The sequence below is a fragment of the Desulfuromonas versatilis genome, assembly GCF_019704135.1.
Taxonomy (GTDB): domain Bacteria; phylum Desulfobacterota; class Desulfuromonadia; order Desulfuromonadales; family NIT-T3; genus Desulfuromonas_A; species Desulfuromonas_A versatilis.
In genome coordinates, this window is record NZ_AP024355.1 from 911,181 (window position 1) to 968,851 (window position 57,671).

The window sequence follows — 57,671 nt, forward strand, 5'->3', positions numbered from 1 at the left end:
GTAGTAGATGCCGCCGAGCTTGATGAACATGTTGGGGTTGACATCGAAGATGTAGTACGCCTCGCCGACATGGCCGCGGGTGGCGAGCTTGCTGCCGATCAGGTCATCCTGGGCCTGGGTGAAGGGGATCCAGTACTTGGAGCCGTAGTTGTACTCGAGGCCCAGCTTGCCCAGGGGAGCGGGGATCTGGATGCCGGCGTAGACCGAGTAGCCGTCGCGTTTCTTGTCGCTGGAGGGGGTGGTGGTGAATGCGGGGACGATCATCTGCTCGCCGGGGTTGGACGGATCATCCACCAGTGCCGCCCTGTAGGTCGGGTCGGACAGCAGGCCGCCGAACAGGCCAGCCTTGCCGTTGGGGTCGGTCTGGGTCCAGGCCAGCGAGGTGAACCAGTTGACGCCGTTCATCTCCTCGCGGGTGAAGCCGATGCCGCCCAGCATGATGTCACCAATGTTGGTGGAGGGCTGTACGCGGGTCACGAAGTTGAAGTTGGGGAAATTCTGCAGATCGTTCCACATGGTCGGGGCCATCTGCTGGGCGAACTGGCTGGGGAAAGCGATCAGGCCCTTGAAGCCGTCGGTCACGTTCTCGGCCCGGAACAGGGTGAACTGCAGGAAGTTGGTGCCGTCGTTAAGGGCGTCGATGTTGAAGCCGCCCAGATGCACGTCTTCGGTGTTGATCTCGTTGAACAGTTCGCCGTTGCCCCACTCGGACTCGAAGCCCTGGCCGTAGCAGAAGCGCACGGTCTGTCCCTCGATGCCGGTGAGCTTGCTCAGGTGGTAGCCGACGGTGATGCCGTCAAAGTTGAAGTGCACCAGGTGCCCCGAGGGGGTGCCGCCGCGCAGCTCGTTCTCGCGGTACTGGCTGGGCGGACCGTAAGTGGAGGGGCGCCGGCCGATGGAGAGGTAGAAGTCGCTGCCGCCGATGTCCTTCCAGTCGAAGTAGGCGCGCTCGACCCGCAGCCAATCGCCGCTGGTGTTGCCGCCATTGGTGCCATCCATGGTGAAGGAGTTCCAGGAGTCGAAGACCTTCACGCCGGTGGAATCGCCCCAGTTCTTGTACATGGAGAGCCGGCCGGAGAAGTTGACGTTGTCCGAAACCTTGGCCTTCATCCCCAGGCGCAGGCGGGTGGTGTACAGGACGTCGTTGTTGATGGTCGATTTTTCCGCCGGCGCGACGACGAAATACCCCTGGGGCGGGAGAGCGCCGGCCATGAAGGCCGCGGCCTGCTCGGGGAAGGCGGCCATGAATTTGCTCAAGGGGGTGGTGGAGCCATCACCCGGATCGGTGGCGGCCGGGACGCTGAATTCCCCGGCCATGGCCCGCTGGCCGAAATCGGCGAAGTCGAAGTACACCCCCTGGCTGGCGGTCACATCCTTGTAATGCAGGGTGTCGGCCTTGACGCGCAGGTCGCCGTACCAGCTGATGCGGTCGGTGGCGGTGTGGCGTTCGGTCTTGTCGACGCGGTCCGAAAGCTCGGCGAGCTCCTCATTGAGTTCGTCGATCTTTTTCTGCATTTCCTCGACGGTCGGTGCAGCCAGGGCCACGGCGGGCACGGCGAGCAGGGCGGCGAGCAGCAGGGCGAAAAGTCTACGCATGAAAATGCCTCCTGAAAATGAGTTGTCGGAAGTCCGCCGCAGCGGCGAACCTTGAATCTTGGTTCGGTCGGCTCCGGGGGCGCTGGCAGGTCACGGCCCCGGAGACGACCCGGTTGAAATTAACCGCAGGTTTCGGGCTGGCTGGAGTCGAGCGCGTGGTCATACAGGAACTGGTTGATGTCCTTGATGTCCTGCTCCTTCAGGTCCTTCCAGGCCTCTGCCTTGGGGTGCTGGGCCTTTTCGAAGAAACGGTCCCACTGGGACATGGTCTTGGTCATCGGGGTCAGGTTGCCCCCCTCGGCGCCTTCCACGTGGCAGGATTTGCAGGTCTTTTTGTAGAGGTATTTCCCTTTTTTCGGGTTGCCCCCTTCGGCGGCCCAGGCCGCGCTGGCGCAAAGAGCTGCGATGGCGAGAATGGCTACGGCTTTGGCGATCTGTTTCATGACTTTCCTCCCTTGGGTTGTCCGCTGGGGCGTTGGCGACGCCCCCGGTTGCTGAGTTCTGCCCGGCTGCCCGGGCCATCGGGGTTGCCGATTCGCATTATCCATTTATAGGAATTTTTTATATGTGTGTTTAGCACAAGAAAGTAAAATATGCAAATAATGTTATTTTCAAATATTCCTATTTCACAATTCATGCCATTGGTAACAGGTTGCGAAATCTTGGGTGATTGCCGCATTAAGTGTGAGGAAATACCAGTTTCGTGCCAGACTGGGATTTAAAAAGGAATTTGCGATGTTGTGCGCATATGGGGTAAAAAATACACATTCTGAGCCGGAAAATTGACTCCTGTGGCGTTAAAATGTTGACGCACAGGTTGCCGTGAAATAACCAGGCGCCATGCCGCCACTTGGCGGGATATGGCGTCGAAAGACGCCTTTGCGTTGCTTGCCGGGCGCCCTGTGGTATCCTGAAGCCTTCTCGAATGTCCTTTGGAGGATGTGGTCGATGAGGGTGATGTGCTTGATCCTGCTGGTGTTGTTGCCTGTTTCCGCCGTCGGCCTGGTTTCCGAGGGCCGGCCCGGCGTGCCGTATTTCAATCACGTGCTTTTCCTGGATACCAAGGTCGTGGAGAACGGGGAAGTGAGCTGGATCAGCCTGGGCTATGGGGATCCGGCCGGCGACGCGCTGGTGTGCAATAACACCATCGACGTTTTCCGGGGGCGGGAGCTGTTCAGCGAAATCCCGGAAAAGAGCTGGGTGCTGGTCGACTACGAACTGCAGAGCATCCTGGTCCAGGAAGGGTTTTTCGGCGATGCGGACGTGGTGCGGGTGGTGGCCTGCGGCGATGTGGAGGCCTGCTGCGACCTGCGCGACCGGCTCAATGCCGACGACCGGGAGCGGGCACGCCGGGCCCGGGCCCCGCGCCCCGGCGAAACCCGGCCCGCTGGCCTCGGTGACATCGCCGAACGCCTCGAGGTGGGGCGCAACCTGGTGCGCGTGGCCCGCTGCCGCGGTTGTCACAGTATCGAGGGGTTTGGCGCCGGCCATGCGCCGAGCCTGAGTTGGAAACGCTTCAAGTATGAACAGGGGTGGCTGGAGCGGTTTCTGAAACAGCCCTACCGGATGCGCCCGGCGATGACCGAGCTGATGATGCTCGACTACACCTCCGCCAATGCCCAGCCGGCCTTGACCGAGCCCGAGGTCGAGGCGGTGGCCGAATTTCTGAACCGGGTCGCCTGGACCAAGTCCCCGGCCGACCGCTTCCGCAACGAGCCCTTTGCCAGCTACGACTGTTACGACTGCCATACCCGCCTGTACCGCGAGGAGCCGCTGGAATTCGTACCGACCCCCGTGCCCCAGCCGATCCGCGAGCGGCTCGATGCCAGCGGCGCCTGGCAGCTGTGCTTTGCCTGCCACTCCTTTGGCGATCACCGACAGCTCTCGGCAGCGCCCGGCGGCAGCCCCAACGCCCTGGCCATCGACCTGCTGCTGGCCATCGAGAAGCTGGAAGCCAACTATTTCGTCAATTTCGTTCGCGACCCCGGGTACCTGCAGCCCGGCGCCAAGATGCCCAGGCTCGGCTTCAGCGACAGTCAGCTTGAGGAGATCCGCGCCCTGGTGCTGGAGGTCAAGCAGGCCATCGCCAAGGGCGGCCTGCGGCCCGTGCACAACCACTACCGGATGGAGAAGCGCAGCGGCCCCGGCGGGCCGGGTCTCAACTTTCCGTCCCCAGCCGCCCCCCCGCCGTAGGCTGGGCGGAGGGCAGCGATGCCCAGCAGCCCCGGCGTACGCCCCCCGGCAATTTGCATTTCAGTTGGCTGCCGGCGGCAAATAGATTAAGATCTCCCCTTTACCGGCGGGCCAAGCCGCACCAAATCCCCACGGAGGTTTGCAGGATATGAGCACCGATACCAAAAAAGTCATCTACTCGATGATGCGGGTCAGCAAGCATTACGACAAGAAACCGATCATCAAGGACATCTCCCTTTCCTACTTCTACGGCGCCAAGATCGGCGTACTCGGTCTCAACGGCTCGGGCAAGAGCTCGCTGCTGCGCATCATGGCCGGCGTCGACAAGGAGTTCCAGGGCGAGGCCGTTCTCTCGCCCGGCTACAGCGTCGGCTACCTGGAGCAGGAGCCGCTGGTCAACGTCGACAAGACCGTGCGCGAGGTGGTCGAGGAAGGGGTGCAGGAGACCGTCGACCTGCTCAAGGAATTCGAAGAGATCAACATGAAGTTCGCCGAGCCCATGTCCGACGACGAGATGGCCAAGCTCTGCGACCGCCAGGCCGAGGTGCAGGAGAAGCTCGACGCCCTGGACGCCTGGGATCTCGATTCGCGCCTGGAGATGGCCATGGACGCGCTGCGCTGTCCGCCCGGCGACACCCCGGTCAAGGTTCTCTCCGGCGGCGAGCGGCGCCGCGTGGCCCTGTGTCGGCTGCTGCTGAAAAAGCCCGACATCCTGCTGCTCGACGAGCCGACCAACCACCTCGACGCCGAATCCGTCGCCTGGCTCGAGCATCACCTGCAGCAGTACCCCGGCACCATCATCGCCGTCACCCACGACCGCTATTTCCTCGACAACGTCGCCGGCTGGATCCTCGAACTCGACCGCGGCCACGGCATCCCCTGGAAGGGGAACTACTCGAGCTGGCTGGAGCAGAAGCAGGAGCGCCTGCGCCAGGAGGAGAAGTCCGAGAGCGCCCGGCAGAAGACCCTCGAGCGCGAGCTCGAGTGGATCCGCATGTCCCCCAAAGGGCGCCACGCCAAGAGCCAGGCCCGCATCAGCGCTTACGAGAAGCTGCTCGGCCAGGAGGCCGAAAAGCAGGCCCGCGACCTCGAACTCTTCATCCCGCCCGGGCCGCGCCTGGGCAACGTGGTCATCGAGGCCGATGGGGTGCGCAAGGCCTACGGCGACCGGCTGCTGGTCGAGGAGATGAGCTTCCGCCTGCCCCCCGGGGGGATCGTCGGCATCATCGGCCCCAACGGCGCCGGCAAGACCACCCTGTTCCGCATGGTCGCCGGTCAGGAACAGCCTGACGGCGGCAGCATCCGTGTCGGCGAGACGGTCAAGCTCGCCTACGTCGACCAGAGCCGTGAGCTCGATCCGAACAAGAGCATTTTCGAGGAGATCACCGGCGGCCAGGAGCAGATCGAGCTCGGCAAGCAGGTGGTCAACGCCCGCGGCTACGTGTCGCGCTTCAACTTCTCGGGCTCGGATCAGCAGAAGAAGGTCGGCGTACTCTCCGGCGGCGAGCGCAACCGCGTGCACCTGGCCAAGATGCTCAAGGAAGGCGCCAACGTCATTCTGCTCGACGAACCGACCAACGACCTGGACGTCAACACCATGCGCGCCCTCGAGGAGGGCCTGGAAAACTTCGCCGGCTGCGCCGTGGTCATCAGCCACGACCGCTGGTTCCTCGACCGCATCGCCACCCACATCCTCGCCTTCGAAGGGGACAGCAAGGTGGTCTGGTTCGAGGGGAACTACTCGGAATACGAAGCCGACCGCAAGAAGCGCCTCGGTGCGGCGGCCGACCAGCCCCACCGCATCAAGTACCGCCAGCTGACCCGCTGAGCGATTTCGCAGGATGAAAAAAACGGCCGCCCCTACGAGAAGGGCGGCCGTTTTATTATGTATTCAGCTGCTTTCTTGGTGTTTCCCCTCTCCCTCAGGGAGAGGGCCGGGGTGAGGGTGGGCCGAAAGCCCCCCGCCCGGCCGGCTCCTTCAGGACTGCGGTGGGAGCGCTTGGGATTCTTCTTCCGCCTCAGGCTCGTCGGGCGGCACCATTGGCACCGGTGCTTCTGCAGGTGCCTGCAGCTCTTCCACTGTCTCTTCCGCATCCGCCTGCGGCTCTTCTGCCGGCGGCGCTGCGGGCGCCTGTCTCGGCCGGCGCTGCAGCCCCGGGATGTCCGGTTTGTCGGCCAGGGCCAGCCGGTATTCCGCTTCGCTGAGCACCCCACGGATTTTCAGCAGCTTCAGGATGTGTTCGGCGCGTTTTTCCACCCGGCCCAGATTGCGGTAAGGATTGTAGGCGACCCGCGGACCCGGGAGCATGGCAACCAGAAAGGCGCACTCGCCGGGAGTCAGCTGGGAAACCTGTTTGCCGAAATAGTAGCTGGCCCCATGGCCCACGCCGAAGACCATCGGTCCCAACTCGACTACGTTGAGGTAGAGTTCGAGGATGCGCCCTTTGCTCAGCTCCTGCTCCATGCGCCGGGCGATAAGGAATTCCTTCATTTTGCGGAGCAGGGTCTTTTCCCGGGAGAGGAACAGGTTCTTGGCCAGTTGCTGAGTGATGGTCGAGGCCCCCCGGGCCAGCCGTTTTTGCTCCAGGTCGTACTTCAGGGCCTCCTTGAGCGCCTGGACGTCGATCCCCTGGTGACTGTAAAAGTTGGCGTCCTCGGCGGCGATCACCGACCATTTCAGCGCCTCAGGTACCGCCTTGAGCGGCGTCCAGCGGTGGTTTTTCGGGCCCAGGGTGAAAGGATGTTCCTGCCCCTGCCAGTCGCGAATCTGGATGACCAGGTTGGTCTTGCGGTCGGCCAGATGTCCGGTCTCAGGCAGGTCCCACCCTATCCAGGCGGCGGCTGCCGTCCCCAGCATTATCAGCAGCGCCAGCGCCCGCAGTTTGAAGCGCAGCAGTCCCTTGTGAAAATCACGCCAGTTCATTTTCTCATCCTCATGCCTGCAGACCGGGTCCGTCCCGGAATCAGTCGACCGAATCATAGCACGAAGCATTAACCCCGGACAGAGGAGAGCCAAGGGGGGCGCACCGGAAACTGGCACCTCGCTTGCAGCTAGGTAACTGGCGGTGTGCCCCGGGAGCCGGATGTTTGGTAATTCGGGCCCTTCTGGACGAAAAGGCGGAGTATTCCCGTCAAAACACCCAACCTTCCAATAGTCAAAAAACGGGATTTTAATTTATGAGTGCAGGAAAAGTGGTTCAGGCGGCCTGGCTGGGGGCCCTCGGTCGCAACCTCGGGAGCATGCAGCTGCAGTCGCTGGCCCGCGGAAATTTTGCCGATCCGGCCGGGCGCAACGAGCTGGTCGCCAAGATCCGCTGGTTCCTGGCGGTCATGATCGGCTGCTACGGGGTGTTCGCCGCGGGGTTCTACGCCTTCAGCGAGTACGGGCTTTTCCTGACCCGGGAGCAGGTGATTTTTCTGCTGGTCTCGGTCGGGGCCTTCCTGGGCTGCAACACGCTCTACCATTTCCATTACGAGCGGATTCGCAACATCCGTTATGCCGCCCATCTGCAGGTGCTGATCGACTTTCTGCTGATCACCCTGCTGATCCATTTCAGCGGCGGCGGGGCCAGCTGGTTCTGGCCGGTCTACCTGGTCGCCACCCTGGAGGCGGCGATCCTGCTCGATCGCAAGCGTGAGGTCTGGCTGCTCGGGGGCATCGGCGGGCTGATGTTCGGGGCCATGCTGGCCGGCCAGTACCTGGGGTGGTTTTGCGAAGTGCCGATGCCCTTCGTCGATCCTCAGCTGCATCATGACGGGCTGTTTCTGCTGCTGATCTGGCTGTGGGTGAGCCTGCTCAACGCTGCGATAGCTGTCATCGGCTCCTTCCTGATGTCGGTGATCCGCAATGAGAACGAGGCGCTCCGGCGCAGTGAGCGGCGCCTGGTCAATTTTCTCGATTCGGCCAACGATCTGATCTTCAGCGCCACCCCCGAGGGCCGCCTGCTCTATGCCAACCACAGCTGGAAGTCGGCCTTGGGCTTCGATCCCGACACCGCCGACAATCTCAACCTGCTCGACATCATCCACCCCACCTACAAGAGCAAATGCCAGGCGGCTTTCGGCAAGGCCGCGGCCGGCCAGCGGGTCAACGTCCTGGAGGGGAGTTTCATTGCCTGCGACCGCCGTCCCATCGACGTCGAGGGGAACATCACCTGCAACCCGGAAGACGGGGACGCGACGGTCATCTGGGGAATCTGTCGCGATGTCACCGAGCGCAAGAAAGCCCAGGAGCAGCTCTATCACCTGGCCCATCATGACATGCTGACCGGGCTGCCCAACCGGTTGTTTTTCATCGACCGGCTCAAGCATGCCCGGGCCATGGCCCGGCGCGGGGAAAAACAGGTGGCGGTGCTGTTTCTGGACCTCGACCGCTTCAAAATCATCAACGACACCCTGGGCCATTCGGTGGGCGATCAGCTGCTGCAGGAGGCGGCCAGCAGGCTGCTGGAATGCGTGCGCGAGGTGGACACCGTGGCCCGCCTGGGTGGCGACGAGTTCACCGTGGCCCTGTGCAACGTCAACGGTGTCGAGGACGTGGAGCAGGTCGCCCAGAAAATCCTCAAGGCGCTCTCCCGGCCCATGGCCCTGGGCGGACACGAGCTGTTCATCACCACCAGCATCGGCATCTGTCTGTACCCCGATCACGGCGAAGAACCAGTGGAGCTGATCAAGAACGCCGATATCGCCATGTACAACGCCAAGACCAACGGCCGCAACAATTACCAGTTCTACGACCAGGCCATGGACCAGGAGGCGGACAAGCGCCTGATGCTGGAAACCGGCATGCGCAAGGCCCTCGAGCGGGAGGAGTTCCGGATTTACTACCAGCCCAAGGTCGATATGGTCAGCGGCAGGGTTACCGCCATGGAGGCGCTGCTGCGCTGGGAGCATCCGGAGCTGGGAATGCTGCCGCCGAGCAGCTTCATCTCGCTGGCCGAGGAGACCGGCCTGATCTTCCCCATCGGCGAATGGGTGCTGCGCCACGCCTGCCTGCAGAACCGGGCCTGGCAGGACCAGGGGCTCGCGCCTGTGCGGGTGGCGGTCAATCTCTCCGGCTATCAGCTGCAGCACAAGGGGCTGATTGCGACCGTGCGCAAGATTCTCGAGGAAACCGGGTTGGACCCGATGTATCTCGAACTGGAGGTGACCGAGACGGTGGTCATGCAGAATCCGGACTTCGCCGTGGCCATCCTCAACGAGCTGCGCGGCCTGGGCATCCACATCTCCATCGACGACTTCGGCACCGGCTACTCCTCCCTGGCGCACCTCAAGCGCTTCTCGGTGAACACCCTGAAGATCGACAAGTCCTTTGTCCGCGAGGTGGACATCAACTCCACCGACGCCGCCATCGCCACCGCGATCATCGCCATGGGCAACAGCCTGAATCTCAAGGTCATTGCCGAAGGGGTGGAAAACGAGGGGCAGTTCTCCTTTTTGCGCGAGAACAAATGCGACGAAATGCAGGGCTATCTCTTCAGCAAACCGGTGCCGCCCCAGGAAGCAGCCAAGTTGCTGCGGGGGGAAGGGCTGAAAATCCCCGAAACTGCCCTGGCGGAGCTTTCGATCTAACAGGTTACGCCCAGAGGACGATTCATTTGCTTATTGACAGTTTCCAGGCCGAGGTTATATTTGATTAAATCATTCTTTTAATTCCCCTCGGGAGACGATATTTGCGAGCCGCGGTAACAGATCCGCAGCACTTTCCTGGCCGCTTCCCGCTGTTGACCGACAGCGGGAAGCGGCTTTTGTTTGCTCGCATTCCCTCTCGGCGTTCAGGCCCTGGGGGCTTTGTCCGCTGCGGCACCAGGACACCTCTGCTCCTGTTTCTCGGGTTGTGGCTGCTGCTTCTCGGGCTGTTGGCTCCGGCCTTCGGCGGGGCCGCATGGGCCGGGGGCGACAGCACACCCAGGGATATCCTGGTCCTGCACTCCTACCATCCAGGCATGACTTGGACCGACGGCATCATGGCCGGGATCCAGGAGGTGCTGGCAAAGGCGGAGCACGCCCTGCGCGTCCTTCAGGGGGAGCGGGCATCGAGGCTCTCCGTGGTCACGGCCGCGGCCAATCGCTTCAAGTTCGATTGCCGGGAACTCGAGCGTTTCCACATCCCGCTCTCCGCACTTCCCGCCAAACAGCTTGCCCTTCACGCCCCGGAGCCCTTTTACAAGATCGGCAAGGGGCCTTTCTGGTTGGCTCTGGCCGGCGCCCTGCTGCTGGCGGGAGCCTGCTTCGTCCTGGTGGTGAACGTGCTGCAGCGGCGCAAGATGGAACGGGCCCTGCGGCAGAGCCGGGAGAATCTCGAAGACGCCCAGCGGTTGGCCCAGGTGGGGAGCCTGGACTGGGACATCGTGCACGACCGCCTGGAGTGCAGCCGGGAAACCTTCCGGATCTTCGGCGTCGAACCCTGCGGTCCCGAAACCTCCTACCAGGCGTTGATGGCCCAGATCCACCCTGCCGACGTCGAGCGGGTTCAGGCGGCCATCGACCGGGCTCTGCGTACCGGCGAGCGCCTGGACATCCCCTATCGCATCCTCCGGGCCGATGGAGCCGAGCGGTTTCTCCACGGCCGGGCCGAAGTGACTTTCGGGCCGGCCGGCAAACCGACGCGGCTGGCGGGAACGGTCCAGGACATTACCGAGCGGACCGAGGTGGGCGAAGCCCTGCGCAGTTCGGAGCAACGCTATCGCGAGTTGTTCGACAACAATCCGCTCCCCCTTTGGGTCTATGATCTGCAATCCTTGCGGTTTCTTGCCGTCAACGAGGCCGCGATCCAGCATTACGGTTTTTCCCGGGGGGAGTTTCTGGGGATGACCCTCCAGGAGATCCGACCAGCGGAGGATGTTCCGCGTTTGCTGGAGAACGTGTCCCGGGTCGATCAGGGCCTGGACCGGGCAGGGGTCTGGAGACACCTGAAAAAGGATGGCACTCCCATCGATGTGGAAATCATCTCCCATCCTTTGATGTTCGAGGGGCGCAAGGCCGAAGTGGTGCTGGCCAACGACGTCACCCAGCGGCTGCGGGCCGAAGAGGCGCTACTGCGTCGTGGCCGCCAGCTGGAGATGCTTTCCCGGGCCAGCCGCAAAATCAACCAGGTGCTGGAAATCCGGGCCATCCTGCGGGCCCTGGTGGAAGCCTCCCTGGAGCTGTGCGGTGCCAGCCGGGGGGCCGCGGGGGTCATGGAAGGGGGCCGGATGGTCATCAGGGAATACTGCCAGGATGGACGGTGGATTCCCCTGGATCTCCAGTTCGCTCCCGGGCAGGGGGTCCCCGGGTGGGTCATCGAACATCGCCGGCCCTACATCTCCAGCGATGCCAGGCACGATCCCCAGGTCATCCCGGAAATCCGCCAGCGCCTGGGTTTCAGCAACCTGGCCAGCACCCCGATCCTCGATCGCCAGGAAGAGGTGGTGGGGTGCTTCGAGATTTATGACAAGGCGGCCGATAAGCCCTTCGACCAACAGGATCTGCTCATGCTCGAGGGGCTGGCCGCCAGCGCCGCCGTGGCCCTGGAGAACGCCCGTTCGCTGGAAGCCCGGTTAAAAATGGAGCGGGAGCTGCGGGAGAGCGAGGGGAAATACCGCTCACTGTTCGAGGACTCCCCCATCTCCCTGTGGGAGGAGGACTTCTCGGGGGTCAAGGAGTTCCTGGACGGGTTGCGGGGCGAAGGGATAACCGATTTCCGGGAATATTTCCGGCAGCACCCGGAGGCCGTGGCCCATTGCGCCGAGCGGATCGCGATCATCGACATCAACATGGCGACCATCGACCTGTTTCGGGCTTCCACCAAGGAGGACCTGCTCGGCAACCTGCATCAGGTTCTGACCGAGGATTCCCTGGAGCAGTTCCGCGAGGAACTGGTGGCGCTGGCCGGGGGGGCGACCTGGTTCGAGACCGAGGGCGTCAACCGTACCCTGGATGGCGAGGAACGGGTGGTCAACCTGCGGCTTTCCGTTGCTCCGGGCCATGAGAAAACCCTCGGCAAGGTGGTGGTTTCCCTGATCGACGTCACCGAGCGCCGGCGCACCGAGGCCGCGCTTCGCGACAGCGAGGAGCGCTTCCGTACGCTGATGGAGCAGGCGGCGGATGCCTTTTTCGTTCACGATTTCGAAGGGCGGCTGGTCGATGTCAACCATGCCGCCTGCGAGAGTCTCGGCTTTCGTCGGGATGAGCTGCTCGGGATGCGGATGCAGGATTTCGAGGGGGATGTCACACAGCGCCCGCCCCATGCCCAGTGGCGTAAGCTGGCTCCCGGGGTTCCGGTGACCATTGAAAGCCACCATGTACGCAAGGACGGAACTTCCTTTCCTGTCGAATTGCGGATCTGTCGGGTGCAATCCCGGGGCGAGTCGCTGGTATTCGCCCTGGCCAGGGACGTTTCCGAGCGGCGGCGGGCGGAACAGGCGCAGCGCAGCGCATTGGCAGAGGCCGAAGGGGCCCGCGACCGGGTCGATGCCATCCTGCGCTCGGTTTTCGACGCCTTGATCGTCACCGACATGGACAACCGTCTGGTGCTGATGAACCGGGCCGCCGAGGAGCTGCTCGGTCTGCGTCTCAGGGAGCACCAGTTGGAGCCGGTCGAACTGGCGATCCGCGATCCCGAGCTCTGCGCCCACCTCACCAGTTTTCTGATCGCTGCCGAGGGGGAGGCGGTCAGCAGCCTGGAGCTGCTCGATCGGGGGCGGGGCGAGGTGCGTTATTTTCAGGCCCGCTCCTCGGTGGTTCAGGGGCGCGAGGGCCTGGTGTCGGGGGTCATCACTCTGCTGCGCGATGTGACCCGCGAGCGGGAGCTGGACCGGATGAAAAGCGAATTCATCTCCATCGCGGCCCATGAGCTGCGCACCCCGCTGACCTCGGTTCTGGGCTACGCGGAACTGTTGCTCAAGGAGCGGGAATTGGGCGGTTTCAGCGCCGAGGATCGTAAGAAATACCTGGACTATATCTACCAGAAGGGCGAAGTCCTCGAACACATCGTCGACGATCTGCTCAACCTAAGCCGGATCGAGTCGGGGCGTCCCATCGTGCTCAACACGGCCCCCTGCGAGTTGGGATCGCTCATCGAGGAACTGGTGCCCCATCATCAGAAGGAGACCCGTCGCCATCACTTTGCGGTGAATTGCCCGGGGCGGGTGGAGCTGGTGATCGACCGGGGCAAGATCCTCCAGGTGCTGGACAACCTGGTGAGCAACGCGGTGAAATACTCGCCGCGCGGCGGCGAAATCAGGATCCTATGTTCCGCGGGGGAGGCCACAGTGCAGATCTGCGTTGAAGACGAGGGGATCGGTATGTCGCCGGAGCAGGTTGAAAGGGTTTTCGACAAGTTCTACCGTGCCGATACCCAGAATACGGCCGTCAGTGGGCTGGGCCTGGGAATGAGCATCGCCAAAAGCATCATTGAGGCCCATCAGGGGAAAATCTGGGTGGAAAGCGAATTGGGCAAGGGGACCCGGGTCTGCTTTACCCTGCCCGGCGACGGCGTGGCGGGCGACTGAGGCACCCCGGTCTTGCCGGCCACAAGAAAGCCCAGGGCAAGCGGCCCTGGGCTTTTTGCCGTTCCGGGTTCCGGGGCGGGGAAAGCTATTCCCTGACGTAGGTGTCGATGTCGGTTTCGTGCACCATCCCCATCAGCCGGGCATACTCCGATTCGATCAGAATATAGTGGTTGTGGGTCGAGTCGGCGTTGGCGATGAAGACTTTCCGCACCGCCGGGTCGTCCATCTTCTCCGCCATCTCGCGCAGGTGCTTTTCCAGCTTCAGCTCCTTGTCCATGGCCATCTCCAAGGCCTTGCGCTCGTTGAAGTTCTCCACCAGGATTTTCTCGAGGTCGGAGAGCCAGTCGGATTCGTGGGCCTGGGGAGCGCTCATGAAATCTTCGAAATCGGGGATCCTGGGCCCCTGGTAGATGTCGAAAAACCAGTGGGCATGCTCATGTTCCTCCTTCGCCAGCAGTTCGAAGGCCCTTTTGGCTTCGGGGTCGCGCATATGGGTGGCGGCCAGACGGTAGAAATCCATGGCGTTTTTTTCCGTCTGGATGGAGCGCCGGATGGCTTCCTGGACATCGATTTTTTCGGTCATGCGGGTTCTCCTTCAGTGGGACAGCTGGGAAAAGATGATTAATATGCCAGAAACCTTACCGCAACGCCCCGGGTTGTCAACGATCCGGGGGGGGGGGGCCGCAGGAACCGGAGCCGGGTCCCGGTTGCTGTGAATGCCCGAATGCGGGGAGGCTGTCAGTAACGAAAAAAGGGGCGGCCTGCGGCCGCCCCTTTTTCGAATTGGTGCGTGAGGCTTTTCAGGCCCCGGCTGTCGGCGGAACGAAGACCCGCGCGCCGAGTTCTTCGTCGAGGCGCAGCAGGCCGTTGCCGTCGTTGCCGATGCGCTCGAGCTTGCGCAGGATCAGGCCGAAGCTGGCCTCTTCCTCGACCTGCTCGGTCACGAACCACTGCAGGAAGATCTGCGCGGCGTGGTTGCTCTCGGCCTTGGCCAAGTCCATCAGTTTGTTGATGCTGTCGGTGACGAAGTTCTCGTGCTTGAGGCTGTACTTGAAGGCTTCGACAGGCGAGGCGAATTCGTTGCGGGGAGCCTCGAAACCGCGGAAGTCGGTGCGACCGGCCGCGTCGGTGATGAAGTTGAAGAACTTCTCGCCGTGGGTCATCTCCTCGAGGGCTTGAACCCTCATCCAGCTGGCGATGCCGGGCAGATCCTCCGACTCGAAGTAGCCGGCGATGGCCATGTAGAGGTAGGCCGAGAAGAATTCGTTTTTCATCTGTTCGTTGAGCGCATCCTGCAATTTGGGGCTGAGCATCATGTCCCTCCGAGAAAAAGTTGATTGCTGGACGCCTGTCGAGCGCGTCCGATGGAACGTATATTTATAACACGAATCGAAAATCTGTCCAGCGCAGGATTCCCCGCGCCGGTTGCTCCAAACAGCAAAGGCGCGACCCGGGGGTCCCGCCTCTGCGAAAAGCACGTGATGCGCAACCGCTACTTGTTGCTGTCCTCGAAAAAGATCAGTTTGCGCAGGCCGTCGAGGGCAGTGTTGCCCTGATTGGTCTCGTCGGTGAAGGGGTTGCGGTAGGTGTAGGTGATGTAGGTGCAGTCGCAGTCCGAAGGGAGGAAGGCGTCCTGCAGGAAGAAGGACTTGCCGTCGGACTTCCGGGTCACTTCCATCTCCCCGGCGCTGATGTCGTTGCCGAAGATGCTGTAATTGATGTTGGGAGTATCGAAAAAGACGATCTGCGAAACCGTGTCGATGGGAATGTCGATGGCGGTGCCGTTGAGCCAGCCTTTGATGGTGTCCCGTCCGTCAATGCGGAAAAAGGAAATTTCCTGACCTTCGATGGTGACAAACTTGCCGGGCCGGGTATCGCCTGCGGTGGCGGGGCCGACCTGCAGCAGCAGGAAAACAGTCAGGATGGCGAAAACGCTTATCCGCTTGCATACGTTCATTTCAAAGGTCTCCTTTGGGGTAATGATTTATATGAATGCAATAGTTCTTGCGGAGGTTCCGCTCCGGTGCTTTCCGGCAACTTACACGCAATATCCGCGCCAGTACCTCGGTCTGGTTGCCGCCCGTCGGCGGCAGCCGGGGAGTTGAACGGTGGCGCTTGGCAGGACCGAAACCCAAACGGCGGCGAAGAGCCAGGTTCAACCATTAAAAACCTTGTCCCTTCGGCGGGTTGTCCGCAAAATGGGAATTAAAAAGGCGTCCCGCCCCGTCGACCTGCCCTTTTGCCAGCCTTCTTCCTAGCAGTTTTTAAAAAAAAAATCAATGGTTTTTGCGGTTGGGCCGGGATGGATTCCGCCCTCGGGACCGAGGTAGAATCCACCCTTTAGGGGGGAGATATCCACATCTTTTGACAGGGAAGGCTTTTCTTTTTTCGGCGGGATGGCTATGCTACCATCCCTTGTTGTCGAGCCCTTTTCCTGAACCCGTTGCTGGAGCGCACCTCATGATCGTCCGGTCCGCAGAATTTGTCAAAAGTGCCACACGGCCCGATAACTACCCCCCCGCCGAGATGCCCGAAGTGGCCTTCGCCGGGCGCAGCAACGTGGGCAAGAGCTCCCTGATCAACGTGCTGGTCAACCGGCGGGGCCTGGTTCGCACCTCCTCCACGCCTGGACGGACCCAGCTGCTTAATTTCTTCGACATCAACGGCACTTTCTCGCTGGTCGACCTGCCGGGGTACGGCTTTGCCAAGGTCCCCCTGGCGGTCAAGAAGCAGTGGGGGCCGATGATCCGCACCTACCTGGGCGGGCGGCCCAGCCTCAAGGCCGTGGTGCACCTGGTCGACCTGCGCCGGGTGCCCAACGAAGAGGATCTGCAGCTGCTCGACTGGCTCGAGGAGTACGAGATCCCCACCATCCCGGTCATCACCAAGGCCGACAAGGTGCCCCGCAGCCGGCGGGAGCGGCAGATCAAGGGGATTCTCGAGGCGACCGGGCTCCCCCGCGACGCCTTCACCCTCTTTTCGGCCATTACCCGGGAGGGGCGCGACGAAATCTGGCAGCGGATCGAAGCGGCCCTTGGCCTGCAGGCGGACAACGAGGGCCAAAGAGATTGACAGCCCCGTCGGGGCTCTGCTAAAAAGAACGAACAATCAGACATCTGGGTGCCCGCCGCAGCTGCAGCGAAGGCGGGAGAATAGGGAAGAGGGTGAGAACCCCTCGCTGCCCCGCAACTGTGTGTGGTGACGACCGCCGGAAGCATGCCACTGTCCCCGAGGGGATGGGAAGGCCCGGCCACTAGGATGAGCCACGAGCCAGGAGACCTGCCCGGATGGTGGAGCCTCGCCGATGCAAGGGTGCCGATGCGCATCCCCCGGCGCGGCTCCGAGGCGGACTCTTCGCGGGAGGGGTTCGGGCTTACCTTGACACCAGGGCCCCGAACTCGATAGACATCCGAGTTCGGGGCTTTTTTTTTCTGCCGGGAGGCGAGGTTGCAGCAGGGGCTTATTCAGGTCTACACGGGCGAGGGCAAGGGCAAGACCACTGCGGCGCTGGGGCTGGTAGTGCGGGCTCTCGGCCAGGGGTTGCGGGTGCTGCTGGTGCGCCTGCTGAAGCCCGTCGATCCGCCCAGCGGAGAAGTGTTGTTTCTGCAGCAGTGCCCCGGCATCGACGTCCTGACCTCGGGGATCGGCATTATCGGCCGCCGGCCCGACCCGGCCGAAGTCGCCGCCAGCGTCCTCGCCACCCTCGAGCAGGCCGAACAGCGGCTCAAAGCCGGCGGCTACGACCTGGTGGTGTTCGATGAGATCAACAACGCCCTGCATCGCGGTTACCTCCCCCTGGAGTGGGTGGAGCGGTTTCTGGCCTCCCGCCCAGCCGGCCTCGAGGTGGTGCTGACCGGGCGCAACGCGCCGCGGGAGATCCTCGCCCGGGCCGACCTGGTGACCCGCATGGAGGCGGTGCGCCACCCGCTCAAGGCGGGCATCCCGGCCCGGCGCGGCATCGAGTACTGAGCATGGCCCTGACCTTCATCACCGGCGGCACCCGCTCGGGGAAGAGCGAATACGCCCAGCGCCTGGCCGAACAGTGCCCGGGGCCGCTGCTCTACGTCGCCACCGCCGGTATTCACGACGGCGAGATGGCCGAGCGGGTCCGGCTGCACCGGCTCGCCCGGGGCGAGCGCTGGCAGACCCTCGAAGAACCCCTCGACCTGGCTGGAAAATTGCCGTCGGCCGCAGCGGGGGCAGGGGCGGTGTTAATCGACTGCGTGACCCTGTGGCTGACCAACCTGCTGCTCCACCACGGCGAGGACGAAGCCCAGGTGCTGGGCGAGGTCGAGCGCTTCATCGGCGCACTCCCCCTGGTCGAGGCGCCGCTGTTTTTGGTTTCCAATGAGATCGGCTTCGGCATCGTCCCCGAAAACCGCCTGGCCCGGCGCTTCCGCGACCTGGCCGGGACCGCCAACCAGCGCTTGGCCGCCGCCGCCGCCGAGGCCTGGCTGGTGGTTTCGGGGATTCCGTTAAAATTGAAATGAATTGCTCCGGAGGTGACTCGCCATGGATCTTGAAACCGCTCTGAAAAATATCTCTGCCGTCGACCCGGCCCGGCTCGGCGATATCCAGGATCATCTCGATCGCCAGGCTAAGCCGCGCGGTTCGCTGGGGCGCCTCGAGGAGTTCGCACGGCGCTTCGCCGCCATCACCGGCCGCAGGGAGATCCGCAAAAAGGCCGTTTTCACCTTCGCCGGGGATCACGGCGTGACCGAGGAGGGGGTGAGCGCCTTTCCCCGCGAAGTCACCCCGCAGATGGTGCTCAATTTCCTCAGCGGCGGCGCGGCGATCAACGCCCTGGCCCGTCACGCCGGGGCCGAGGTCATCGTCGTCGACATGGGGGTCGACTACGACTTCGAGCCCCGCGAGGGACTGCTGTTGAAAAAGGTCGGCCGCGGCACCCGCAATTTCGCCAAGGGACCGGCCATGAGCCGGGAGGAGGCGGTGCGCTGCCTGGAGACCGGCATCGAACTGGCCGTCTGGGCCAGGGAGCAGGGTTTCGACCTGGTCGGCACCGGCGACATGGGGATCGGCAACACCACCCCTTCGGCGGCCATCGCCGCGGTCTTCACCGGGCTGCCGGTCTCCAGCGTCACTCACCGCGGCACCGGAATCGGCGACGCCGCCCTGGCCAACAAGGTGCGGGTGATCGAGGCCGGCATCGCCCTCAACGCCCCCGATGCCAAGGACCCGGTGGACGTGCTCGCCAAGGTCGGCGGTTACGAGATCGGCGGCATCGCCGGGCTGGTGCTGGGCTGTGCGGCGGTGGGCCTGCCGGTGGTGGTGGACGGCTTCATCTCCACCGCCGGGGCGCTGATCGCCGCGGAGCTGCACCCCCAGGTGCGCGATTACATCTTTGCCGCCCACCAGTCGGTGGAGATCGGCCACAGCCACATGCTCGAGCGCATCGGCCAGCGGCCGATCCTCAACCTCGACATGCGCCTCGGCGAGGGGACCGGCGGCGCCCTGGCCATGGAGCTGATCGACGCCTCCCTGCAGGCGCTGCGCGAGGTGCGCACCTTCGACGCCGCCGGGGTCTCGGAAGGGGACGAGCGATGAAACGTGAGTGGGAAGATTTCCGCATCGCCGGGGCCTTCCTGACCGTCTTCCCCGTCGCCCGGGGGCTCTCCATGGAGCCCAGGCGCCTGGCCGGCAGCATGGCTTTTTTCCCCGCCATCGGCCTGGCCATGGGGCTGGCGCTGGTGGTGATCAACTGGGCGCTCGGACATTTTCTGCCTCGGCCGGTGCTCGACTGCCTGCTGGTGCTGGTGCTCATCGCCGCCACCGGGGCCCTGCATCTGGACGGCATCGCCGATCTGATCGACGGGCTGGCCGGCGGCAAGGACCGCGAGGGGACGCTGCGTATCATGAAGGACAGCCGGGTCGGCGCCATGGGCGTGGTCGGCCTGGTGATGGTGCTGCTGCTCAAGTACCTCTGCCTGTTCAACACCCCCCTGGAGCTGAAGTCGGCGGCGCTGATCTTCATGCCGACCGCGGGACGCTGGATCCAGGTGGTGCTCGCCTCCTACTGCCGCTACGTCCGCGCCGAGGGGGGGACCGGCGGCGCCTTTGTCGACCATGTGGCCGAGCGCGAAGTCCTCCTCGCCACCGGCACCCTGCTGGCCGCGGCCCTGGTGCTGTTCCGTCTGGAGGGGGTGTTTCTGGTGTTCCTGCTCGGGCTGGCCGCCATGGTGCTGATGCGCTATTTCAACGCCCGTCTCGGCGGAGTGACCGGCGACGTGCTCGGCGCGGCGACGGAAGTGGTGGAGGTCTTGAGCCTGCTGCTGGTGCTGGGGATGTTCGCTTCGGCATAAGCTCGGGGGATTCGCGATGGAAATGAGCCATACCCGCATCTACCTGGTGCGTCACGGCCAGGTCGAGGGGTTCGAAGAGAAGCGCTACAACGGCCAGGCCGATGTGGCGCTGACCGCCCTGGGGCACGACCAGTACCGGCAGCTGGCCGGGCGCCTGGCGGCCAAGCCGCTGGCCGCGGTCTACAGCAGCGACCTCTCCCGCTGCCTGGAGGGGGCGCGGCTGCTGGCCGAACCGCACGGGCTGGTCCCGGAGGCCTTTGCCGAACTGCGCGAGCTCAACATCGGCCACTGGGAGGGGCAGACCTGGAAAGAGCTGCAGGCCCGCTACCCCGCGGAGTGGCAGGCGCGCCTCGCCGACCTGGAGAACTACCGGGTCCCCGGCGGGGAGAGCGCCCGCGACATGGCCGAACGCGCCCTGCCGGTGATCCGCCAGTTGGCCGAGCGCCACCGCGGCCAGGAGATCCTGGTGGTCGGCCACGGCGGGCTCAACCGCGTCATCCTGCTCGATGTCATCGGCGCCCCTTTCAAGCGCCTGTTCCATATCGAGCAGAACTTCGGCTGCCTGAACATCATCGACTACTACGCCGACGGCATCGCCGTGGTGAAGCTGCTGAACGGGTGAAAGGGCCGTAAGGCGTAAGGCGTAATCCGTGAGGCGTAACCGCTTTTACCCATTACGCCTTACGCATTACGAAATTACGGAAAAGACTATGAAACCTCTGATCATCTCCGCACCCAGCAGCGGCTGCGGCAAAACCACCGTCACCCTCGGCCTGCTGGCCGCGCTGCGCCGGCGGGGGGTGCGCGTGGCCCCGTTCAAAGTCGGCCCGGACTTCATCGACCCGGGCCACCATGCCGCAGCCTGCGGCCGGGTTTCGCGCAACCTCGACGGCTGGATGTGCGGCGAGGCCTGGGTGCGGGGCGCCTTCGCCCGCGGCTGCGCCGGGGCCGAGGTCGCAGTGGTCGAGGGGGTGATGGGGCTGTTCGACGGGGCGAGCGGCGCCTCGGATGTCGGCAGCTCCGCCGAGATCGCCCGCTGGCTGGGCGGCCAGGCGGTGCTGGTGGTCGACGCCCGGGCCCAGGCGCGCAGCGCCGCCGCCCTGGTCCAGGGTTTCGCCGGCTTCGAGCCGCGCCTGGAGTTCGCCGGGGTGATCTTCAACCGGGTCGGCAGCCCCGGCCATGCCGAAATGCTGCGCGAGGCAGTGGCCTCGGTGCCGGGCCTGCCGCCGGTCCTCGGCTGCCTGCCGCGGGCGGAGGACCTGGCCATGCCCGAGCGGCACCTGGGGCTGGTCACCGCCGGGGAAGGGGCGGTGGACGCGGAGTTTTTCGCCCGGGTGGCGGACTGGGTCGAAGCTGGAGTGGACCTGGACGCCCTGCTGGCCCTGCCGGGGGTTCGCGCATCGGAAAACGGAGCCCAAAAAGTCACATTTCAAGACCTGACCCCGGGTTCGGGGCGCAGGGTGCGGATCGGGGTGGGGCGGGATGCGGCCTTTTGCTTCTACTATCCCGACAACCTGGAGCTGCTCGAGCAGGCCGGGGCCGAGCTGGTCTTCTTTTCCCCGCTGGGTGACGGGCGGCTCCCTGTGGATCTGGACGGTCTCTATCTCGGCGGCGGCTACCCCGAGCTGCATACCGCAAGCCTGGCGGCCAACCGGGCCCTTTTGGAGGAGATCCGCCGGGCCGCAGAAAACGGGCTGCCGGTCTACGCCGAGTGCGGCGGCTTCATGGCCCTGGCCCGCGGCATCGACGGCGTGGCCATGGCCGGCATCTTTCCCGCCGAGGCACGGATGCTGCCGCGCCGCCGGGCGCTCGGCTACCGCGAGGTGTCCCTGACCGCCGACTCGCCGCTCGGCCCGACGGGGACCGTCGCCCGGGGGCACGAGTTCCACTACTCGGAGATGGCCCTGCCGCCAGAGGTGGAGCGGGTCTACCGCATGACCCGCCGCGCCGGGGTGGATGCCGGCGAAGAGGGCTACCGCATCGGCAACACGCTAGGCTCCTACGTGCACCTGCATTTCGGCAGCAACCCGCAGCTGGCGAGAAATTTCGTCGAATTCTGCCGCCATGCCAAAGGCTGAATAACCGCAGCGGCGCAAAGGCCGCAGAGCAGGGCTTTGAGATATTGAAAAATCAGATTTGATCAGATTTGATCCGCGTCCCATTCATGGTTTTTGAAGTTAAGATTTCCAGGAGGATCTACAAGTGTTAACCCAGATCGAATACGCCCGCCAGGGGGTCGTCACCCCGCAGATGGCGGTGGTTGCCGAAAACGAGAACCTCAGCGCGGAATACGTCCGCCAAATGGTCGCCGAGGGGAAGGTCGTCATCCCCTGGAACCACAACCGCCAGCCCAAGGCCGTCGGCATCGGCAAGGGGCTGCGCACCAAGGTCAACGCCTCCATCGGCACCTCCTCGGACATCGTCGACTACGACGCCGAGGTGCGCAAAGCCAGGGCCGCCGAGGCGGCCGGCGCCGACACCCTGATGGAGCTTTCCGTGGGCGGGGATCTCGACCGGGTGCGCCGCGAGGTGATCGCCGCCGTCGAGCTGCCGGTGGGCAACGTGCCCCTCTATCAGGCGTTCTGCGAGGCGGCGCGCAAGTACGGCGACCCCAACAAGCTCGACGAAGAGCTGCTCTTCGACCTGATCGAACAGCAGTGCGCCGACGGCATGGCCTTCATGGCGGTGCACTGCGGCATCAACCTCTACACCATCGAGCGGCTCAAGCGCCAGGGCTACCGCTACGGCGGGCTGGTCAGCAAGGGGGGAGTGAGCATGGTCTCGTGGATGCTCGCCAACGGCCGCGAAAACCCGCTCTACGAAAAGTTCGACCGGGTGGTGGAAATCCTGAAAAGGTACGACACGGTCCTCTCCCTGGGCAACGGCCTGCGCGCCGGGGCGATCCACGACAGCTCGGACCGGGCGCAGATCCAGGAGCTGCTCATCAACTGCGAGCTGGCCGAGCTGGGGCGCGAGATGGGCTGCCAGATGCTGGTCGAGGGCCCGGGTCACGTGCCCCTCGACGAGGTCGAGGGCAACATCCAGCTGCAGAAGCGCATGAGCGGCGGCGCCCCCTACTACATGCTCGGGCCGATCTCCACCGACGTCGCCCCCGGCTACGACCACATCACCGCCGCCATCGGCGCCGCCCAGTCGAGCCGTTACGGGGCCGACCTGATCTGTTACATCACCCCCGCCGAGCACCTGGCCCTGCCCAACGAGCAGGACGTGGTCGAGGGGGTCAAGGCCGCCAAGGTCGCCGCCTACATCGGCGACATGAACAAGTACCCCGAGCGCGGCCGCGAGCGGGACAAGCAGATGAGCAAGGCGCGCCGCGACCTCGATTGGAACCGGCAGTTCGAGCTGGCCCTGTTCCCCGAGGACGCCCGGGCCATCCGCGCCAGCCGCACCCCCGAAGACGAGCAGACCTGCACCATGTGCGGCGATTTCTGCGCCTCGCGCGGCGCCGGCAAGCTCTTCGCCGGGGATCTCAAAGGCGATAAGATCTAGTGGACCGTGGACCGTGGACCGTGGACCGTGGACCGTGGACCGTGGACCGTGGACCGTGGACCGTGGACCGAGATGGGTTTTATCTGCCCACGGACCACGGACAACTGTCCACGGACTTTAACAAAGGAGTAATCAATGAACACCGCCATCCTTCTCATGGGGCACGGCTCGCGCATCCCCGAAGCCAACGACGCCCTGCACGCCATCGCCGAGATGGTCAAGGCCCAGACCGGCTGCCCGATCGTCGAAGTCTCCTTCCGCGAGCAGCATAGCCCCAACATCCAGCGGGGCATCGACGCCTGCGTGGAGCAGGGCGCCAAGCGCATCCTGCTCTATCCCTATTTCCTGTTCGCCGGGGCCCACGTGCTTGAAGACCTGCCCGCCGAGATGGAGGAGGCGACTCGTCGCTACCCGGGCCTGGAGATGGTGCTGGGCAAGCCCCTGGGCGTGCACCGGAAGCTGGCCGAGATCGTCTGCGAGCGGATCTCCGATTCGCTGGGCGAGGTCGGCTGGGAGTGCGAGGCGAAACGGGCCGCGTCCTGAGCGGGGGATTGCAATGACCGGTACCGGTGCTATCCTTAATCCCCAGGAAATCGAGGCGAAAAGCTTCGAAATCATCGATGCGGAAGTCGGGCCCCACGGCTACGACCGGCGGCAGTGGCCGGTGGTGCGGCGCATCATCCACACCACCGCCGATTTCGACTTTGCCCGCATCACCCGCTTTTCGGCGGGGGCCATCGAGGCGGGCGTGGCCGCCCTGCGCCGAGGCGAGAAAATCCTCTGTGACACCAACATGGTGAAGGCCGGGGTCAACAAGACCGGGCTCGCCGGCTTCGGTTGCCAACTGGACTGCCACGTCGCCGACCCCGAGGTCGCCCGGGCCGCCCGCGCCGAGGGGATCACCCGCTCTATCGTCGCCACCCGCAAGGGGGTGGCCGAGGGGTGCGGTATCTACCTGATCGGCAACGCCCCCACCGCGCTGTTCGAGTTGTTGCGACTGGCCGAAGAGGGCTCGGTGAGCCCCTCGCTGGTGGTGGGCGTGCCGGTGGGGTTTGTCGGCGCCGCCGAGTCGAAGGAGGCCCTGCTGGCCTCGGGGCTTCCCCACATCAGCTGCCAGGGGCGCAAGGGGGGCTCGGCGATTGCCGCGACCATCCTCAACGCCTTGATGATTCTGGCCCGGGAGGCCTGATGAAGAGCCGTACCTTTGCCGCGATGGGAACTGGCGCGCTTGTCGGAGGCTCTCTGCTGGCTCCGACCAGCGCCCGGGCCATGCACATTTCCGAGGGGATCCTGCCGGCGGGATGGGCGATTTTCTGGTTCGTGGTGGCGCTGCCCTTCGTGGCCTGGGGCGTCCGCCAGGTCAATCTGTCCAAAAAAGCCGATCCCTCCTATATCCCCCTGTTGGGCATTTTCGGCGCGGCGGTCTTCGTCTTCAGCTGTTTTCCCATCCCCGTGCCGGTGGCCGGCAGCACCGCCCATCCGGCCGGCACCGGGATCAGCGCCATCTTTCTCGGGCCTTTCGCCAGCGTGGTGGTGGCTTTCATTTCCCTGTTGCTGCAGGCCCTGTTTCTGGCCCACGGCGGCCTGACCACCCTGGGGGGGAACACTTTCTCCATGGGGGTGCTGGGCTCCTTTTCCGGTTTCGCGGCCTTTCTGGCCGGGCGCAAACTTGGGCTCGGCTTGTTCTGGTCCGGTTTTCTCGCCGGGATGGCGGCGGATCTTTTCACCTACCTGGGGACTTCCTTCGAGATGGCCCTGGCCCTGCACGGCACCCAGTCCTTCTGGTCGGTGCTGGGGCAGATCTATCTGGCCTTCATGCCGACCCAGATCCCCCTGTCGATCCTCGAGGGGGCGGTGACCGGCGGCATCCTGGTCTACGTGCAGAAGCATCGGCCGGACATTCTGGCCCGGCTCAAGGTGATTGGGGGGGCCAAGCCATGAAGCGCCTGTTTTTGATTCTGCTGGTTGTTGGCTCGCTCGGTTGGGGCCCGGCTCTGGCCGAGGAAGAGAAGCCCAGGTGGCCCGGGGTGGACGAAACGGTTGTGGAGAAGTACGCCAAGGACCTTGGGCGGGAAGCCCGCGACCCCTATATCAACACCGACCAGGGGGATCTGCTGCTGTTTCTGTTCGCGCTGGCCGGCGGCATCGGCGGTTTCATCATGGGCTACTACTGGCACAAGGTCTTTGTCGCCGGCAAACAAGACCCCGGCAAGCCCGAGTGATGGGGGGCGCGCACCATTTCATCGACGCCCAGGGCGATAGCCGACGGCTGCTGGTGGTCCTGGACGGGCGCATCAAGCTGGTCCTGCTGGCGGCGGCCCTGCTCGTCAACCTGACCGCGGGCGGCCTGCTGGTCCCCTTGCTCCTGGCCGCACTGGCGCTGGTTCTGGTGATGGCCGCGGGGGTGCGGGCAGGCGCCTTTTTCCGGCGCATGGCGATTCCCGCCCTGTTGGCGGCGGTGGCCCTGGCGACCCAGCTGTTCTGGTTTCGCGAGGGGGCTCCGCTATTTTCCATTCCCCTGCTGTTCACCGAGTTGACCATCCATGCCGGGGGGGTGCTGCGCGGCCTGGAACTGGCCGCGCGGATCCTCGGCGGCATGGGGGTGCTGTTGTTTTTCTCGCTGACCACGCCGCTGCCGGAGCTGATGCGTGCGGCGCAGTTTTTTCGCTGCCCGCCGGTGTTGGTGGAGCTGGCGCTGATCATGTATCGCTACATCTTCCTGCTGCTCGAGGAGGGCGGGCGCATCCGCAACGCCCAAAAGGCGCGCCTGGGGTTCGTCGGTTTTCGCGCCGGCCTGCGTTCGAGCGGCATCCTTGGCGGGATGCTGATCCTGCGCACCTGCGACCGGGCCGAGCGCAGCTTTGCCGCCATGCGCTGCCGCGGCTACCGGGGGGCCCCCACCGGCATCGCCCCTGGCCGGCTACAGGGGCGCGATTGGGGGGCGTTTCTGGCGGGCCTGGTGTTGTTGGGGACGTTGTTTGCAATGCGGTAGGGGCGCACCTGCGTGTGCGCCCGCCTGCGTGTGCGCCCACCCCGGGCGGACACACAGGTCCGCCCCTACGATGTTTTTCAAGGATCTTTCGTGCTCAAGATCGAAAACCTCCATTTCACCTACGAAGACGGCACTCCGGCGCTCAACGGCGTCAACCTGGAGATCGCCGCCGGCGAGTTCCTGGCCATCCTCGGCGCCAACGGCTGTGGCAAGTCGACCCTGATCAAGCACCTCAACGGGCTGTTCCGCCCCACCCTCGGGCGGGTGCTGCTCGACGGCCAGCCGGTCGAGGGGCTGGAGGAGGGCGATGTTTTCCGCAAGGTCGGCATCGTTTTCCAGGACCCCAACGACCAGCTGTTCGCCTCCACCGTCGAGGAGGACGTCGCCTTTGGCCCGGCCAACATGGGGCTTGCCCCGACGGAGGTCAAGGAGCGGGTTCACCAGGCCCTGCACATGGTGGAGATGCAGGACTACGCCCGCAAGGGGATTCACGCCCTGTCCCACGGGCAGAAGAAACGGGTCTGCGTCGCCGGGGTGCTGGCCATGGAGCCCCAGGTCATCGTCCTCGACGAGCCGACCGCCGGCCTCGACCCCTGGGGGGTGCACTCGCTGATGCACCTGCTCGAGGATCTCAACAAGAAGCGGGGGATCACCATGATCATGGCCACCCACGTGGTCGACCTGGTCCCCCTGTTCATGAGCAAGATTGCCATCCTCAGCAAGGGCCAGGTGCTGCGCCACGGCTCTCCGGAGCAGGTCTTCGGCGATCCCGAGGCGATGGAGAAGGCCCAGCTCAACCTGCCGCTGGTGGCCGAACTGATGCACCTGCTCAAGACCCGCGATCACGTCAAGCTGCATCACGTCCCCCTGACCGTCGGCGAAGCCCGCCGCGAGATCCTGCGTCTGCTTTCGGTGCAGGATGTCATTTCCAGGGTCTGAGATGCCCCGCCCTTCTCTGCGTCATGGCTACACCACCGGCGCCTGCGCGGCTGCCGCGGCCCTCGGCGCGGCATTGATGCTGCGCGACCAGCGCCCGGTTGACGAGGTCGAGCTGGAGCTGCCCGCAGGCTTTGCCGCCACCTTCCGCCTTGCGGGGCAGGGCTTCGACGGACAACGGGCCCATTGCTTCGTGGTCAAGGACGCCGGCGACGACCCGGATGTGACCCACGGGGTCGAAGTGCATGCCGAGGTGAGGTTTGGTTCCTCCTCACCCCAACCCTCTCCCCCGGGGGGAGAGGGGGAGGAAACGCCGGAGATTGTAATCCAGGGCGGCACCGGCATCGGCCGGGTCACCAAGCCCGGGCTGGCTGTGCCGGTGGGCGAATGGGCGATCAACCCCGTGCCGCGCCGGATGATCCGTGAAGCCGTGGAGAAGGTTTTCACGGATTTCGCCTTACGCCTTACGCTTCACGTGACCATCTCCATCCCCGACGGCCTGGAGCGCTCGCGGCGCACCCTCAACGAGCGCCTGGGGATCGTCGGCGGGCTTTCCATTCTCGGCACCACCGGGGTGGTGCGGCCGATCTCCCACAAGGCCTGGACCGATACCCTGGAGGTCGCCCTCGATGTGGCCCTGGCCGCCGGGTGCCGTATGGTCGTGCTTTCCACCGGGCGCACCAGCGAGCTGGCCGCCCAGCAGCGGCTCCAGCTGCCCGAAGAGGCCTTCGTGATGATGGGCGACCACGTCGGTTACGCCCTCGAGGCCTGCCACCGGCGCGGCTTTGCGCAACTGGTGCTCAGCGCCCAGTTCGCCAAGCTGGTCAAGATAGCCTGCGGCCACCCCCAGACCCACGTCAGTTCGTCCAGCCTCGATCTCAGGTATCTGGCGGGCTGGGCGCGGGCCGTCGGCCTTGACGAGGCGGCGGCGAAAACGATAGAGTGTGCCAACACTGCCCGGGAGGTTTTCGAGCGGCTCGAGCAGTACCCGGGGCTGGTCGAGGAGGTGGCCCGCCAGGCGCTGCTGCGCTGCGGCGAACGGGCTCCCGGGGCGGCGCTTTCGATAATGCTGGTCGGGTACGACGCCAGGCCCGCCGGGCTTTTTGGAGATTGGCCGGGTGCACCGGCCGGGGAGGGTAAGGGATGAACAAGATTTACGTCATCGGCGCCGGGGTCGAAGGGCAGGAGGGCTTCAGCGGCCGGGCCCTGGAGCTGATCCAGCGGGCCGGGATTCTGCTGGCCGGCGAGCGCCAGCTCGAGCTGTTCCCCGAATTCGCCGGCGAGAAAATGGTGATCGGCAGCAACCTGGGCCAGGTGGTCGAGCGGCTCAAGAAGCGGGACAAGCTGGCGGTGGTGCTGGCCTCGGGCGATCCGCTGTTCTTCGGCATCGGCCGCTACCTGCTGCGCAACCTGCCCGAAGAGGACCTGGAGTTCGTCCCCAACGTCAGCTCGGTGCAGTACGCCTTCGCCAAGGTCAAGATCCCCTGGGACGACGCGGTGTTCGTCTCGGCTCACGGCCGCGGCATCAAGGGGGCCGTCGATCGCATCGTCGCCAACGACAAGGCGGCGGTGCTCACCGACGAGGTCAACACCCCCGCGGCCATCGCCGCGGAGATGATCGAGCGGGGCCGTGACGGCTACGGCGCCTGGCTCTGCGAAAACCTCGGCACCGTCGAGGAGAAGATCACCAACACCGACCTGCGCGGCCTGCTCGAGATCGAGGCGGCGCCGCTCAACGTGCTGATCCTGATCAAGGAGTTCGAAACCGAAGGGGACGAGTACGTTCCGACCCTGGGGATTCCCGACGAAGAATTTGCCACCATCAAGAAGCTGATCACCAAGGAGGAGGTGCGGGTCATCACCCTGGCCAAGCTCAAGTTGCGCCACGACATGACCCTCTGGGACCTCGGCGCCGGTTCGGGCTCGGTGAGCATCGAGGCCGATCACCTGCTGCCCAACGGCCGGGTCTTCGCCGTCGAGCGCAACCCCCAGTGCGTCGGCTTCATCAAGGAGAACCTCAACAAGTTCAACGCCCGCCACGTCACCCTGGTGGAGGGAGAGGCGCCGGACTGCCTCGAGACGCTGCCCGACCCCGACCGCGTGTTCATCGGCGGCTCGGGGGGCAACCTCTTCGACATTCTCGAAGCCGTCGACAACCGGTTGCCAGCCGAGGGGCGCATCGTCCTCAACGCCGTCACCCTCGACACCCTGATGGCGGCCAACGAGTTCTTCGAGAACGCCGGCTACCAGGTGGAGGTGACCACCGTCAACATCGCCCGCACCCGGCCGCTGACTGACTACAAGATGTTCGAGGCCTACAACCCGGTCTACGTGGTGGTGGCGGTCAAGGAATAGAAACCCGATTCAAGGAATTATATGCAAGCTCGTGTCATTGCCGTCGGGGTTGGTCCCGGCGATCCTGAACTGCTGACCCTGAAGGGGGCTCGGCTGATCCGCGAAGCGGATGTGGTCGTCACCCCGGTCAGCGACCCCGGCAAATCATCCATCGCCCGCTCGATCATCGAGGGGCTGCTCGACCCCCAGCGCCAGCAGCTGGTCACCCAGGTGTTCCCCATGCGCCGCGACCAGTCGGGCCTCGAGGAGGACTGGGTGCGCTCGGCCCACGAGGTCGCCGGGTTCGTCCAGCAGGGCAAGACCGTCGCCTTCGTCACCATCGGCGACCCCTTTCTCTACAGCACCTTTCTCTATCTCTACCATCAGCTGCAGAAGTTCCATCCCGCGATTGAGGTGGAGATCGTCTCCGGGGTCTCCTCCATCAACACTGCCGCGGCCCTGGCCGGGCTTCCCCTGGGGCTTTCCGACGAGCGCCTGGCGGTGCTGCCGGCCACCTACGAGGAGCAGAAGCTGGTGCAGACCCTCGAGCAGTTCGACACCATCGTGCTGATGAAGGTGCACCGGGTGTTCGGGCGCATCCGCACCCTGCTTGCCGAGCTCGGCCTCAAGGAGCAGGCGGTCTACGTCAAGCGGGTGGGTCTGCCGGGCGAGGCGGTGTTCCACGACCTCGACCAGGTCGGCGAGGAAGATCTCAACTACCTTTCCATGGTCATCGTTAAAAAGTGAGGAGTGAGAAGTGAGGAGTGAGGAGCAGGTGGTCTTTGTCGGGGCCGGCCCGGGCGACCCGGAGCTGATCACCGTCAAGGGGCTGAAGGCCCTGCAGGCCGCCGACCTGGTGATTTACGCCGGTTCGCTGGTCAACAAAGCCCTACTGGCCGAATTGAAGCCGGGCGCCGAGGCCCACGACAGCGCTCCGCTGACCCTCGAACAGGTCATCGCGCTGATGACCGAGGCGGTGGCCGCCGGCCGCCGGGTGGTGCGCCTGCACACCGGCGACCCGGCGGTTTACGGGGCGATCCAGGAGCAGATGGAGGCCCTCGACGCCCTGGGCATCGGCTACCGGGTCATCCCCGGGGTGACCGCGGCCTTTGCCGCCGCGGCCAGCCTGAAGCAGGAGCTGACCCTTCCGGAAGTTTCGCAGACGGTGGTGCTGACCCGGGTCGAGGGGCGCACCCCGGTTCCGGAGAAGGAGCGGCTGCAGCGCATCGCCTCGCTGGGCGCCACCGTGGCCCTCTACCTGTCGGTGTCGATGATGGACAAGGTGGTCGCCGAACTGCTCGCCGGCGGCGTCTACACTACCCGGACCCCGGCGGCGGTGGTCAGCAAGGCCAGCTGGGAGGACGAGCGGATCGTCGAAGGGACCCTGGGCGATATCGCCGAAAAGATCAAAGAGGCCGGCATCAGCCGCCAGGCCCTGATTCTGGTGGGCGAGGTGCTGGGTGCCCGGGAGAAGGGGGTGCCCGAGAAGTCGAAGCTCTACGACAAGGAATTCTTTCACGGTTTCCGGATCAAAGCCTGAACGCGAGGCCGTTCGCCCGCTTATTGGTTTGATCTCCCTCCCCTTCAAGGGGAGGGTTGGGGTGGGGATGGGCCCGCCCGGGCAGCCTGGCACCCCATCCCCCTCCCGGCCTCCCCCTTGAAGGGGGAGGGGATTAATTCGTCAATTATTACTTGTTTTCTTTTTATTTTCCTGCCCCTGGGCGGAACCAGAGTTCATGGAACTTGCCATCATCGCCATAACCCCGGGAGGGGCGCGGCTGGCCCGCCGGCTCGGCGCCGAATCCAACGAGGTCGACGTCTACCTCCCCGCCCGCTATCGCGAATCGGACGGCTGCCGTTATTTCGCCGAACCGGTGGCCGAACTGCTCCCTCAACTGTTCAACCGCTACCGGGGCCTGGTCTGCATCATGGCCACGGGGATCGTGGTAAGGGTGCTGGCGCCGCATCTGCGGGGCAAGCAGGCCGACCCTGCGGTGGTGGTGATGGATGAGGCGGGGCGGTTCGCCATCAGCCTGCTCTCCGGGCATCTGGGCGGCGCCAACGAACTGGCTCACGAGCTTGCCGAACTGACCGGTGGGCAGGCGGTGGTGACCACCGCCACCGATGTCAACGGTCTGCCCGCCTGGGACGACGTGGCCCGCCAGGCTGGGCTCGGCATCGAGCCGGTGGAGCATATTCGCCATCTCAACAGCCTGCTGCTCGAAGGCAAAAAGATCGCCCTGGTCGACCGGGACGGATTGGTCGCCGGGTTTTTCGAAGATGTGCCGGGGGTCCGGGTGTTCGGCAATTTCGCCGAGGCCATGCAATCGGGCAGCGACGGAATGGTGTTCGTCACCCACCGCCACCTGCCGGGGCTGGATAAGCAGCCGAACCTGCTGGTGCTGCGCCCCCGCGACCTGGTGGTGGGCATCGGCTGCAACCGCGGCACCAGCCTCGAGGAGATCGAGGCGGTGGTGACCGCGGAACTGGAAAAGGCCTTTCTCAGCTTCGCCAGCATCGCCTGCCTGGCCACCATCACCGACAAGGCCGACGAGCAGGGCCTGCACCTGTTCGCCCGCCGCCACGGCCTGAGCGTCGAATACCATGTCGCCGAGGATCTCAACCGGGTCGAACTGGCCAGCGAGATCTCCGAGCACGCCCTGGCCGCGGTGGGGGCCAAGGGGGTCTGCGAACCGGCGGCCATCCTCTCCGCCGGCGGCGGAGTGCTGCTGGTCAAGAAAAAGAAGTCCGGCAACGTTACGGTGGCGGTGGCTCAAAAACAGTAAAGAGTGATGAGTAATGAGTGATCAGTAACTGCTTCTGACTCTGCGTCCTCACTTATTACTCATCACTTATCACTCATTAGGCTTCTGGTTCTAGAATGAAAAACAAACTCTACGTCGTCGGCATCGGGCCAGGCGATCTGCAGCATATGACCCCGGCCGCACGGCAGGCCATCGAGGCCGCCGAGGTGGTGGTCGGCTACAAGACCTACCTGGGGCTGATCGATTCCTTGCTCGCGGGCAAGGAAGTGGTCTCCTCGGGGATGATGAAGGAGGTCGAGCGCTGCCGCCAGGCCCTGGAGATCGCCGCCGACGGTCGGAGCGTCGCTTTGGTCTCCTCGGGCGACGCCGGCATCTACGGCATGGCCGGGCTGGTGCTGGAACTCGTAGGCGAACACCAAGGTTCGCCCCTGCAGGGGGTCGAGGTCGAGATCGTCCCCGGGGTTTCGGCGGTCCAGGCCGCCGCCGCGCGCCTGGGGGCGCCGCTGATGCACGATTTCGCGGTGATCTCCCTCTCCGACCTGCTCACCCCCTGGCCGTTGATCCGCCGCCGGCTCGACGCCGCCGGACGGGCCGATTTCGTGGTCGCCCTCTACAACCCGCGCAGCCGCGGCCGCACCACCCAGATCGGCGAGGCCCGCCAGATCCTGCTGGCCCACCGCGAGCCGCAGACCCCGGTAGGCATCGTGCGCAACGCCTGCCGCGCCGACGAGGCGGTGATCCTCACCACCCTGGAGGAGCTCGCCTCCCGCGAGGAGGAGGTCGACATGTTCTCCCTGGTGATGATCGGCAACAGCCAGACGCGAATTGAGGCGGGGCGTATGCTGACTCCACGGGGTTATCGCGTCAGGAATCAGGAGTCAGGAATCAGGACTCAGAAGCAATGTCTGAAACCTGAAACCTGGAACCTGAAATCTGAACAGGGCAAGGCCCTGTTCGTCGGCGGCACCGGCTCGGATGTGGGCAAGAGCGTCATCACCGCGGGGCTCTGCCGCATCCTGAAGCGGCGCGGCCTTTCCGTGGCGCCCTTTAAGGCGCAGAACATGGCGCTCAACTCCGCCGTCACCCCCGAGGGGGGCGAGATCGGCCGGGCCCAGGCCCTGCAGGCGGCCGCCTGCGGCATCGCCCCGCACGCCGACATGAACCCGGTGCTGCTCAAGCCCAACTCCGAGACCGGCTCCCAGGTCATCATCCAGGGACGCCCGGTGGGCAACATGGGGGTGCGCCAGTACCATGCCTACAAGGACCAGGCCTTCGCCCGGGTGCGCGAATCCTACGCCCGGCTTTCCGGCGCCCATGACGTGGTGGTGCTGGAAGGGGCGGGGAGCATCGCCGAGATCAACCTGCGCGAGCACGACATCACCAACCTGCGCGCTGCCGAAATGGCCGACGCCCCGGTGCTGCTGGTGGCCGACATCGAGCGCGGAGGCGTGTTCGCCGCCATCGTCGGTACCCTCGAGGTGCTCGCCCCTGCCGAGCGGGCGCGGGTCGCCGGGGTGATCATCAACCGTTTCCGGGGCGACGCGAGCCTGCTGCGGCCCGGGATCGAGGCGGTGGAAGAGCGCACCGGGGTGCCGGTGCTGGGGGTGGTCCCCTGGCTCGATCTCAAGCTCCCCGAGGAGGATTCGCTGGCCCTGGCCCGCAAGGGGAAGGGCGCCGTCCCCGCGGCCCTGCGCATCGGCGTGGTGCGCCTGCCGCGCATCTCGAATTACACCGATTTCGACCCTCTCGAGCAGGAGCCGGGCGTCGAACTGGTCTACCTGGACGAGCCTGAGCAGGTGGCGGGGCTCGACCTGCTGATCCTCCCCGGCACCAAGAGCACCCTGGCCGATCTCGCCGAGCTGCGCCGGCGCGGCTTCGAGCGGGCCATCCTCGCCTACCACGCCGCCGGCGGCCGCATCGCCGGCATCTGCGGCGGCTACCAGATGCTCGGCGGGCGGATCGCCGACCCCGGCCAGGTCGAATCGGACCACGGCGAGGCCCGCGGGCTGGATCTGCTCGACGTGGAAACCGTGCTGCGACCGGCCAAGCAGACCCACCAGGCCAGCGCCGTCCCCCTGCCGGCCGCCTCCGCGGCAGGTTTGGGGGCCCTGGAGGAGATCACCGGCTACGAGATCCACATGGGCGAGACCCGCTGCGGCTCCCTGGCCCGCCCCCTGCTGCGGCTGACCCGCCGCTCGGGCAAGGAGGTGGACATGGCCGACGGCGCCGTCGACCAGGACGGGCAGGTGTGGGGAACCTATCTGCACGGACTTTTCGACAGCGCGCCGTTTCGCCGGGCCCTGCTCGCCCCCCTGTTCCGCGCCAAGGGGCTGGAGCCGCCCGATTCCACACCCGGGGCGTCGCTGGATGCGCGCCTGGATGAGCTGGCCGATCATCTCGAGGCGCACCTCGACCTGGAGCGGATCTTGAGTCTTCTGGATCGCCGGACGCGGGAGGACTGCTCGTGGAATGGCTGATCCCCTGCGCCTTCGCCCTTGACCTGGTGCTCGGCGACCCGCGGCGTCTCACCCACCCCGTGGTCCTGATCGGCGGGCTCATCGAAGGCCTTGAGGTCCCCCTGGTGGGGCTGCTGAAAAATCGCCGCCTGGCGGGCATCCTGCTAACCGCCCTGACCCTTCTGGTCACCGGGCTGGTCGCCATCGCAGTGCTGAAATTGGCCCAGGCGGTCCACCCCTGGCTCGGCTGGCTGGCGGCGCTCTGGCTGGCCTATACCACTCTCGCCCTGCGCTCGCTGCACAAGGAGAGCCGCGAGGTGGTCACCCTGGTGGAGCAGGGCGATCTGGACGAAGCGCGGCGCAGCCTGGCGCTGATCGTCGGGCGGGAAACCAGCCACCTCGACGAGGAGGGGATCCTGCGCGCCTGCATAGAAACCGTGGCGGAAAACACCTCCGACGGGGTGATCGGGCCGCTTTTCTACCTGTTTATCGGCGGGCCGGTGCTGGCCCTGCTGTACAAGGCGGCCAGTACCCTCGACTCGATGGTCGGCTACCGTGACGACCGTTATCGGGAGCTGGGCTGGGCCTCGGCCCGCTTCGATGATCTGCTCAACCTGGTTCCCGCGCGGCTCACCGGCCTGCTCATGGCGCTGGCCGCCTGGCCGCTGGGGCTGAACGGGGCCGAGGCCCTGCGCATCATGCTGCGCGATGCCCGCAAACACAGCAGCCCCAACGCCGGGTATCCCGAGGCGGCGGCGGCCGGGGCCCTGGAGGTACAGCTCGGCGGCCCGGCAATCTATTTCGGCGCCAGGGTGGAAAAACCGACCTTGGGTGATGCTGACCGCCCCATTACCGTGGCCGGTTACCGGGCGATGGTTCGCCTGATGTACCTTGCTTCGCTCTTGGCCCTGGGGCTGGGTGTGCTGCTCCAGTCGCTGCTGGCCTGATCACCCCCTTTCAGGTGCCGCCGTCGGGCATGATTATTGCTCTTACCTAAGGCTTGTGCCGCAGCCGAAAACTACTTGATGTTATTTTCCAGGAAAGCCAGATGATTCAATCCGAACATGGCGGCGCCGTTGCCCAGGCCGCTCGCGAGCTTGGGGTCTCCGCCAGGGCGATCGTTGATTTTTCCGCCAGCATCAACCCCCTTGGGCCTCCCCCGAACGTACTGGGTGCTGCTCGTGAGGCCCTCGACGAGGTCATGCATTACCCCGAGATCGACGCCGCCTCGCTGGCCGAGGCGCTGGCCAGCCATCATGGACCGCCGGTTGCCCACCTGTTGCCCGGCAGCGGCTCCACCGAGCTGATCTATCTTTTTCCCCGGGTGCTGCGCCCACGCCGTGCGCTGCTGGTCACCCCCGCCTTCAGCGAATACGAGCGAAGCCTGGTCCAGGCGGGAACCCAGATCGACGTATTCCCGCTGAGAGTCGAGGAGCAGTTTCGACTCGACCCCGAGCGGCTGTTGCGAGCGCTCGACTCCAGCACCGACCTGGTCATGCTCGCCAATCCGGGCAATCCCACCGGTGTCGGCATCGATCCGGGAGTGATCGAGCAGATCGCCCGGGCCGTTCGCGAGCAGGCGGTGGTCGCGGTGGACGAGGCCTTCGTCGATTTCTGCCCCCACCGCTCGGTCCTGGAAAAAGTCCCCCTGCATGGCAATCTCTATGTGTTCAGATCGCTGACCAAGTTCTACGCCATCCCCGGGCTGCGGGTCGGTTACCTGGCCGGGCCCGCCAGGGGGATCGCCCGACTGTCCGAGGCCCGCGAGCCCTGGGCCCTGTCCGCCCCCGCCCTGGCTGCCGGCCGTGCCTGTCTCGGCGAGCAGGGGTTTCGCGAGCGGACCCTGCTGGAGCTGCCGCGCCTGCGCGAGGAGCTCGGGCGGGGGCTCGAGGATCTGGGGTTGACGGTGTTCTGCGGAGAGGCCAACTATCTTCTGGCGCGCCTGGAAGGGGCCGGCGCCAGCGCCGCAGCGCTTGCCGAGCGGCTTCGCAGCCAGGGGGTGCTCATTCGCGAATGCGGAAATTTCCCCCCCCTCGATGGCCGCTACCTGCGCGTTGCGGTGCGCACCAGCGAGGAAAATCGCCGTCTGTTGGAGGGACTGAAAAATCTCCTTCCCCTTCAGGCGGCAGCCAGCGCTTCGGGATGAACTCATCCCCTTCCGTGGAGGTCTGAATGAGTTCCAAACTGGTGGACAGGGCCGCCCTGAATCTGGACACCCAGGTCCTGTCCAACTTCATCTACGAGTGGAACATCTCCCGCCGGCATATCTCCGCCTATCCCCACGGCCACCCCCTGATCGGCAAATCCGCAGAAAAAGTGCTTTCCCTCCTTGGTCAGCTGCTCGAATTCCGCAGCGCCTTCACCCTGGGAATCGCCAAGGACTCCCTGTTGATCGGCAACTCGTTTTTCGACCGCCGCAATCCTGTTTTCAGGGATTTCGCCCAGGCCCTGTTCGGTGTGGGCATCGCCTCCATCACCGTGCGCAGGGGGCTTACGGCCGATGAGTTGTACCGGTTCAACCGCATCCTGTCGTTCAGTCGGGAGGAGGTCCGTGACTGCGGCGGGATCGAGCAGGCGCTGATCGATTCCGGGGTGCGCTGCATCATGGTCGAGCAGGTCGATTACGACGCCTTCCGGGCCACCGAGGAGACTTCGGTTCGGGCCTCCGATGCCGCAAAAGCTCCGCGTGACCCCGGCTCGCTCTGGGACCAGTTCGTCAAGGGGATTCTGGACGGGACCGGCGACTCCGCCACGGAACCGCCCACAGCCGCTGCCCTGGCCGATGCGATGAACGCTCAGCAGGATACGCCCGAAGCGGGCCGGGAAAAGCAGTATCAGGAAGCCATCTCCTCCTTCATCAGCCAGGTGGGCGCCGGCGGCATGGAGCGCGCGGCCCGGCGCGAGGTCCTGGAGCGGCTCGGGGGCCTGGTCGCCGGCCTGAACCCGGAACTGCGCCGGCAGTTTCTCAACAGCGCCTTCCAGTCGCTGGCCGAGGCCGACGCCGTCGCCGAGGAATTTCTCGGCCGGCTGCCTGACGGGGTTATCATCGAAGCCCTCGAATCGGTCAACGAACGGCGTGACTCGGTCCCCTCCGGGGTGCTCAACCTGCTGGCGAAGCTGGCCCGCCATGGCCAGCAGGGCAAGGGGGGGCGGATCCGCGGCGCGGACCGGGCCGGGGAGGGGGGGGTGGAGGAAAAGCTTCAGGTGATCTTCCGCGAGGAGGAGACCGAGCGCTTCGTTCCGCAGGATTACCAGGAGGCGCTTGGCGCCATTCTGGAGGCCGAAAGCCTTCCGCCCGACGACCTGGAACAGCTGGAGACCCTCAAGCAGACCCTGGAAAGCCACTGCGTGGAGACCCAGATCAGCTCGGTGATCCTGGAGGTCCTGCGCTCCGGGCCCGATGCCGAGCAGCTCGAGGTGCTCAAGCGCAGCCTGCTCGAACTGGCCGGCTATTTTCTGGAGATGGGCGATTTCCCAGCCCTGCTCGCCATGCACCACCGCCTGGTCGGCGAGGCCGGCGAGGAATCCCTGCGCCGGGAGATCCTGACCCTGTTTGCGGAGGAGGAGTTCGTGGAGCAGGTGCTTGACTCCCTCTCCCGGCACGGCAAGGCCAAATACGAGGAGATCGCCGGGCTGATCCGCGAAATCGGAGAGCCCTTCGTCAACCCGCTGATGAATCGCCTGGCTGAAGAAAGCAGCATGTCGCTGCGCCGCTATTACATGGTCCGGCTCGAAGAGCTGGGCCATCTTACCCGCGACGCGGCGCTGCGGCGCCTGGACGACCCGCGCTGGTATTTTGTCCGCAACCTGATCATTTCGTTGCGCCAGCTCAACGACCCGTCGGTGGTCGAAGCGGTGCGCAAACTGCGCAGCCATGAACGCCCCCAGGTCCGCCAGGAGGTCATGCGGACTCTGCTCCATTTCAACGATGCCGAGGCCAACCGGATCCTGCTCCAGGACCTGGCCAGTTCGGAACTGCCGCGCCAGCTGACCGCCCTGCAACTGGCCGAGCGCAGCCCCAGCGCCGAGGTGTTCACCAAACTGCTCGAAATGGCCGCCAGCGGGGGGCTGGGAAAACGGGAATTCGAGCTGCGGCTTGCGGTGCTTCGCACCTTGGCGGAAATCGGCAGTCCTGAGGCCCTGCCCGTGCTGGGCCGGATCTTCAACTCCCGGCCCCTGCTGCACAAGAAGACCCACCAGCGGCTTCGCCTGGAAATTCTGCGCAGTCTGCCCCGCTATCCCGCCGAGTCGGTGACCTGGCTGCTGGAGAAGCTGGCGGGAGTAAAGGATCCGGATATCGCCCGGGAGGCCGCGAAGACCCTCCAGCGGGTAACCCAGGGGAGGCGCAAGTGAGTACCGGACAGAGAGCCGATTTGATGGATTTTATCCGGCACCTGGTCACCGCCATGGCCACCGCCACCCTCTACTCGCCCCAGCACCGCCAGGTCAGCCGATTGCGCGAGGCTGCCCTGGCCAGCCTGCGCGATGCGCTCAACGCCGGGCCCGACATCTCCCTGATGCTGGTAGACGAAGAGCTGATTTTCGACGGGACGCCACTGACCACCAGCATGCATGTGGTGAAGCTCACCCAGGCCATGAAGGCCCGTGGCCTCGGGCACCTGAAAATCCGCCAGGGTATCGGCGACGAGGAGGTGATGCGGCTGATCACCCAGCTGGCCAAGTCCGCGGATGCCGATACGGAGTTGATCTCCACCGAGTACCTGCGCTTCGGCAAGGTCCAGGTCCGTTTCGGCCAGAGCGGTGAAGGAGAATGGGAAGGGGCGGAGATCCTCGCCATCCCGGAGCTGGGAGAGATTCCGGATGAGGAACGGTTCCGCTTCGAGGAGCTGTACGACGAGGCGCGGCGCCACAACAAGCTCAACGTCAAGGGAATCAGTGAGATCGTCACCAGCTTCATCCAGACCTTCAGCCGCGAGGCCGATCCGCTGTTGACGCTGGCGCCCCTGCGTGCCCTGGACGAGTACACCTTCACCCATTCCACCAACGTCTGCGTGCTGAATCTCGCGCAGGCCATGGCCATGGGAATTTCCGGCGCGCGCCTGCATGATATCGGCATCGCCGCCATGCTCCACGACATCGGCAAGGTGTTCATCCCCGAAGAAATCCTCAACAAGGCGGGGAAGCTCGACGAGACGGAATGGGAACTGATGCAGCAGCACCCGCTCAAGGGGGCGCAGCATCTGCTCGACACCCCCGGAGTGCCGCGCCTGGCGGTGGTTACCGCCTTCGAACACCACCTCAAATACGACTTTACCGGCTACCCGAAAGTTGCCGCTGGCTGGGAGCAGAACCTCTGCAGCCAAATGACCACCATTTCCGACGTATTCGATGCCCTGCGTACCAAGCGGGCCTACCGGGGCGCCATGGACTATGAAAAAATTTCCGCCATCCTCCTGGAAATGGCCGGCACCGAGCTGCACCCGACGCTTACCCGCAATTTTCTCAAAGTACTGGGACGGGTGGGGCTGTCCATAACCGCGGGCGGGTAAGGCTGAACGGTGGTTTTTCTCACCAGGAGATCCAGGCGCGGGCCGCCCAATGCGAGGGGGCTTGATCGCGGTTCCAGGTTGGGCGAAAATGCTGATTCCGGCCAGGGGTGAAGAACGGGGCGAATTGACCAATGAGGCAGCAGAGCATCATCGAGCGGGTTCGGGAGATCGAGGAGCTGGCTCGCAAATTCCACGAGGTGGAAGCGAGCATCCTCTCCATTCTCAATTTCCGCGGTTTTTTCGAAACCCTGCTGTCAAAAATCGCCGGCACCTTTGAAATCCCCCAGGTCAGCTTTGCGCTGATCGAGGAGTCGGAGCTGGCCGGGCTGGTCCGCGAGGCGGTGCGCGAGCCGGCCACCCGGCGCAATTTGAGTTTTGTCCGGCGCAGCGAATTCGAATCGCTGCTGGGGGGCCGTCTCGTTCCCCTGCTGGTCAACGAGGGGCTGCAGCCTTACCTTCGCCTGTTCCCGGCGGCAACCCGCGGCGAAATCCGCTCGGCAGCCATCGTCCCCCTGCAACTGGACGGTGAACTGGTGGGCAGTCTCAACCATGCCGACCCCTCCGCGACCCGCTTTCAGCCCGGGCTGAACGCGGTCTTCCTGGAGCGGCTGGGACTCAAGGTTTCGCTCTGCCTCTCCAATGTCACCGCCCACGAGCAGCTGGTATTCGCCGCCCAGCATGACCCGCTCACCAACCTGCTCAACCGCCGGGTCATGGATTCGGTGCTGGCCCGCGAGTTCGCCCGGGCCAGGCGCTACAACGGCACCCTCTCCCTGGTGTTCCTGGATCTGGACGATTTCAAGCTGGTCAACGACAGCTTCGGTCACGACTGCGGCGACCGGCTGCTGCAGCACATCGCTCGGCTTCTGGAGCGCCTGACCCGCTCCAGCGACCTGGTGATCCGTTTTGCCGGGGATGAGTTCGTGCTGATCCTCCCCGAAACCGCACCCCGGGACGCGGTGCAGCTGATGGGCAGGGTTCAGACGGCCCTCCAGAAAAACCCTTTCAGGGAGAACGGGATAGTGGTGCCGACCGCGATCAGCTTCGGCATCGCCTCGACCCTGGAGGAGGACTTGGCCGCCGCCGAGCAGCTGGTCAAGCGGGCCGACCAGCGGCTCTACCGGTTCAAGGACCAGAAAAAACGCCCTGCAGAGGAGCTAGCCCATGGCCGTTAAGCCCCATGCCGATTCCGCCGCCGCGCTCCCCTGGAACCCTGCCAGCCAACCGTTGATGCTGGCCCCCATGCAGGGGCTGACCAACCGGGCCCTGCGCGGGGTCTTCGTCGACTGGGTCCGGCCCGACGTGGTCTTCACCGAATTCATCCGGGTCAATGCCGGCACCGCCCGGGGCCTCAAGGCAACCGATCGCAAGGAGGCGGCGGACCGCGCCGGGGGGGTGCCCCTGGTGGTTCAGCTCATCGGCAGAAACGCGGAGACCCTGGTCCCTGCCGCCCTGGCGGCGCAGCAGGCCGGGGCCGAACATCTGAACCTGAACATGGGCTGCCCCTTCGGCCGGATGACCCCCGGTTCGGCCGGCGGCGGCATGCTGAAAACCCCCGAAAATATTCCCGAGATCCTCCGGCAGCTGCGCCTGGCCATCTCCGGGAGCTTTTCGGTGAAGATTCGTGCCGGCTATGAAAATCCACAGCAGATCTTCGAACTGCTGCCGGTCATCGAGGCGGCCGGGGTCGACTTTCTCGTGCTGCATCCTCGCACCGTGCTGCAGAAATACAGCGGCCGGGCCGAGCATGGCATCACCGCCAGGGTGGTCGCCGCCACCAGGCTGCCGGTCATTGCCAATGGCGACATCGACAGCGCGGAGTCCGCCCGGCGGGTCGCCGAGACGACCGGCGCTGCCGGATTGATGCTGGGCCGGGCGGCGATAGCCGATCCTCTGCTGTTCCAGCGGATCCGGGGGCAAGCCGCTGCCGAGCCATCCGCGGCCGAAAGGCGGGCCGAACTGGCGCGGTACCTCGGCCAGCTGCTCGAGCGCTACGCCGAACTGTTCTGCGGCGATACCCAGGTACTGCGCAAGCTCAAGGAGGCGCTGGCCTTCCATGCCGACCCGCGGCTGCGTGAGGCGGTGACCGGATTGCGGCGGGCAAAGAGCCTGGCTGAATTTTCCGACCGGGTGCAGGCGCTTGGGGGCTAGGGCCGTTGCGGGGACGGCAAAAATTGCCGGACCTCTTGTGCAATTTCATAGAACGCGGTTATTATTTCCTGGGGTTTCCTTCAACGTCTTCGCCCTCGGGCAGGAAAGAGGTTCATGACTCACCAGGGCTATTTTGAGCGTATCGAGCAGCTTGACCGTGCCCGGTCGGTGGAAGAGCTTCATGCCGGCTGTGCGGATATCTGCGCCGACTACGGATTCGAGCATTTCCTCTACGGAGCGCGGATCCCGGTCTCGCTGGTCAAGCCGCAGATGTTCATCATCAGCGGCTACCCCAACTCCTGGTGGCAGCATTACAAGGACCAGGGTTACATGGGGGTCGATCCCACCGTCAGCCACTGCGCCACGCGGCATGTGCCGCTTTATTGGGGGGCGCCGGAGGTGGCCGGAACCGCAGGTTCGTCGGCCCGGAAAATGATGAGGGAGGCCGGAGAGTTCGGGCTGTGCAACGGCCTGAGCATCCCGGTGCACGGCAGCCAGGGTGAAAACGCCCTGCTCGCCCTGACCACTTCGGCGCCGCCGGAGCGCAGCGAGGGGTGGATCCGCGAGGCTCTTCCCTTCGTGCAGGCGCTGGCCCCCTTTGTCCACGAAGCCGCCCGCCGCATCATCGAAATCAGGGAGATTTCCCCGGCCCGGCCCCGGCTCACCTCCCGGGAGAAGGAGTGTCTGCTCTGGGCGGCCGAGGGCAAGACCTCCTGGGAGACTTCACAGATCCTCGGTGTCGCCGAACGTACCGTCATCTTCCATCTGCAGAACGCCGCCGCCAAGCTTGAGGTCAGCGGCAAGCAGCACGCCGTGGCCCGGGCCATCTCCCTCGGCCTGATCGCCACTCACCCCGCCTGACCCGCAGCAATCTCCCCCAAATCGCCTTTTCTCTCAAAAAAACGCACGATTTCAACCGGTTCTAGGAAACCTGTAAGATCTTACAGCTGTCGGATAGCCCCTCTGCATGGTTGACTTCCCCATGAACTCTAACTGGGAGGTTGTCCAATGAGCAGAGTCCTTACCGGACGGGCCCTCGACCCGCACATCAATAGCCAAAGCCTCAGGGGCATGTTTCATCTGCGCCACCGGGTGTTCTTCGAACAGCTGGGCTGGGAGGTGCGCAGCCGCAACGGCCAGGAGCGGGACGGTTTCGACGACCTGGACCCGGTCTACATGTTGACCGGGGGGCAAAAGGGAGCCGTCGAGGGATGTTGGCGGCTGCTGCCGACCACCGGCGACTACATGCTCGAGAAAATCTTTCCCCAGCTGGCGCGGGGGGCCGAGATCCCCAAGGACGAGTCGATCTGGGAGATCAGCCGCTTTGCCGTACTCCCCTCAGGGAGCGCTTCGCGCCAGCAGGCCAATCTCTGTTCGCTCACTTTCGACCTGCTGCGGGCCGGAGTCGATTTCGCCGACCGCAACGGCATCCGTCATTACGTATTCGTTACCAGCGTGGCGGTTGAGCGCCTGCTCAAACGGGTGGGGCTGCCGCTGCGCCGTTTCGGCGATGGACAGGCGGTGCGCGTCGGCAAGGTGCTCTCGGTGGCCTGCTGGATCGACATCGACGACCACACCCGCCAGGCGGTCTGCGGAGCCAACGCCCCGGCCCGGGAGGCGGCATGAGGGTTCTTTTCGTCGGCAGCCATCCGCGGGCCAGGGCGCTTTTTCGCCTGCTTTGCGGCAGGGACCGGCAGGCGGTGCTGCACAGCGCCAACGGCCTGACCTCGGTGCGGCTGCTTCTGGAGACGGGCAACCGCTATGATTTCGCCATCCTGAGCGGCAGAGAGGGTACCGCGGATTGCCTGGCCATGGCCGGGGAGCTGCGGGCGGCCAACCCCAGGGTGACCATCGCCTATCTGTCCATGGCAGAGCAGGAGCCGCCACGGGCCCGGGGCTGGAACCGCTTGCTGGGCGCGTTCGAAAAAAGCTCCCAGGGGCCGCGGATGCTCAATTGCGTCCTGGCCCTGCCGAGCGCGGCGGCGGGCAACTGCGCCCGGGACCTTGGGGAGGTTATTTTCGAATACCAGGCCCCCTGCACCCCGAAACGCGCCATCGCGCCCTGAACCGGAAAAGGAGCAAAAGCCGTGGGTTTCGAAAACTTTTTCGAAAATGCCGTCCAGTGCATGCTGCTGATCAGCGCCGATGAGAGAATCCTGCGCGTCAATTCGGCGGCGGAGGAGCTGCTGGCCCGCTCCGCCGACACCCTGGTCGGGCAGGCGGTGGTCGATCTGCTGCCGGAGGAAGATCTGCAGCGCTGGAAAATCCTCCGGCAGCCAGACGATGCCGGGGCCGGCAACCGCTTTCGCTTTGATCTGGACTGCCTGCGGGGTGACGGGCGCCCGGTGTCGGTCCGCCTTTCGCTGCAGCCCGGTCCCGAGGATCCCGGAGAAGGCAGGTCCTATGTCATAACCCTCGAGGATCGTTCGGCCCTTCAGCGCATGGAGTCCCGCCTGGAATACCTGACCCATTTCGACCCCCTGACCGGTCTGGCCAACCGCGGCCTGTTCCGCGACCGACTGGGCCATGCCCTGGCCAAGGCCTGTCGGCAGAAACAGCACCTTGCCCTGCTGCTGCTGAACATCAACCGGTTTCGCTCCGTCAACAGCTCCTGCGGTCAGAAGATCGGTGACGAACTGTTGAAAAAGGTGGCTGCCAGGCTCAAATCGTGTGTTCGCGTCACCGATACCGTGGCGCGCATCGATGGCGGCCGGTTCGCCATTCTGCTGGAAGACCTGCATTCGAACGAGCCGGTTTCTCCGGTGCTGCGCAAGATCATGCAGGTTCTGGGGGTACACTTTTTGATTGAAGACCAGGAGTTTTTTCTCAAATTCGGTGTCGGCATCGCTTTTTATCCCGAGGATGCGGAAGACCCCGAAGCGCTGCTGCGCAATGCCGAAACCGCCATGTGCCGGGCCCGCGAAGAGGGGCGCAACTGGTACCAGTACTACACCCAGGAGATGAACGCCCACGCCCGGGAGCGGCTGCGGCTGGAGAGCTCACTTCACCGGGCCTTGGAACGGGGCGAATTCGAACTGTACTACCAGCCCAAGTTGGAGGTTGCCAGCGGCCGGGTTGTCGGTTTCGAAGCCCTGCTGCGCTGGAACCATCCGCAGTGTGGGCGTATCGGTCCGGGCGACTTCATCCCGCTGCTCGAAGAGACCGGCCTCATTCACCCGGTGGGGCGTTGGGTACTGTGGGAGGCCTGCAGGCAGGCGGTTCTTTGGCGGCGAAGCGGCCGCGAGGCGCTGCGCATGGCGGTGAACATTTCCGCCCGGCAGTTCATGGACCGGGAATTTATCGGCCTGTTGGAGCATGCCCTGATGGAGACCGGCATGGACCCCGCCGACCTGGAACTCGAGTTGACCGAGAGCGCGCTGATGAAGGCGAGCCCGGAAACCTCCAGGGCGCTCGAGGCGATAGCGGCGCTCGGGGTTCGCATCGCCATCGACGACTTCGGAACCGGCTATGCTTCGATGGAATACCTGAAGCGCTTTCCCGTTCGCTCCCTGAAAATCGACCGGGGATTCATTGGCGGCATCGTCGACAATCCAAGCGATGCGGCGATCACTCTGGCCATCCTGACCCTGGCGCGCAGTCTTGAACTCGACCTGGTGGCCGAGGGGGTGGAAAGCCCAGAGCAGCTGGAGTTGCTGCACTCCTGGGGGTGCGGGGAGGTCCAGGGATTTCTGTTCGCCGCACCGGGGCCGGCCGTCGATTTCGATAGCTGGAGCGTAAAGGACTGGCTGTGCCCGACCCCTCCCACCCTGCTCCACTGATCCCCAAGGCCGCATTATAGAAGGGGTGCCGGGATTTTAAGGGAAAAGCCACCTGCTCCAGGATAATATATGCTGTTGACATTCCCCCTTTCGCCGTTGTATTAAAAAAACGTATTTTTTAGGCGTTAAGATTCTCTGGGAGGGGGAATGCGGGCGATTGCCGGTTGGTTACTGGTGGCGATGCTGCTTTTGGGAGCCGCCTCGCCCCCGGCGAGCAGCAAAAAGCTGGTCATCGCCGGCACCGGGGACAGCCTGCGGTTGTTGGGTGTCCTGGGGCGGGCTTTCGAGGGCCATTACCCGGCGATCGCCACGGAGGTGCCGCCCAGCGTCGGCAGCACCGGCGGGATCAAGCGTCTGTTCGAAGGCGACTGCGACCTCGCCAGGGTGGCCCGCCCCCTGGATGCCCAAGAGACCCGGCTCGGCCTCGGCTACCGCCTGTTCGCCTACTCCCCCGTGGTTTTCGTGGCCAACCTGCCCTCCTCCTGCATCGAGGGGGTTGCGGCGGAGCAGGTCATAGGGATCTATTCCGGGGCCCTCGACTCCTGGGACCAGCTGAGTCCCGCCTGCGAACAGCAGAAAATCTACGTCGCCAACCGCGAGGAAGGCGATTCCTCCCGCCGGGTAATAGAACAGCGCCTGCCCGCCTTCAAGGCCATTCCGGCCTTTGCCGGAGAAGTTCTCTACAGCACCCAGGAAGCCCTGCGCATTCTTGAGCGCTACCCCTACACCATCGGCTATCTCCCCCTGGCCAGCGCCCTGGGCAGCTCCCTGAAAATACTTGCTTTCGATGGGAATTTGCCGCAGGTCACGGACGGCGGCGCCCAGAACTACCCTCTGCTGGTCCCCCTGGGGATTGTCTGGAAGGGGCAGCTGCAGGGGCCAAGGCGGCAGTTTGTCGAGTTTCTCTCCAGCTCCGAAGCCAGGGAACTGGTCCGGGCCAACGGCGCTTTGCCGGCATCGGGACCCTGAGCCGGCCCACTGTTCAGGCATATGCCCATGCTCTCGCTCAAAACGAAAATCACCGGGGCCTTCGCCCTTGCCGTCATCCTCACCGTGCTGCTGCTGGGAGGGTTGAGCCACCTGCTGCTGGTTCAGACCCTGACCGAGGTTCAGCAGCAGGAGATGCACCAGTTTGCCCGCAGCACGGTCAAGGATCTCAGCCAGTTCCTGCATCACCACGAAGAGATCATGGCACGGATGGACACCCGGGATTACCACAGCAAGCGGGGAGACCTGCCCCTGGCCAAACACTTCTCCCGGTTCACGGAGGAGTTTCCGGTCCTTATCTACCTGGACCGGGCGGGGGAGGAAAAACTTCGCCTGGTGCGCGGGAGCATCGCCCTGCCGATGCAGAACTGGAGTTCGCACGAGCTGTTCCGCAAGGCGATGGCCAGTCCCAACCAGGTGGTCTATTCCAGGGCCGAACTCTGTCCCGACCTGGGAGAGCCGGTGGTGTGGATGGCGGTTGCCCGCTTCGGTTATTTTGGCGATGAATTTTTCGGGATTTTGGTGGGCGGGATTCCCCTTTCGGCTTTTTCCGCAGTCTGTTCGCAGGAATCGTCGGGCAATTGCTGCGACATTCTGATCATTGACGACAACGGCCAGCTGCTTCACCATCCCGAAGGGCCCGGCCTGCTTCATCCCCTCGGGGGGTCCGCGGCGGCCGCCCGTCAGTTGCTGCGCCAGACTCCGATGGAACAGGGATTTGCCCGGGCGACGCTGCAGGGCAGGGATGTCTTCGTCGCCTACGAGCCTCTGCAGCCCCTGGGGTGGTCGGTCGTGGCGCAGCTGCCGCATGAAGAATTCATGGCGGCGCCCAAGCGGCTGAGGACCCTGACCCTGGCCATCTGCCTGAGCATTCTAGCCGCCGGCTGCCTGGTTTCCCACCTGTTTTCCCAGCGGCTCACCACCGCCATCGACCAGCTCATCGCCCAGACCGGTCATGTCGCCGGGGGGGATTTCAGCCGGCGGGTGGAAACCGGTTCCGGCGATGAACTCAGCAGGCTCGCGGCCGCCTTCAATACCATGACCGAAACGCTGCAGGCGACCACCCAGGCCCGCGACTCGGTGGACGAGATCCTGCAGTCGATCATCGACCCCCTGATCGTGGCCGACGCCGACGGGCGACTGGTGAAGGTCAACGCCTCGGCGGTGCGGCTGTTTGGGCATACCGAGAAGGAGCTGCTGGGGCAAACCCTCTCGTCCCTGTTTGGCGCAGGCGAAACCGTTGCCCGCCAGGGCGAGCTGTTCCGGTTGCTGGGACTCGGACCGGTGAGCAACCTGGAAACCCGGGTAATCACCCGCGAAGGGCACGCGGTACCGGTTCTGCTCTCCTGCTCCCTGTGCGGCAGCGGCTCGGGGCAAGGGCCAGCCGGGGTGGTGGGAATCATCAAGGACATCACCGAGCGCAAGCGGGTGGCCGAGGAGCGCAGCCGGGCCCTGGCCGAGGCCGAAGCGGCCCGCGACCGGATCGACGCCATGCTGCGTTCGGTGGCCGAGGCCCTGGTGGTGACGGACCTCGAACAGCGTCTGTTGCTGATGAACCCGGCCGCCGAGCAGCTTCTCGGGATCGGGCTGGAGGATGCTTTGGGACGCCCGCTGCGGACGGTGATCAAAGTTCCGGGCTTGCGCGATCATCTGCTTGCGGCTCTGCCCGGTCCGCAGGAGCAGCTCAAGGAATTGGAGGTCTTCGACCACGGCCGGCGGGAAAACCGGATCCTGCAGGCAACCACGGCGGCGGTAAAAAACCGGGAGGGAAAAAAGTCCGGCTACATCACCAGTCTGCGCGACGTCACCGAGGAGCGCCTGGTCGAGAGGCTGAAAAACGAATTCATCAGTACCGCCGCCCACGAACTCAGGACCCCGCTGACCTCGGTCATGGGCTACGCGGAACTGCTGCTCAAGCCCGAGGATTTCGGCGGCTTTACTCGGGAACAGCAGCAGGAGTTCCTTGGGGAAATTTACGAGAAGACCGAGGTGCTGGCCCGGATCGTGGGGGATTTGCTGGATATCGCCCGGATTGAGTCGGGCCAGGCGGTTCCCCTCGACAGGGTCGAATGTTCGCTGGATCGCTCGATTGCCAAGGTCGTTCGCCACTACCAGGTGCATCATCCGGACCATCGGCTGGAGGTCCACCTGGAGGCCGCCGAGGGCCACCGGGTTCTGGCCGATGAGAACAAGATGGTCCAGGTGCTGGAAAACCTGGTCAGCAACGCCGTGAAATATTCGCCCCGGGGAAGCCGCGTGGCGGTGACCAGCCGGGTCGTCGACGCCGGCTACCTGATCCTGGTCGAAGACGAGGGGATCGGCATGAGCGCGGACCAGGTGCGCAGGATCTTCGACAAGTTCTACCGGGTCGACGCCTCGGACACGGCCGTCGGCGGCCTCGGGCTGGGGATGAGCATCGTCAGGAATATCGTTGAAGCCCACGACGGCACGATCGAGGTGGATAGCACACCCGGCCAAGGGACCCGGGTCAGGGTCATTCTGCCGCTGTCGGCGAGTTCCTCGCGGATCTGGGAGTCCGAGGCTGCCGCCGCCAGCCGTTCCTGAACCGGCCCTTCCCCTCCCCCCGAAAGATGCAGCGGGGCGGATGGCGAATCTTGTTGACAAGAGCCGGGGAAAAGCCCGAGAATCCGGCGACCTGCTCGATGGGTCCAGCGCTCCCGGAGGTCGTGCCAGATAATTTATGCGGCTTGTCTCTTTCAACCCTTATCGCTCCCTGGGGCTGCCCGGGGTGCGTTACATCAAGCCCGAGCTGGCCCTGCGCCACAAGGACGAGGTGAAGGCCGCGGATTGGGCGCTCTTTCCCGAGTCCTGGCAGGTCAACTTTCTGGCCTACGGCCTGAAAGTTCCCATTTTCCCCAACCTCAGCACCTTCCATCTGGGTTACGACAAGGTGGAAATGACCCGGGCCTTCTGGGCGGTGGCTCCCGAACATTTCCCGCACACCCTGATCCTGCCTTCCAACGAAAACGCCATCGGCCAGGTCCTCGATGAGCTGAGCTTCCCCATGGTGGGCAAGGAAATCCGCAACTCCATGGGGCGCGGCACCTTCCTGCTGCAGAACCGCCGTGAACTGATCGACTACGCCGCGCGCAACCCGGTGCTCTATCTGCAGGAATATCTCCCCATCGATCGCGACCTGCGGGTGGTGTACGTGGGCGACCGGGTGGTTTCGGCCTACTGGCGGATCGCCGGGGAGGGGCAGTTCCTGACCAACGTCGCCCAGGGGGGGCGGCTCTGCTTCGAGGCGATCCCCCCCGAGGCCCTGCAACTGGTGGAGCGGATCGCCAGGGCGTTGGAAATCAATCACGCGGGTTTTGACCTGGCCCTGGTCGAGGGGCATTTCTATTTTCTCGAATTCAACCCGATGTTCGGCAACGAGGGGCTGGCCCGCAGCGGCGTGCCCCTGGCCGAGATCATCTGGGAGTACCTGCTCACCCACACCTCGCGTCCCCCTGTCGCTCCCGGGCGTCCCCCCCTGGCCAGGGCCATCTGAAACTCCGGCGGTGCCCTCCAGGCTCCCCCGTCCTGTTCACCTCTCCTCCGCTGATCCCGCGACGCCCGGTCGGGGCCTTGGCTTTCGCAGGGCCGCCGGCAGCATCTGCGGTTATCCCGTGGGCCGCCGACAGGCTTGGCAGATGGCCTCCAGAGGCTGCCAGGCTGCCCGAGCAGGGCCCGCCAAGGTGTCAGGATTATTAATAACTACGATCAGTTACCTGCCGCCCCCCTTTTGAAAAAATGCCCCCCGGGTGATATAATTTTTCTCGTAGCGCGATGGTTGACGACCATCGGGGATTTAATGCCATCCAGCCGTGATGGATGAGAAAGAAGAATCACCATGCTCGCCTTGAGGCCGGCAGCAACGTCCCGGCCCCTCAATGATAATCCCGCGTCAGCATATTCGAACCAATTGCCCCCCGTCGGGGGCCTGGTGCCAACCGAGCCTGGAGGACAGGGATAATGCCAGTAAAAAAATACGACCAGTCGCTGCTCAGCCATCTGAAGGCCGTGAAGGAAGGGAATCGCCGGTTCGAAAACGCCTTTCAGGGAGTCGCCCGGATGATCCTTGAGGAGAAGATCGAGAAAGTCGTGGTCAACGGCAAAACCACCTACGACTTCCAGATCTTCCGCAACGGCCGCAAACACGTGATCGGCATGTATGACGAACTCAACAGCTTCGTCTCTTTCGTCAAGGACGCGGCCGAAGGGGGCTCGAGCAAGGAAATGGCTTTCGTGCTGGTCGGCGAGCCTGGCAACGGCAAGACCTTTTTCGTGGAGTTCCTCTGCAGCCGCTACCGCCAGTTCCTCAGCGACGAACGCAACCGCAAATACACCTTCAGGCTGACCGGCATGGGCGAGCTCGGCGGCTACGGGCGCATCTCCACCATCGAGTCGCAGACCTACGAAGACCCGATGATCCTGGCCATGAACCTGTTCGAGGCCGAGGAGGAGAATCGCGAGTTCCTGGCCAAAAAGGGGGGCTTCAGCGACCCGGAAATCGACCGGTTCTACGAAAACTATCGCCCCCTGGGGGCCTGCAGCGGCTACATGTGGAATGACATCCGCAGTTTTGCCGGCGGCAAGATCGAGGACATGCTCAAGCGCGTGGAGATCATCCCCGTCCCCCTCACCGAGAGCCTCGGTACGGTCACCGGCAAGTACGCGGCCAAGGACAAGATCACCTCCTCGGCCGTCGACCTGCTGGGCGAGGAGTCGATCCAGCGCCTGCTGCACATCACCGACACCAACAACCCTTACCGCTTCGACCTGCGCCGGGGGGCGCTGGCCCGGGTGGCGGGCGGCGGCATCCATTTCTCCGACGAGATCTACAAGAATAAAAAGGACCTGGTCCAGGTCTACCTGGGGGTGATCCAGAACCGGGTCATCGAAATCGACGGCTACAAGTGGCCCATCGACACCCTGATCATCGCCACCAGCAACAACTCGGAGTTCAACCGCTTTCTCGCCGAGAAGGAGGAGGCGCCCATCGTCGACCGCTGCCGGGTCTGCTACGTTTCGCACAACACCAACTACCGCATGCAGAGGGACCTGACCTACTACGCCATCGGCAGCGAGACCAAGACCACCCTGGCCAAGGAGGATCTGCACCAGGACCCCAACCTCAACTACGCCACCTCGGCCGCGGCGGTGCTGACCCGCCTGCCGCGCAGCGAAAAGCTCACCCCGGTGGAGACCATGAAACTCGCCGCCGGTGAGGTGGCCGGCGAGAAGAGCATCAAGGCCCTGGCCGAGGTCATCGACACCCTCAACCAGGAGCCCGACATTACCAAGCGCTTCGGCCAGAAGGGGCTGGGCCAGCGCAACCTGGGCAGGGCGGTGCAGTTGCTGATGGAGAGCTCGGAGACCAACGAGGGGCGCTGCATGTTCGCCTACGACGTCTTCGAGGCCTTTGACCGCATCATCCTCGACTACGTCCCCGACGCCAACGACCGGGCCAAGTATCTGGAGGACCTGAAGATCGCCAAGACCCTCTACCGCGAACGGATCATGACCGAGATGTTCAACGCCTACATGGACGAGCCCCAGGCGATCCGCAAGGACGTGATGAACTACGTCAACATGGTCATCGGCATCGACGCCGAAAACCTGGGCCCCGACCGGATGTGGAAGTACAAGGATCCGCAGAGCGGCGAGCTCAAGGCGCTGAAGATCGACGAGCGCTTCGTCAAGAGCATCGAGGAGCGGCTCGGCCTCAAGACCGAGGAGCAGCGCGAGACCTTCCGCACCTCGATCCGCAAGATCTACGGGCAGAAGATCTCCGTCGACCCCAACTACGACTTCATGGACAACCTCGAGCTGGTCAAGGCGGTCACCGACGTGCGCCTCAAGTCCGACATCGCCGGTGCCGGCAGCCTGATCGGGGCGCTGGCCAACCGCACCAACGAGGAGAACCAGAAGCTCTACGACCGGATGATCCGGACCATGCTGAAGAAGCTCGGTTACTGCACCACCTGCGCGCAGAAGACCATCGAGTATTTCTGCACCCAGGAGGATGAGGCGTAAAATCAGCAGTCAGGGGTGAGGAGTGAGGAGTGAGGGGCGTTAACGCTATATGAATCCGAAGCTGGCTAGATATTTTGCAGAGATCAAGAAGCGCGGGCTTTCGCCGCAGCGCGAGGCGCTGATCCGGGCCGAGCTGGCGTTGGGCGGCGGTCATGGACTGCGCGAGGTGGTTGGGCGCGAGGAATTTGCCACCTCCGCCTTGGGTCTCTACGCTGACGGCGATCTTTCGCGGATCCAGGCCATGACTTCGCCGCAGGGCTCCTACACCACCAACGTGCGCTCGCTGGACGAGCTGCTGGAGCGGGACCGGCAGCGGGAGAAGGACGGTTTCCCCCGCAAGATCCGGGTGGGGCGGCTGATCAAGCCGGGCAAGGGGGATTCGGGCAAGGTGGTGGTGGTGCCGACCACGGTGGAGGAGAAGTTTCTCCACGACTCCGCCTTCAAGCAGGAGCAGGAAGGGGGTGGCGCCTCCGGCGGCACCGGCGAGGGCGAAGAGGGCGAGGTCATCGGCGAACAGCCGGTGCGCGGTCCCGGCGAGGCCGGGTCCGGCAGCGCCGGCCAGGGCGAAGGGGGCGGCCACGAGGTGGAGTCCAACGCCTACGACCTGGGCCGCATCCTCACCGAGAAGTTCGAGCTGCCCAACCTCAAGGAAAAGGGGAAGAAGCGCTCCCTGTCGCGCTACACCTACGAGCTGACCGACAAGAACCGGGGCTTCGGCCAGGTGCTCGACAAGAAGGCTACCTTGCGCAAGATCCTCGAGACCAACATCAGCCTCGGCAACCTGCCGGATCTGGGGGAGATCGACACCACCAGGTTCCTGATCTCCCCCGACGACAAGGTCTACCGGATCCTCTCCCGCGAGAAGGACTACGAGTCCCAGGCGATGGTCTTTTTCGTGCGGGACTACTCGGGGTCGATGGAGGGCAAGGCCACCGAACTGGTGGTCTCCCAGCACGTGATGATCTACAGCTGGCTACTCTACCAGTACGAGAAAAATGTCGAGTCGCGCTTCATCGTCCACGACACCGACGCCACCGAGGTACCCGACTTCTACACCTACTACAACTCGCGGGTGGCCGGCGGCACGCGGGTGGCGGCCGCCTACCGGCTGGTCAACGAGATCGTCGACAAGGAGAACCTGGTGCAGGACTACAACATATACATCTTCCACGGCACCGACGGCGACGACTGGGACACCGGCGGCAAGGAGGTGCTGCCCGAGCTCAAGGCCATGCTGCGCTACGCCAACCGGGTCGGGGTGACCATCGCCGAGCACATCTCGGGGCCCAGCCACAGCACCGAGGTCGAGCGCTACCTGAAGAGCTCCGGCCTGATCGAGCAGGCCTCCAACCTGCTGCGGCTCGACGTGATGGGCGAGGACGCCGACGAGAAGCGGGTCATCGAGGGGATCAAGTCATTGATTTCGTGATGCCATGGAACGATACACCCCGTAGGGGCGGCCCTGTGTGGCCGCCCCAGGGCAGACACGCAGGTCTGCCCCTACAAAGATTGAATTATGGAACTCATCGACCAGCATACCAAGAACATCATGGAAGGGTGCAAGGAGCGGGCGCGCCAGGCGGGGTTGCGCTTCCAGGACGAGACCCTCGAGTACATCGTCACCAACCGTGACCTGCTCGAGCTCTCGCCCAAGCTGATGATCCCCACCCTCTATGACTACTGGGTGCATGACGTCGAGGTGCTCAAGGAGAAGGGGCGCTACGAACTCTATCCCCACAACCCCTACGAGACGGTCATCAACACCCGTCCGGCCATCTCCTTCTACAACGACAACAACCCCGACTGGCTCAACGTGATGATCTTCTATCACGTGCTGGCGCATATCGACTTTTTCCAGAACAACCTGTACTTCCGCCACACCTGGGATTTCGACCTGACCGGCCAGGCCCTTTCGGACAAGCGGCTGATCGCCAAGCTGCGCTCGGAAAAGGGGCGCTGGGTCGATTACGTCATCGAGTTCGCCCGGGCCATCGACAACCTGGTCGATTACCACGGCGAGCTCTCCGCCGTCCACCGCCCCGGGGTCGGTGTGCGTTCACGGCGCCTCGACTATTACTTCGATTTGTTCCTGCAGCAGGTGAAAAAGGTCAAGATCAGCGAATACGTGACGGAGATCGAGCGCTACAACCAATGCACCCGCGAATACCGCGAACAGGCCGAGCAGTGCTTCTTCGCCGAGGTCAACGCCAGGTATCCCGAGTTCGAGGCGATGTTCGAAAAGCACCGCGGCGGCAAGCCCGACGGCCGCAAGGACCTGATGCAGTTTTTGCTGGAGCATTCGGAGTTTCTGAACAAGGACGAGAACAAGTGGATGCTCTCGGTGATCCAGGTGATCCGCAAGACCTCCCTGTATTTTCAGCCGCAGATCCGCACCAAGTTCATGAACGAGGGATGGGCCAGCTACTGGCACGAGAAGCTGTTTCTGCAGGACGAGCGCATCGGCGGCCACGAAGTCGACTTCGCCCGGGTGCACGCCGGGGTGACCTCCCTGCCGCGGGTCGGCCTCAACCCCTACGCCATCGGCATGCGGCTGTTCCAGCACCTGGAGGAGATGGCGGACAAGGGCCGGCTTTCCAACGACTACCAGCGCCTGCTCGATGCCGACAAGCGCAAGACCTTCGACTCCAAGGCGATGAAGGGTCAGCAGAAGATTTTCGAAATCCGCGAGAACCTCTCCGACTTCACCTTCATCAACACCTACGTCGACCAGGACTTCGTCGACCGCTTCCGGCTGTTTGTCGTCGACCGGCGCCTCAACGAGGCGCGCATGGTCTGGCAGTACTACGTCAAGAGCCGCAAGGCCGGGGATTATCGCGAGATGCTGCTCGGCAGCCTCTACCACCCGCCGGTGATCCGCGTGGACACCGGGCGGACCCGCGACGGCACTCTCTGCCTGGTCCACCGCTTCGAAGGCAAGCCGCTGGTTCGCGAATTCATCGCCAACACCATGATGGGGATCGAATTTCTCTGGGGGGGGCCGGTGCAGCTGGAGACCAGCGAGGTGGCCGGAACCGCAACCCGGCCGCCCAGCGCCCGCGAGCGCGGCGAAAAGGAGCCGGAGATCGCCTGGCGCCGGGTACTCTACGAGATGAAGGATCGCAAGTTGACCAAGCTGGCCATCGGTTGACGAAGGCCGCGGCGGCAGCTGAATGGCGACTCCGGCCGGGGCGAGCCGGCAGCACAGAAAGCCCGGGGATCAGCAGATGAAAAACATCCATCGAGCACTACACCGCATCGACCGCAGCATCAGTGAATGGGAACAGCGTCCGCCCGTCTCCTTCGACGCCTTTTTGGCCAGGCTGACCGAGGAGCCGGCAGGGATGGTGCGTAACATTTTTCAGGTCTTTCACGACCTGATCAAGGGGCACATCACCGATGGGACGGACGAGTACCCCGATGATCCCGAATCGATCCACTACGTCTCCTACGATTTCACCCCGCTGTTCGTCGACGGGGTCGACAACCCCTTTTTCGCCGACCGGCTGTTCGCCAACCGCCTGGTCACCCTGGTCGAGGCCCTCAACCGCGGGGCCCAGCAGAACAAGATCTATATCTTCGAGGGGCCCCACGGCTGCGGCAAGAGCACCTTTCTGAACAACCTGCTGCTGAAATTCGAGCAGTTCGTCAACACCGAAAAAGGCGCCCTGTATGAAACCGTCTGGCGGCTCAGCCGGGCGGACCTGGGCGGCGGCAACGACGCCGAGCATGTGCTCGAGCGTCTCTCCTACCTGCTCGACCATTCGCCGGGCAACGCCGAGGAGACCGCCAAGAAGGTCAAGGCCGAAGCCGCCAGGCGCAGCGTCGAGTACCTGGAGGTCCCCTGCCCGAGCCACGACCATCCGCTGCTGATGGTGCCGAAGAATTTCCGCCGGCAGTTTCTCGACGATCTGTTCGGCAACACCGAGTTCAAGTGGCGGCTGTTCACCGAAAAGGAATACGAGTGGGTGTTCCGCGACAGCGCCTGCACCATCTGCAGCAGCCTCTACCAGACCCTGCTGGGGCGCCTGCGCAGCCCGGCCCGGGTGCTGCAGATGGTCTACGCCAGGCCCTTCCAGTTCAACCGGCGGCTCAGCGAGGGGGTCAGCGTCTTCAACCCCGGCGACAAGCCGATGAAGAAGAACATCCTCTCCAACTCCATCCTGCAGAGTCGGCTCAACGAGCTGTTTCGCGACAGCAACCTGGTGCGCTACATCTTCTCGCGCTTCGCCAAGACCAACAACGGTGTCTATGCGCTGATGGACGTCAAGGCCCACAACGTCGAGCGGCTCATCGAGCTGCACAACATCATCAGCGAAGGGGTGCACAAGGTCGATGATGTCGAGGAGCACGTCAACTCCCTGTTCCTGGCCCTGATGAACCCCGAAGACCGGGAGAACATCCGCGAGTTCCAGTCTTTCTCCGACCGCATCGAGTACATCAAGATCCCCTACGTCCTCGACCTGAAGACCGAGGTGGAGATCTACCGGAACATATTCGGCAAGCACATCGAGGAGAGCTTTCTGCCGCGGGTGCTGCACAACTTCGCCCGGGTGATCATCGCCACCCGGCTCAACGCCAAGTCCGAGGCGATGCTCGAGTGGATTCCCGA

47 protein-coding genes and 1 riboswitch (2 of these 48 cut by a window edge) are annotated in these 57,671 nt (G+C 64.5%); of the genes, 41 read left to right on the forward strand and 6 right to left on the reverse strand.

Translation table 11 applies throughout. The features are described from left to right. On the reverse strand, nt 1-1,596 hold the 5' portion of the coding sequence (locus DESUT3_RS04005) for a DUF3373 family protein (protein ID WP_225911616.1). It extends 141 nt beyond the left edge of the window; only the first 1,596 of its 1,737 coding nucleotides appear in the window; the start codon lies at nt 1,594-1,596; the stop codon falls past the left edge of the window. Nucleotides 1,597-1,715: 119 nt separating this feature from the next. Further along, nucleotides 1,716-2,039, reverse strand: a complete 324-nt coding sequence (locus DESUT3_RS04010; protein WP_221251175.1) for a c-type cytochrome — start codon at nt 2,037-2,039, stop codon at nt 1,716-1,718. A 505-nt stretch (nt 2,040-2,544) separates the two neighbouring features. Here DESUT3_RS04010 and DESUT3_RS04015 point away from each other — a divergent pair. Together DESUT3_RS04015 and ettA are read left to right on the forward strand one after the other, a co-directional pair. Continuing rightward, nucleotides 2,545-3,789 carry a c-type cytochrome gene (locus DESUT3_RS04015; RefSeq protein WP_221251176.1) on the forward strand — a complete coding sequence of 415 codons (1,245 nt, stop codon included), beginning with the start codon at nt 2,545-2,547 and terminating at the stop codon, nt 3,787-3,789. A 148-nt stretch (nt 3,790-3,937) separates the two neighbouring features. After that, nucleotides 3,938-5,617 (forward strand): energy-dependent translational throttle protein EttA, encoded by a 1,680-nt coding sequence (gene ettA / locus DESUT3_RS04020; protein WP_221251177.1) that lies wholly within the window; start codon nt 3,938-3,940, stop codon nt 5,615-5,617. A 150-nt stretch (nt 5,618-5,767) separates the two neighbouring features. Here the strand turns inward: ettA and DESUT3_RS04025 are convergent, their stop codons facing one another. Beyond that, nucleotides 5,768-6,712: a transglycosylase domain-containing protein gene (locus tag DESUT3_RS04025; protein ID WP_318835985.1), complete on the reverse strand. Its 945-nt coding sequence runs from the start codon at nt 6,710-6,712 to the stop codon at nt 5,768-5,770. Between the two features lie 254 nt (nt 6,713-6,966). On the opposite strand from DESUT3_RS04025, the gene DESUT3_RS04030 reads away from it, so the two are divergent. Together DESUT3_RS04030 and DESUT3_RS04035 are read left to right on the forward strand one after the other, a co-directional pair. Beyond that, nucleotides 6,967-9,360, forward strand: a complete 2,394-nt coding sequence (locus tag DESUT3_RS04030) for a putative bifunctional diguanylate cyclase/phosphodiesterase (protein WP_221251178.1) — start codon at nt 6,967-6,969, stop codon at nt 9,358-9,360. A 176-nt stretch (nt 9,361-9,536) separates the two neighbouring features. Further along, a complete protein-coding gene (locus DESUT3_RS04035) occupies nt 9,537-13,280 on the forward strand; it encodes a PAS domain S-box protein (RefSeq protein WP_221251179.1) in 3,744 nt (1,247 codons plus the stop codon). 85 nt (nt 13,281-13,365) lie between these two features. Here the strand turns inward: DESUT3_RS04035 and DESUT3_RS04040 are convergent, their stop codons facing one another. The 3 genes from DESUT3_RS04040 to DESUT3_RS04050 all read right to left on the reverse strand — a co-directional run bounded on the left by DESUT3_RS04040 (nt 13,366) and on the right by DESUT3_RS04050 (nt 15,237). Then, complete coding sequence (locus tag DESUT3_RS04040) at nt 13,366-13,863, reverse strand: ferritin-like domain-containing protein (protein WP_221251180.1); 498 nt, start codon at nt 13,861-13,863, stop codon at nt 13,366-13,368. Nucleotides 13,864-14,080: 217 nt separating this feature from the next. Beyond that, the gene (locus tag DESUT3_RS04045; RefSeq protein ID WP_225911617.1) at nt 14,081-14,596 is read right to left on the reverse strand and encodes a ferritin; all 516 of its coding nucleotides are present in this window, start codon (nt 14,594-14,596) and stop codon (nt 14,081-14,083) included. A gap of 176 nt (nt 14,597-14,772) precedes the next feature. Next, complete coding sequence (locus tag DESUT3_RS04050) at nt 14,773-15,237, reverse strand: hypothetical protein (RefSeq protein ID WP_221251181.1); 465 nt, start codon at nt 15,235-15,237, stop codon at nt 14,773-14,775. Between the two features lie 503 nt (nt 15,238-15,740). Between DESUT3_RS04050 and yihA the strand changes: the two genes are divergently transcribed. The 37 genes from yihA to DESUT3_RS04230 all read left to right on the forward strand — a co-directional run. Further along, nucleotides 15,741-16,352: a ribosome biogenesis GTP-binding protein YihA/YsxC gene (gene yihA / locus DESUT3_RS04055; RefSeq protein WP_221251182.1), complete on the forward strand. Its 612-nt coding sequence runs from the start codon at nt 15,741-15,743 to the stop codon at nt 16,350-16,352. Between the two features lie 29 nt (nt 16,353-16,381). Next, a riboswitch (cobalamin riboswitch) is annotated at nt 16,382-16,581 on the forward strand. 146 nt (nt 16,582-16,727) lie between these two features. Then, a complete protein-coding gene (locus DESUT3_RS04060; protein ID WP_221251183.1) occupies nt 16,728-17,249 on the forward strand; it encodes a cob(I)yrinic acid a,c-diamide adenosyltransferase in 522 nt (173 codons plus the stop codon). A 2-nt stretch (nt 17,250-17,251) separates the two neighbouring features. After that, the gene (gene cobU / locus DESUT3_RS04065) at nt 17,252-17,770 is read left to right on the forward strand and encodes a bifunctional adenosylcobinamide kinase/adenosylcobinamide-phosphate guanylyltransferase (RefSeq protein ID WP_221251184.1); all 519 of its coding nucleotides are present in this window, start codon (nt 17,252-17,254) and stop codon (nt 17,768-17,770) included. Nucleotides 17,771-17,792: 22 nt separating this feature from the next. Further along, nucleotides 17,793-18,845, forward strand: a complete 1,053-nt coding sequence (gene cobT, locus DESUT3_RS04070) for a nicotinate-nucleotide--dimethylbenzimidazole phosphoribosyltransferase (RefSeq protein WP_221251185.1) — start codon at nt 17,793-17,795, stop codon at nt 18,843-18,845. After that, nucleotides 18,842-19,600, forward strand: a complete 759-nt coding sequence (cobS, locus tag DESUT3_RS04075; RefSeq protein ID WP_221251186.1) for an adenosylcobinamide-GDP ribazoletransferase — start codon at nt 18,842-18,844, stop codon at nt 19,598-19,600. Before cobT ends, cobS begins: the two co-directional genes overlap by 4 nt. A 16-nt stretch (nt 19,601-19,616) precedes the next feature. Beyond that, complete coding sequence (gene cobC, locus DESUT3_RS04080) at nt 19,617-20,222, forward strand: alpha-ribazole phosphatase (protein WP_318835986.1); 606 nt, start codon at nt 19,617-19,619, stop codon at nt 20,220-20,222. A gap of 88 nt (nt 20,223-20,310) precedes the next feature. Beyond that, nucleotides 20,311-21,678, forward strand: coding sequence for a cobyrinate a,c-diamide synthase (locus DESUT3_RS04085; protein ID WP_221251187.1), 1,368 nt, complete (start codon nt 20,311-20,313; stop codon nt 21,676-21,678). Between the two features lie 124 nt (nt 21,679-21,802). Further along, a complete protein-coding gene (gene thiC / locus DESUT3_RS04090; protein WP_221251188.1) occupies nt 21,803-23,110 on the forward strand; it encodes a phosphomethylpyrimidine synthase ThiC in 1,308 nt (435 codons plus the stop codon). Nucleotides 23,111-23,245: 135 nt separating this feature from the next. After that, a complete protein-coding gene (locus tag DESUT3_RS04095) occupies nt 23,246-23,653 on the forward strand; it encodes a sirohydrochlorin chelatase (RefSeq protein ID WP_221251189.1) in 408 nt (135 codons plus the stop codon). Nucleotides 23,654-23,666: 13 nt separating this feature from the next. Further along, nucleotides 23,667-24,299: a precorrin-8X methylmutase gene (locus DESUT3_RS04100; RefSeq protein WP_221251190.1), complete on the forward strand. Its 633-nt coding sequence runs from the start codon at nt 23,667-23,669 to the stop codon at nt 24,297-24,299. Beyond that, nucleotides 24,299-25,051, forward strand: coding sequence for an energy-coupling factor ABC transporter permease (locus DESUT3_RS04105; RefSeq protein WP_225911618.1), 753 nt, complete (start codon nt 24,299-24,301; stop codon nt 25,049-25,051). Before DESUT3_RS04100 ends, DESUT3_RS04105 begins: the two co-directional genes overlap by 1 nt. Then, the gene (locus DESUT3_RS20880) at nt 25,048-25,332 is read left to right on the forward strand and encodes a cobalt transporter (RefSeq protein ID WP_225911619.1); all 285 of its coding nucleotides are present in this window, start codon (nt 25,048-25,050) and stop codon (nt 25,330-25,332) included. The genes DESUT3_RS04105 and DESUT3_RS20880 overlap by 4 nt, the downstream gene beginning before the upstream one ends. Further along, nucleotides 25,332-26,102 carry a cobalt ECF transporter T component CbiQ gene (cbiQ, locus tag DESUT3_RS04110; protein WP_221251191.1) on the forward strand — a complete coding sequence of 257 codons (771 nt, stop codon included), beginning with the start codon at nt 25,332-25,334 and terminating at the stop codon, nt 26,100-26,102. The genes DESUT3_RS20880 and cbiQ overlap by 1 nt, the downstream gene beginning before the upstream one ends. A 90-nt stretch (nt 26,103-26,192) precedes the next feature. Then, nucleotides 26,193-27,041, forward strand: a complete 849-nt coding sequence (locus DESUT3_RS04115) for an energy-coupling factor ABC transporter ATP-binding protein (protein WP_221251192.1) — start codon at nt 26,193-26,195, stop codon at nt 27,039-27,041. 1 nt (nt 27,042) lies between these two features. After that, nucleotides 27,043-28,185 (forward strand): cobalt-precorrin-5B (C(1))-methyltransferase CbiD, encoded by a 1,143-nt coding sequence (cbiD, locus tag DESUT3_RS04120; RefSeq protein WP_221251193.1) that lies wholly within the window; start codon nt 27,043-27,045, stop codon nt 28,183-28,185. Then, nucleotides 28,182-29,393 carry a precorrin-6y C5,15-methyltransferase (decarboxylating) subunit CbiE gene (gene cbiE / locus DESUT3_RS04125; RefSeq protein WP_221251194.1) on the forward strand — a complete coding sequence of 404 codons (1,212 nt, stop codon included), beginning with the start codon at nt 28,182-28,184 and terminating at the stop codon, nt 29,391-29,393. The genes cbiD and cbiE overlap by 4 nt, the downstream gene beginning before the upstream one ends. Nucleotides 29,394-29,414: 21 nt before the next feature. After that, nucleotides 29,415-30,119 carry a precorrin-2 C(20)-methyltransferase gene (cobI, locus tag DESUT3_RS04130; protein ID WP_221251195.1) on the forward strand — a complete coding sequence of 235 codons (705 nt, stop codon included), beginning with the start codon at nt 29,415-29,417 and terminating at the stop codon, nt 30,117-30,119. Between the two features lie 10 nt (nt 30,120-30,129). Beyond that, nucleotides 30,130-30,912: a precorrin-4 C(11)-methyltransferase gene (gene cobM / locus DESUT3_RS04135; RefSeq protein WP_221251196.1), complete on the forward strand. Its 783-nt coding sequence runs from the start codon at nt 30,130-30,132 to the stop codon at nt 30,910-30,912. Nucleotides 30,913-31,108: 196 nt separating this feature from the next. Beyond that, nucleotides 31,109-32,158 (forward strand): cobalt-precorrin 5A hydrolase, encoded by a 1,050-nt coding sequence (locus tag DESUT3_RS04140; RefSeq protein WP_221251197.1) that lies wholly within the window; start codon nt 31,109-31,111, stop codon nt 32,156-32,158. A 95-nt stretch (nt 32,159-32,253) separates the two neighbouring features. After that, nucleotides 32,254-34,614 carry a cobyric acid synthase gene (locus DESUT3_RS04145; protein ID WP_221251198.1) on the forward strand — a complete coding sequence of 787 codons (2,361 nt, stop codon included), beginning with the start codon at nt 32,254-32,256 and terminating at the stop codon, nt 34,612-34,614. Continuing rightward, the gene (gene cbiB / locus DESUT3_RS04150; RefSeq protein ID WP_225911620.1) at nt 34,602-35,540 is read left to right on the forward strand and encodes an adenosylcobinamide-phosphate synthase CbiB; all 939 of its coding nucleotides are present in this window, start codon (nt 34,602-34,604) and stop codon (nt 35,538-35,540) included. The genes DESUT3_RS04145 and cbiB overlap by 13 nt, the downstream gene beginning before the upstream one ends. Before the next feature lie 101 nt (nt 35,541-35,641). Next, nucleotides 35,642-36,739 (forward strand): threonine-phosphate decarboxylase CobD, encoded by a 1,098-nt coding sequence (cobD, locus tag DESUT3_RS04155; protein ID WP_221251199.1) that lies wholly within the window; start codon nt 35,642-35,644, stop codon nt 36,737-36,739. Nucleotides 36,740-36,765: 26 nt separating this feature from the next. Beyond that, nucleotides 36,766-38,946, forward strand: a complete 2,181-nt coding sequence (locus DESUT3_RS04160) for a HEAT repeat domain-containing protein (protein WP_221251200.1) — start codon at nt 36,766-36,768, stop codon at nt 38,944-38,946. Between the two features lie 23 nt (nt 38,947-38,969). After that, nucleotides 38,970-40,103: an HD-GYP domain-containing protein gene (locus DESUT3_RS04165; protein ID WP_221251201.1), complete on the forward strand. Its 1,134-nt coding sequence runs from the start codon at nt 38,970-38,972 to the stop codon at nt 40,101-40,103. 131 nt (nt 40,104-40,234) lie between these two features. Further along, nucleotides 40,235-41,278, forward strand: a complete 1,044-nt coding sequence (locus tag DESUT3_RS04170) for a GGDEF domain-containing protein (RefSeq protein ID WP_221251202.1) — start codon at nt 40,235-40,237, stop codon at nt 41,276-41,278. Further along, nucleotides 41,268-42,254 (forward strand): tRNA dihydrouridine synthase, encoded by a 987-nt coding sequence (locus DESUT3_RS04175; RefSeq protein WP_225911621.1) that lies wholly within the window; start codon nt 41,268-41,270, stop codon nt 42,252-42,254. Before DESUT3_RS04170 ends, DESUT3_RS04175 begins: the two co-directional genes overlap by 11 nt. Before the next feature lie 114 nt (nt 42,255-42,368). Continuing rightward, complete coding sequence (locus DESUT3_RS04180; RefSeq protein ID WP_221251203.1) at nt 42,369-43,115, forward strand: helix-turn-helix transcriptional regulator; 747 nt, start codon at nt 42,369-42,371, stop codon at nt 43,113-43,115. Nucleotides 43,116-43,262: 147 nt separating this feature from the next. Next, entirely contained in the window at nt 43,263-43,880 is a 618-nt protein-coding gene (locus tag DESUT3_RS04185) for an acyl-homoserine-lactone synthase (RefSeq protein ID WP_221251204.1), read from the forward strand. Beyond that, nucleotides 43,877-44,320: a response regulator gene (locus DESUT3_RS04190; protein ID WP_221251205.1), complete on the forward strand. Its 444-nt coding sequence runs from the start codon at nt 43,877-43,879 to the stop codon at nt 44,318-44,320. The genes DESUT3_RS04185 and DESUT3_RS04190 overlap by 4 nt, the downstream gene beginning before the upstream one ends. A 21-nt stretch (nt 44,321-44,341) precedes the next feature. Beyond that, nucleotides 44,342-46,033 carry a putative bifunctional diguanylate cyclase/phosphodiesterase gene (locus DESUT3_RS04195; RefSeq protein ID WP_221251206.1) on the forward strand — a complete coding sequence of 564 codons (1,692 nt, stop codon included), beginning with the start codon at nt 44,342-44,344 and terminating at the stop codon, nt 46,031-46,033. Nucleotides 46,034-46,213: 180 nt separating this feature from the next. Then, nucleotides 46,214-47,002: a PstS family phosphate ABC transporter substrate-binding protein gene (locus tag DESUT3_RS04200; protein ID WP_221251207.1), complete on the forward strand. Its 789-nt coding sequence runs from the start codon at nt 46,214-46,216 to the stop codon at nt 47,000-47,002. A gap of 27 nt (nt 47,003-47,029) precedes the next feature. Beyond that, complete coding sequence (locus DESUT3_RS04205; protein WP_221251208.1) at nt 47,030-49,585, forward strand: ATP-binding protein; 2,556 nt, start codon at nt 47,030-47,032, stop codon at nt 49,583-49,585. Nucleotides 49,586-49,721: 136 nt separating this feature from the next. Beyond that, nucleotides 49,722-50,534, forward strand: a complete 813-nt coding sequence (locus DESUT3_RS04210; RefSeq protein WP_221251209.1) for an ATP-grasp domain-containing protein — start codon at nt 49,722-49,724, stop codon at nt 50,532-50,534. A gap of 464 nt (nt 50,535-50,998) precedes the next feature. Further along, complete coding sequence (locus DESUT3_RS04215) at nt 50,999-53,062, forward strand: serine protein kinase PrkA (RefSeq protein WP_221251210.1); 2,064 nt, start codon at nt 50,999-51,001, stop codon at nt 53,060-53,062. 49 nt (nt 53,063-53,111) lie between these two features. Continuing rightward, the gene (locus DESUT3_RS04220) at nt 53,112-54,491 is read left to right on the forward strand and encodes a DUF444 family protein (protein ID WP_221251211.1); all 1,380 of its coding nucleotides are present in this window, start codon (nt 53,112-53,114) and stop codon (nt 54,489-54,491) included. 87 nt (nt 54,492-54,578) lie between these two features. Then, complete coding sequence (locus tag DESUT3_RS04225; RefSeq protein ID WP_221251212.1) at nt 54,579-56,210, forward strand: SpoVR family protein; 1,632 nt, start codon at nt 54,579-54,581, stop codon at nt 56,208-56,210. A 76-nt stretch (nt 56,211-56,286) separates the two neighbouring features. Continuing rightward, nucleotides 56,287-57,671: the 5' portion of a serine protein kinase PrkA gene (locus DESUT3_RS04230; protein WP_221251213.1), read on the forward strand. It continues 901 nt past the right edge of the window; only the first 1,385 of its 2,286 coding nucleotides appear in the window; it begins with the start codon at nt 56,287-56,289; the stop codon falls past the right edge of the window.

What these genes read in the sequence shown, in the direction of transcription:
- DESUT3_RS04160 (WP_221251200.1), top strand. Translation starts at nt 36,766, where the DNA reads ATGAGTTCCAAACTGGTGGACAGGGCCGCCCTGAATCTGGACACCCAG.
- DESUT3_RS04205 (WP_221251208.1), top strand. Translation starts at nt 47,030, where the DNA reads ATGCTCTCGCTCAAAACGAAAATCACCGGGGCCTTCGCCCTTGCCGTC.
- DESUT3_RS04100 (WP_221251190.1), top strand. Translation starts at nt 23,667, where the DNA reads ATGACCGGTACCGGTGCTATCCTTAATCCCCAGGAAATCGAGGCGAAA.
- cobD (WP_221251199.1), top strand. Translation starts at nt 35,642, where the DNA reads ATGATTCAATCCGAACATGGCGGCGCCGTTGCCCAGGCCGCTCGCGAG.
- cbiD (WP_221251193.1), top strand. Translation starts at nt 27,043, where the DNA reads ATGCCCCGCCCTTCTCTGCGTCATGGCTACACCACCGGCGCCTGCGCG.
- cbiQ (WP_221251191.1), top strand. Translation starts at nt 25,332, where the DNA reads ATGGGGGGCGCGCACCATTTCATCGACGCCCAGGGCGATAGCCGACGG.
- DESUT3_RS04105 (WP_225911618.1), top strand. Translation starts at nt 24,299, where the DNA reads ATGAAGAGCCGTACCTTTGCCGCGATGGGAACTGGCGCGCTTGTCGGA.
- DESUT3_RS04010 (WP_221251175.1), bottom strand. Translation starts at nt 2,039, where the DNA reads ATGAAACAGATCGCCAAAGCCGTAGCCATTCTCGCCATCGCAGCTCTT.
- DESUT3_RS04175 (WP_225911621.1), top strand. Translation starts at nt 41,268, where the DNA reads ATGGCCGTTAAGCCCCATGCCGATTCCGCCGCCGCGCTCCCCTGGAAC.
- cbiE (WP_221251194.1), top strand. Translation starts at nt 28,182, where the DNA reads ATGAACAAGATTTACGTCATCGGCGCCGGGGTCGAAGGGCAGGAGGGC.
- DESUT3_RS04210 (WP_221251209.1), top strand. Translation starts at nt 49,722, where the DNA reads ATGCGGCTTGTCTCTTTCAACCCTTATCGCTCCCTGGGGCTGCCCGGG.
- cobC (WP_318835986.1), top strand. Translation starts at nt 19,617, where the DNA reads ATGGAAATGAGCCATACCCGCATCTACCTGGTGCGTCACGGCCAGGTC.
- yihA (WP_221251182.1), top strand. Translation starts at nt 15,741, where the DNA reads ATGATCGTCCGGTCCGCAGAATTTGTCAAAAGTGCCACACGGCCCGAT.
- DESUT3_RS04190 (WP_221251205.1), top strand. Translation starts at nt 43,877, where the DNA reads ATGAGGGTTCTTTTCGTCGGCAGCCATCCGCGGGCCAGGGCGCTTTTT.
- DESUT3_RS04025 (WP_318835985.1), bottom strand. Translation starts at nt 6,712, where the DNA reads ATGAACTGGCGTGATTTTCACAAGGGACTGCTGCGCTTCAAACTGCGG.
- cobT (WP_221251185.1), top strand. Translation starts at nt 17,793, where the DNA reads ATGGATCTTGAAACCGCTCTGAAAAATATCTCTGCCGTCGACCCGGCC.
- DESUT3_RS04180 (WP_221251203.1), top strand. Translation starts at nt 42,369, where the DNA reads ATGACTCACCAGGGCTATTTTGAGCGTATCGAGCAGCTTGACCGTGCC.
- DESUT3_RS04165 (WP_221251201.1), top strand. Translation starts at nt 38,970, where the DNA reads ATGGATTTTATCCGGCACCTGGTCACCGCCATGGCCACCGCCACCCTC.
- DESUT3_RS04050 (WP_221251181.1), bottom strand. Translation starts at nt 15,237, where the DNA reads ATGAACGTATGCAAGCGGATAAGCGTTTTCGCCATCCTGACTGTTTTC.
- DESUT3_RS04225 (WP_221251212.1), top strand. Translation starts at nt 54,579, where the DNA reads ATGGAACTCATCGACCAGCATACCAAGAACATCATGGAAGGGTGCAAG.
- DESUT3_RS04220 (WP_221251211.1), top strand. Translation starts at nt 53,112, where the DNA reads ATGAATCCGAAGCTGGCTAGATATTTTGCAGAGATCAAGAAGCGCGGG.
- DESUT3_RS04140 (WP_221251197.1), top strand. Translation starts at nt 31,109, where the DNA reads ATGGAACTTGCCATCATCGCCATAACCCCGGGAGGGGCGCGGCTGGCC.
- DESUT3_RS04015 (WP_221251176.1), top strand. Translation starts at nt 2,545, where the DNA reads ATGAGGGTGATGTGCTTGATCCTGCTGGTGTTGTTGCCTGTTTCCGCC.
- DESUT3_RS04200 (WP_221251207.1), top strand. Translation starts at nt 46,214, where the DNA reads ATGCTGCTTTTGGGAGCCGCCTCGCCCCCGGCGAGCAGCAAAAAGCTG.
- cobS (WP_221251186.1), top strand. Translation starts at nt 18,842, where the DNA reads ATGAAACGTGAGTGGGAAGATTTCCGCATCGCCGGGGCCTTCCTGACC.
- DESUT3_RS04145 (WP_221251198.1), top strand. Translation starts at nt 32,254, where the DNA reads ATGAAAAACAAACTCTACGTCGTCGGCATCGGGCCAGGCGATCTGCAG.
- ettA (WP_221251177.1), top strand. Translation starts at nt 3,938, where the DNA reads ATGAGCACCGATACCAAAAAAGTCATCTACTCGATGATGCGGGTCAGC.
- DESUT3_RS04045 (WP_225911617.1), bottom strand. Translation starts at nt 14,596, where the DNA reads ATGATGCTCAGCCCCAAATTGCAGGATGCGCTCAACGAACAGATGAAA.
- DESUT3_RS04170 (WP_221251202.1), top strand. Translation starts at nt 40,235, where the DNA reads ATGAGGCAGCAGAGCATCATCGAGCGGGTTCGGGAGATCGAGGAGCTG.
- DESUT3_RS04095 (WP_221251189.1), top strand. Translation starts at nt 23,246, where the DNA reads ATGAACACCGCCATCCTTCTCATGGGGCACGGCTCGCGCATCCCCGAA.
- cobU (WP_221251184.1), top strand. Translation starts at nt 17,252, where the DNA reads ATGGCCCTGACCTTCATCACCGGCGGCACCCGCTCGGGGAAGAGCGAA.
- cobI (WP_221251195.1), top strand. Translation starts at nt 29,415, where the DNA reads ATGCAAGCTCGTGTCATTGCCGTCGGGGTTGGTCCCGGCGATCCTGAA.
- DESUT3_RS04030 (WP_221251178.1), top strand. Translation starts at nt 6,967, where the DNA reads ATGAGTGCAGGAAAAGTGGTTCAGGCGGCCTGGCTGGGGGCCCTCGGT.
- DESUT3_RS04085 (WP_221251187.1), top strand. Translation starts at nt 20,311, where the DNA reads ATGAAACCTCTGATCATCTCCGCACCCAGCAGCGGCTGCGGCAAAACC.
- DESUT3_RS04185 (WP_221251204.1), top strand. Translation starts at nt 43,263, where the DNA reads ATGAGCAGAGTCCTTACCGGACGGGCCCTCGACCCGCACATCAATAGC.
- DESUT3_RS04040 (WP_221251180.1), bottom strand. Translation starts at nt 13,863, where the DNA reads ATGACCGAAAAAATCGATGTCCAGGAAGCCATCCGGCGCTCCATCCAG.
- DESUT3_RS04215 (WP_221251210.1), top strand. Translation starts at nt 50,999, where the DNA reads ATGCCAGTAAAAAAATACGACCAGTCGCTGCTCAGCCATCTGAAGGCC.
- DESUT3_RS20880 (WP_225911619.1), top strand. Translation starts at nt 25,048, where the DNA reads ATGAAGCGCCTGTTTTTGATTCTGCTGGTTGTTGGCTCGCTCGGTTGG.